The sequence below is a fragment of the Streptomyces sp. NPDC058678 genome (genome assembly GCF_042714835.1).
Taxonomy (GTDB): Bacteria; Actinomycetota; Actinomycetes; order Streptomycetales; family Streptomycetaceae; genus Streptomyces.
Window position 1 is genome coordinate 1 of sequence record NZ_JBHXSG010000052.1, and the last position, 55,829, is coordinate 55,829.

Annotated in this window: 54 protein-coding genes, 2 tRNA genes and 3 pseudogenes (1 of these 59 running past the window's edge); 21 read left to right on the forward strand and 38 right to left on the reverse strand. The window is 71.2% G+C overall.

Annotated features, from left to right (window positions below; translation table 11 throughout):
• Positions 1-145: 145 nt before the first annotated feature.
• A complete protein-coding gene (locus ACFWWR_RS35265; RefSeq protein WP_383862865.1) occupies positions 146-1,276 on the reverse strand; it encodes a dihydrofolate reductase family protein in 1,131 nt (376 codons plus the stop codon).
• Positions 1,277-1,349: 73 nt separating this feature from the next.
• Here ACFWWR_RS35265 and ACFWWR_RS35270 point away from each other — a divergent pair, with 73 nt between their 5' ends.
• Both ACFWWR_RS35270 and ribA read left to right on the forward strand, forming a co-directional pair.
• Positions 1,350-1,865 (forward strand): MarR family winged helix-turn-helix transcriptional regulator, encoded by a 516-nt coding sequence (locus ACFWWR_RS35270; protein ID WP_383862862.1) that lies wholly within the window; start codon positions 1,350-1,352, stop codon positions 1,863-1,865.
• 119 nt (positions 1,866-1,984) lie between these two features.
• Positions 1,985-2,692: a GTP cyclohydrolase II gene (gene ribA, locus ACFWWR_RS35275; protein ID WP_384307604.1), complete on the forward strand. Its 708-nt coding sequence runs from the start codon at positions 1,985-1,987 to the stop codon at positions 2,690-2,692.
• A 90-nt stretch (positions 2,693-2,782) separates the two neighbouring features.
• Here ribA and ACFWWR_RS35280 read toward each other — a convergent pair whose 3' ends face one another.
• On the reverse strand, positions 2,783-3,934 hold the full coding sequence (locus ACFWWR_RS35280) for a histidine kinase (RefSeq protein WP_384307606.1): 1,152 nt from the start codon (positions 3,932-3,934) through the stop codon (positions 2,783-2,785).
• A 128-nt stretch (positions 3,935-4,062) separates the two neighbouring features.
• Between ACFWWR_RS35280 and ACFWWR_RS35285 the strand changes: the two genes are divergently transcribed.
• The 6 genes and pseudogenes from ACFWWR_RS35285 to ACFWWR_RS35310 all read left to right on the forward strand — a co-directional run.
• Positions 4,063-4,512, forward strand: a complete 450-nt coding sequence (locus ACFWWR_RS35285) for a hypothetical protein (protein ID WP_383862855.1) — start codon at positions 4,063-4,065, stop codon at positions 4,510-4,512.
• A 120-nt stretch (positions 4,513-4,632) separates the two neighbouring features.
• Positions 4,633-5,127, forward strand: coding sequence for a MarR family winged helix-turn-helix transcriptional regulator (locus ACFWWR_RS35290; RefSeq protein WP_383862852.1), 495 nt, complete (start codon positions 4,633-4,635; stop codon positions 5,125-5,127).
• 165 nt (positions 5,128-5,292) lie between these two features.
• Positions 5,293-5,916, forward strand: coding sequence for a DsbA family protein (locus tag ACFWWR_RS35295; RefSeq protein WP_384307609.1), 624 nt, complete (start codon positions 5,293-5,295; stop codon positions 5,914-5,916).
• 65 nt (positions 5,917-5,981) lie between these two features.
• Positions 5,982-6,788, forward strand: a complete 807-nt coding sequence (locus tag ACFWWR_RS35300; RefSeq protein WP_384307611.1) for an MBL fold metallo-hydrolase — start codon at positions 5,982-5,984, stop codon at positions 6,786-6,788.
• A 5-nt stretch (positions 6,789-6,793) separates the two neighbouring features.
• Positions 6,794-7,240, forward strand: coding sequence for a nuclear transport factor 2 family protein (locus ACFWWR_RS35305; RefSeq protein ID WP_384307614.1), 447 nt, complete (start codon positions 6,794-6,796; stop codon positions 7,238-7,240).
• A 197-nt stretch (positions 7,241-7,437) separates the two neighbouring features.
• Positions 7,438-7,566: pseudogene (locus ACFWWR_RS35310) on the forward strand (IS5/IS1182 family transposase); the annotation flags it as partial.
• A gap of 15 nt (positions 7,567-7,581) precedes the next feature.
• On the opposite strand, the gene ACFWWR_RS35315 reads toward ACFWWR_RS35310, so the two are convergent.
• Complete coding sequence (locus ACFWWR_RS35315) at positions 7,582-8,187, reverse strand: dihydrofolate reductase family protein (RefSeq protein ID WP_383862842.1); 606 nt, start codon at positions 8,185-8,187, stop codon at positions 7,582-7,584.
• 195 nt (positions 8,188-8,382) lie between these two features.
• Between ACFWWR_RS35315 and ACFWWR_RS35320 the strand changes: the two are divergent.
• The 9 genes and pseudogenes from ACFWWR_RS35320 to ACFWWR_RS35360 form a co-directional block, all read left to right on the forward strand.
• A pseudogene (locus ACFWWR_RS35320) lies at positions 8,383-8,553 on the forward strand (transposase); the annotation flags it as partial.
• Positions 8,554-9,799: 1,246 nt separating this feature from the next.
• On the forward strand, positions 9,800-10,633 hold the full coding sequence (locus ACFWWR_RS35325; RefSeq protein WP_383862839.1) for a YhjD/YihY/BrkB family envelope integrity protein: 834 nt from the start codon (positions 9,800-9,802) through the stop codon (positions 10,631-10,633).
• Positions 10,634-11,469: 836 nt separating this feature from the next.
• Positions 11,470-11,748 (forward strand): hypothetical protein, encoded by a 279-nt coding sequence (locus ACFWWR_RS35330; RefSeq protein ID WP_383862836.1) that lies wholly within the window; start codon positions 11,470-11,472, stop codon positions 11,746-11,748.
• 84 nt (positions 11,749-11,832) lie between these two features.
• Positions 11,833-12,225, forward strand: a complete 393-nt coding sequence (locus ACFWWR_RS35335) for an ANTAR domain-containing protein (RefSeq protein ID WP_384307617.1) — start codon at positions 11,833-11,835, stop codon at positions 12,223-12,225.
• A 9-nt stretch (positions 12,226-12,234) separates the two neighbouring features.
• Entirely contained in the window at positions 12,235-12,591 is a 357-nt protein-coding gene (locus ACFWWR_RS35340) for a PRC-barrel domain-containing protein (protein ID WP_384307620.1), read from the forward strand.
• Positions 12,592-12,631: 40 nt separating this feature from the next.
• Positions 12,632-12,991 carry an ANTAR domain-containing protein gene (locus ACFWWR_RS35345; protein WP_383862828.1) on the forward strand — a complete coding sequence of 120 codons (360 nt, stop codon included), beginning with the start codon at positions 12,632-12,634 and terminating at the stop codon, positions 12,989-12,991.
• A gap of 86 nt (positions 12,992-13,077) precedes the next feature.
• A complete protein-coding gene (locus tag ACFWWR_RS35350; RefSeq protein ID WP_384307623.1) occupies positions 13,078-13,425 on the forward strand; it encodes a sigma factor in 348 nt (115 codons plus the stop codon).
• Positions 13,426-13,664: 239 nt separating this feature from the next.
• A complete protein-coding gene (locus ACFWWR_RS35355; RefSeq protein WP_384307676.1) occupies positions 13,665-13,889 on the forward strand; it encodes a sigma factor-like helix-turn-helix DNA-binding protein in 225 nt (74 codons plus the stop codon).
• Between the two features lie 191 nt (positions 13,890-14,080).
• On the forward strand, positions 14,081-14,248 hold the full coding sequence (locus ACFWWR_RS35360) for a hypothetical protein (RefSeq protein WP_384307625.1): 168 nt from the start codon (positions 14,081-14,083) through the stop codon (positions 14,246-14,248).
• 21 nt (positions 14,249-14,269) lie between these two features.
• Here ACFWWR_RS35360 and ACFWWR_RS35365 read toward each other — a convergent pair whose 3' ends face one another.
• The 9 genes from ACFWWR_RS35365 to ACFWWR_RS35405 all read right to left on the reverse strand — a co-directional run bounded on the left by ACFWWR_RS35365 (position 14,270) and on the right by ACFWWR_RS35405 (position 23,316).
• A complete protein-coding gene (locus tag ACFWWR_RS35365) occupies positions 14,270-14,986 on the reverse strand; it encodes an ANTAR domain-containing protein (protein WP_384307628.1) in 717 nt (238 codons plus the stop codon).
• Between the two features lie 79 nt (positions 14,987-15,065).
• Positions 15,066-15,827: an ANTAR domain-containing protein gene (locus ACFWWR_RS35370; RefSeq protein WP_384307631.1), complete on the reverse strand. Its 762-nt coding sequence runs from the start codon at positions 15,825-15,827 to the stop codon at positions 15,066-15,068.
• A complete protein-coding gene (locus ACFWWR_RS35375) occupies positions 15,817-16,245 on the reverse strand; it encodes a hypothetical protein (protein WP_383862823.1) in 429 nt (142 codons plus the stop codon). Before ACFWWR_RS35375 ends, ACFWWR_RS35370 begins: the two co-directional genes overlap by 11 nt.
• Before the next feature lie 235 nt (positions 16,246-16,480).
• The gene (locus ACFWWR_RS35380; RefSeq protein ID WP_384307634.1) at positions 16,481-16,906 is read right to left on the reverse strand and encodes an STAS domain-containing protein; all 426 of its coding nucleotides are present in this window, start codon (positions 16,904-16,906) and stop codon (positions 16,481-16,483) included.
• A gap of 990 nt (positions 16,907-17,896) precedes the next feature.
• Positions 17,897-17,969, reverse strand: a tRNA-Lys gene (locus ACFWWR_RS35385).
• A 109-nt stretch (positions 17,970-18,078) separates the two neighbouring features.
• Entirely contained in the window at positions 18,079-19,632 is a 1,554-nt protein-coding gene (locus ACFWWR_RS35390; protein ID WP_383862817.1) for an amino acid permease, read from the reverse strand.
• 314 nt (positions 19,633-19,946) lie between these two features.
• Positions 19,947-22,133, reverse strand: coding sequence for a DEAD/DEAH box helicase (locus ACFWWR_RS35395; protein ID WP_384307636.1), 2,187 nt, complete (start codon positions 22,131-22,133; stop codon positions 19,947-19,949).
• A gap of 219 nt (positions 22,134-22,352) precedes the next feature.
• Positions 22,353-22,877, reverse strand: a complete 525-nt coding sequence (locus ACFWWR_RS35400) for a hypothetical protein (RefSeq protein WP_383862812.1) — start codon at positions 22,875-22,877, stop codon at positions 22,353-22,355.
• Between the two features lie 88 nt (positions 22,878-22,965).
• Positions 22,966-23,316: a metallopeptidase family protein gene (locus tag ACFWWR_RS35405; RefSeq protein WP_383862810.1), complete on the reverse strand. Its 351-nt coding sequence runs from the start codon at positions 23,314-23,316 to the stop codon at positions 22,966-22,968.
• A gap of 84 nt (positions 23,317-23,400) precedes the next feature.
• On the opposite strand from ACFWWR_RS35405, the gene ACFWWR_RS35410 reads away from it, so the two are divergent.
• Both ACFWWR_RS35410 and ACFWWR_RS35415 read left to right on the forward strand, forming a co-directional pair.
• Positions 23,401-24,987, forward strand: coding sequence for a metallophosphoesterase (locus tag ACFWWR_RS35410; RefSeq protein ID WP_383862807.1), 1,587 nt, complete (start codon positions 23,401-23,403; stop codon positions 24,985-24,987).
• An 80-nt stretch (positions 24,988-25,067) separates the two neighbouring features.
• Positions 25,068-25,140, forward strand: a tRNA-Glu gene (locus tag ACFWWR_RS35415).
• Positions 25,141-25,142: 2 nt separating this feature from the next.
• On the opposite strand, the gene ACFWWR_RS35420 is transcribed toward ACFWWR_RS35415, so the two are convergent.
• The 17 genes and pseudogenes from ACFWWR_RS35420 to ACFWWR_RS35500 all read right to left on the reverse strand — a co-directional run bounded on the left by ACFWWR_RS35420 (position 25,143) and on the right by ACFWWR_RS35500 (position 41,081).
• On the reverse strand, positions 25,143-26,651 hold the full coding sequence (locus ACFWWR_RS35420; protein ID WP_383862805.1) for a peptide MFS transporter: 1,509 nt from the start codon (positions 26,649-26,651) through the stop codon (positions 25,143-25,145).
• A 6-nt stretch (positions 26,652-26,657) separates the two neighbouring features.
• Positions 26,658-27,476 carry an SAM-dependent methyltransferase gene (locus ACFWWR_RS35425; RefSeq protein ID WP_383862802.1) on the reverse strand — a complete coding sequence of 273 codons (819 nt, stop codon included), beginning with the start codon at positions 27,474-27,476 and terminating at the stop codon, positions 26,658-26,660.
• A 54-nt stretch (positions 27,477-27,530) separates the two neighbouring features.
• Positions 27,531-28,778: a cytochrome P450 gene (locus tag ACFWWR_RS35430; protein WP_384307639.1), complete on the reverse strand. Its 1,248-nt coding sequence runs from the start codon at positions 28,776-28,778 to the stop codon at positions 27,531-27,533.
• 2 nt (positions 28,779-28,780) lie between these two features.
• On the reverse strand, positions 28,781-29,146 hold the full coding sequence (locus ACFWWR_RS35435) for an antibiotic biosynthesis monooxygenase family protein (RefSeq protein WP_383862798.1): 366 nt from the start codon (positions 29,144-29,146) through the stop codon (positions 28,781-28,783).
• The gene (locus ACFWWR_RS35440) at positions 29,143-29,478 is read right to left on the reverse strand and encodes an antibiotic biosynthesis monooxygenase (RefSeq protein ID WP_217235994.1); all 336 of its coding nucleotides are present in this window, start codon (positions 29,476-29,478) and stop codon (positions 29,143-29,145) included. The genes ACFWWR_RS35435 and ACFWWR_RS35440 overlap by 4 nt, the downstream gene beginning before the upstream one ends.
• Position 29,479: 1 nt before the next feature.
• The gene (locus ACFWWR_RS35445) at positions 29,480-30,229 is read right to left on the reverse strand and encodes an SDR family NAD(P)-dependent oxidoreductase (protein WP_383862795.1); all 750 of its coding nucleotides are present in this window, start codon (positions 30,227-30,229) and stop codon (positions 29,480-29,482) included.
• A gap of 29 nt (positions 30,230-30,258) precedes the next feature.
• The gene (locus ACFWWR_RS35450) at positions 30,259-31,026 is read right to left on the reverse strand and encodes an SDR family NAD(P)-dependent oxidoreductase (protein ID WP_384307679.1); all 768 of its coding nucleotides are present in this window, start codon (positions 31,024-31,026) and stop codon (positions 30,259-30,261) included.
• Positions 31,009-31,455 (reverse strand): annotated as a pseudogene (locus tag ACFWWR_RS35455) (SRPBCC family protein); the annotation flags it as partial. The gene ACFWWR_RS35450 and the pseudogene ACFWWR_RS35455, both read right to left, overlap by 18 nt.
• Positions 31,455-31,718: an acyl carrier protein gene (locus ACFWWR_RS35460; RefSeq protein ID WP_217235992.1), complete on the reverse strand. Its 264-nt coding sequence runs from the start codon at positions 31,716-31,718 to the stop codon at positions 31,455-31,457. The gene ACFWWR_RS35460 and the pseudogene ACFWWR_RS35455, both read right to left, overlap by 1 nt.
• A 415-nt stretch (positions 31,719-32,133) precedes the next feature.
• A complete protein-coding gene (locus ACFWWR_RS35465) occupies positions 32,134-33,402 on the reverse strand; it encodes a ketosynthase chain-length factor (protein WP_383862792.1) in 1,269 nt (422 codons plus the stop codon).
• Positions 33,399-34,709 (reverse strand): beta-ketoacyl-[acyl-carrier-protein] synthase family protein, encoded by a 1,311-nt coding sequence (locus ACFWWR_RS35470; RefSeq protein ID WP_383862789.1) that lies wholly within the window; start codon positions 34,707-34,709, stop codon positions 33,399-33,401. The genes ACFWWR_RS35465 and ACFWWR_RS35470 overlap by 4 nt, the downstream gene beginning before the upstream one ends.
• A complete protein-coding gene (locus tag ACFWWR_RS35475) occupies positions 34,706-35,137 on the reverse strand; it encodes a cupin domain-containing protein (protein WP_383862787.1) in 432 nt (143 codons plus the stop codon). The genes ACFWWR_RS35470 and ACFWWR_RS35475 overlap by 4 nt, the downstream gene beginning before the upstream one ends.
• A complete protein-coding gene (locus ACFWWR_RS35480; protein ID WP_383862784.1) occupies positions 35,134-35,505 on the reverse strand; it encodes a TcmI family type II polyketide cyclase in 372 nt (123 codons plus the stop codon). Before ACFWWR_RS35480 ends, ACFWWR_RS35475 begins: the two co-directional genes overlap by 4 nt.
• Positions 35,506-35,930: 425 nt before the next feature.
• On the reverse strand, positions 35,931-37,850 hold the full coding sequence (locus ACFWWR_RS35485) for a BTAD domain-containing putative transcriptional regulator (protein WP_384307642.1): 1,920 nt from the start codon (positions 37,848-37,850) through the stop codon (positions 35,931-35,933).
• 362 nt (positions 37,851-38,212) lie between these two features.
• Positions 38,213-40,084, reverse strand: a complete 1,872-nt coding sequence (gene asnB, locus ACFWWR_RS35490) for an asparagine synthase (glutamine-hydrolyzing) (protein WP_383862777.1) — start codon at positions 40,082-40,084, stop codon at positions 38,213-38,215.
• A complete protein-coding gene (locus ACFWWR_RS35495) occupies positions 40,081-40,635 on the reverse strand; it encodes a hypothetical protein (RefSeq protein WP_384307645.1) in 555 nt (184 codons plus the stop codon). Before ACFWWR_RS35495 ends, asnB begins: the two co-directional genes overlap by 4 nt.
• Positions 40,632-41,081, reverse strand: coding sequence for a DUF1772 domain-containing protein (locus ACFWWR_RS35500; protein ID WP_383862771.1), 450 nt, complete (start codon positions 41,079-41,081; stop codon positions 40,632-40,634). The genes ACFWWR_RS35495 and ACFWWR_RS35500 overlap by 4 nt, the downstream gene beginning before the upstream one ends.
• Before the next feature lie 211 nt (positions 41,082-41,292).
• Here ACFWWR_RS35500 and ACFWWR_RS35505 point away from each other — a divergent pair, with 211 nt between their 5' ends.
• On the forward strand, positions 41,293-42,924 hold the full coding sequence (locus ACFWWR_RS35505; RefSeq protein WP_384307648.1) for an FAD-dependent monooxygenase: 1,632 nt from the start codon (positions 41,293-41,295) through the stop codon (positions 42,922-42,924).
• A gap of 217 nt (positions 42,925-43,141) precedes the next feature.
• Here ACFWWR_RS35505 and ACFWWR_RS35510 read toward each other — a convergent pair whose 3' ends face one another.
• From ACFWWR_RS35510 to ACFWWR_RS35540, 7 genes are all read right to left on the reverse strand, one after another.
• Positions 43,142-44,749, reverse strand: coding sequence for an FAD-dependent monooxygenase (locus tag ACFWWR_RS35510; RefSeq protein ID WP_384307651.1), 1,608 nt, complete (start codon positions 44,747-44,749; stop codon positions 43,142-43,144).
• A 14-nt stretch (positions 44,750-44,763) separates the two neighbouring features.
• Positions 44,764-45,807, reverse strand: coding sequence for a methyltransferase (locus tag ACFWWR_RS35515; RefSeq protein WP_383862763.1), 1,044 nt, complete (start codon positions 45,805-45,807; stop codon positions 44,764-44,766).
• A 194-nt stretch (positions 45,808-46,001) separates the two neighbouring features.
• Positions 46,002-47,564, reverse strand: coding sequence for an MDR family MFS transporter (locus tag ACFWWR_RS35520; protein ID WP_384307654.1), 1,563 nt, complete (start codon positions 47,562-47,564; stop codon positions 46,002-46,004).
• A 229-nt stretch (positions 47,565-47,793) separates the two neighbouring features.
• Positions 47,794-48,771, reverse strand: coding sequence for a zinc-binding alcohol dehydrogenase family protein (locus ACFWWR_RS35525; protein WP_383862758.1), 978 nt, complete (start codon positions 48,769-48,771; stop codon positions 47,794-47,796).
• A gap of 164 nt (positions 48,772-48,935) precedes the next feature.
• Positions 48,936-49,913 carry a zinc-binding alcohol dehydrogenase family protein gene (locus ACFWWR_RS35530; RefSeq protein ID WP_383862755.1) on the reverse strand — a complete coding sequence of 326 codons (978 nt, stop codon included), beginning with the start codon at positions 49,911-49,913 and terminating at the stop codon, positions 48,936-48,938.
• Between the two features lie 82 nt (positions 49,914-49,995).
• Entirely contained in the window at positions 49,996-50,940 is a 945-nt protein-coding gene (locus ACFWWR_RS35535; RefSeq protein WP_384307657.1) for a methyltransferase, read from the reverse strand.
• A 161-nt stretch (positions 50,941-51,101) separates the two neighbouring features.
• On the reverse strand, positions 51,102-52,646 hold the full coding sequence (locus tag ACFWWR_RS35540; protein ID WP_383862750.1) for an FAD-dependent monooxygenase: 1,545 nt from the start codon (positions 52,644-52,646) through the stop codon (positions 51,102-51,104).
• 117 nt (positions 52,647-52,763) lie between these two features.
• Here ACFWWR_RS35540 and ACFWWR_RS35545 point away from each other — a divergent pair, with 117 nt between their 5' ends.
• Positions 52,764-53,252: a MarR family winged helix-turn-helix transcriptional regulator gene (locus tag ACFWWR_RS35545; RefSeq protein WP_383862747.1), complete on the forward strand. Its 489-nt coding sequence runs from the start codon at positions 52,764-52,766 to the stop codon at positions 53,250-53,252.
• A gap of 57 nt (positions 53,253-53,309) precedes the next feature.
• Here the strand turns inward: ACFWWR_RS35545 and ACFWWR_RS35550 are convergent, their stop codons facing one another.
• On the reverse strand, positions 53,310-54,968 hold the full coding sequence (locus tag ACFWWR_RS35550) for an FAD-dependent oxidoreductase (RefSeq protein ID WP_383862744.1): 1,659 nt from the start codon (positions 54,966-54,968) through the stop codon (positions 53,310-53,312).
• A 37-nt stretch (positions 54,969-55,005) separates the two neighbouring features.
• Positions 55,006-55,829: the 3' portion of an ester cyclase gene (locus tag ACFWWR_RS35555; RefSeq protein ID WP_383862742.1), read on the reverse strand. It continues 16 nt past the right edge of the window; the window shows 824 of its 840 coding nt (coding positions 17-840); its start codon lies beyond the right edge, outside the window; it ends in the stop codon at positions 55,006-55,008.

Genomic DNA, 55,829 nt, shown 5'->3' on the forward strand with positions numbered 1-55,829 from the left:
GGGTGTCCGCCCGCAGCGGTTGGCGCGTCAACACGAGCACCTCGAAAGGCAACCGATTCCGCGCCGTTCCGAGGACGGACACCCCCCGACACGGCCCCGACCCCCAACCCACCCGCACAGGCGCCCCAGCCAAGGCGGCCGAGCCTCAGCCCAACAGATGCAGATTCGGCGCCTTGGCCCGCTCCTCGTACTCCGGAAGCACGACGACCTCCGCGCCCTCGGCAACCAGCACCCCACTCCCGTCGGCCCCCGCGACAAACGTGTCCGGCTCACGCCAAGCCGTCACGACCCGCCGCACCCCCGCCTCGAGGATCAGCCGCGCACACGGCGCCGGCCGCGACGCCCGCCGCGCACACGGCTCCAGGCTGCTGTACACGGTCGCGGACGCCAGCCGGGGATCACCCGGCGTGATCTTCGCCAGCGCCGCCTCCTCCGCGTGGACGACGGGGTCGCCCCCCTCCCGGGAGTGGCCGCGCGCCAGCTCGGTCCCGTCGGCCGCCACCACCACCGCCCCCACGCTGAACGCCGTACGCGAGGGCGGACACGCGGCCGCCAGCTCGCAGGCGAGAGCCAGCCAGCGGTGGTCGGCGGCGGAGGAGCGCCGGCCAAGGCCCGGTGCCGTCGGCTCGTACCGCGTCAAAACCACGTCGCCCACCGCCCGGGTCTCCACCAGCCGGAGGCGTCCGCCCTGGTAGGGGCCTGGTCCGAACAGACGAGGCGCGTCCTGGTCGCCCACGAACAGGGGGGCCAGCACCAGCTGGAGCTCGTCGGCGAGCCCCTGCCGCAGCAGCTGGGTATGGATCTGCCCGCCGCCCTCGACCATGAGTCGCCGCACACCACGGACGTCGTACAGGTGCTCGAGCAGCAGCGGCCAGTCGAGTTCGACGCCGAGCGGCACCACATCCGCCGCCAGTCCCACCGCACGGGCCCGCGCCGCGCCCTTCTCCGTCGTGTAGACGATCTTCTCGCCGCCGGTGTGCCAGAAGTTCGCGGCCGGATCCAGCTCCCCCGACCCGCTGACCGTGACCTTCAGCGGATACTCCGGCTTCCCCGCGGCCACCCGCGCCGCCCGCCGCTCCGCCGAGTTGACCAGCAGCCGAGGATTGTCGGCACGGATCGTCCCCGCCCCGACCAGGATCGCGTCGACGGACGCCCGCACCTCGTCGACCCGGTCGAAGTCGGCCGGGCCGGAGAGCAGCAGGCGGTCGGGGCCAGTGTCGTCCAGGTAGCCGTCGAGGGAGACGGCGGCGGAGAGGAGGACGTACGGGTGGGGCATCGGCGCGGGTCCCTCTCGAAGGCGGCGGCACGGCACTCTTGGTTCAAGTTTGAAGCAAACCTACACTGGGCGCATGACGACTCGCTGGCTCACGCCCAAGGAGCAGCGCGCCTGGCGCGCGTACATCGCCGCGACGCAACTCCTGGAGGACGCGATCGACCGGCAGCTCCAGCAGGAGGCCGGCATGCCGCACCTCTACTACTCCATCCTGGCCGGTCTCTCCGAGGTGCCCGAACGCCGGTTGCGCATGACCGATCTCGCCGAGAGGCTGAAGATCACCCGGAGCCGGCTGACATACGCGGTGACACGCCTGGAGAAGGACGGGCTGCTGCGGCGCGAGGACTGCCGCTGGGACAAGCGCGGAAGCGTCGCGGTCCTGACGGACGAGGGCATGAAGGTACTGGAGCAGACCGCGCCGGGCCACGTCGAGACGGTCCGCGCCTCCCTCTTCGACCGGCTCACCGAGGAGCAGGTGGACCAGCTGGAGGAGATCTGCACGGGGATCGCGCAGGGACTCCAGGACGAGGACGCCCGGTCCGCACCGGACGACGTCCCGTGGCGCCGGCGCTCCTCGCCCTCCTGTTCGTGAGCCGCACCACAAACCAATTGCTTCAAATTTAAAGCATGGGGTAAGGTCCGTGATCGTAGATGTGCTTCAAATCTGAAGCACACGCTGCGCCTCTGATCCCCGGACCCGGGAGAACCCGCATGCCCGACTTCCCCGCCGCCACGCTCCGCTCCCGCGTCCGCGTACCGCTGCGCTTCCATGACGGCTACGGCGTCGACGCCGAACTGGCCACCTTCCACGGCCTGGTCGACGGCCAGGAACACGTGGCGATCATCCTCGGCGCCCCGGAAGCGGCCACGTCAACGGCGACAGCCTCCGGCACCTCCGCCACCCCCCTCACCACCTCCACCCCCCTCACCACCTCCACCCCCCTCGTCCGCCTGCACTCCGAGTGCCTGACCGGCGACGTCTTCGGCTCGGCCCGCTGCGACTGCGGCCCGCAGCTGCGCGAGGCGGTCGAGCGCATCGCCGACCGCGGCGGCGTGCTGCTCTACCTCCGCCAGGAGGGCCGCGGCATCGGCCTCTACAACAAGCTCGACGCGTACGCTCTCCAGGACCAGGGCCTCGACACGTACGCCGCCAACACCGCGCTGGGCCTGCCCGAGGACGCCCGCGACTACACGGCGGCCGCCCAGATGCTCCAGGCCCTCGGGATCAACGGCCTCGACCTGCTCTCCAACAACCCCGACAAGGCAGGGCAGTTGCGCGACCTCGGCATCGACGTCCGCGACCGCGTGCCCACCGGCGTCTTCCAGACCGCGCACAACGTCCGTTATCTGCGCGCGAAGGTCCTCCAGACCCAGCACACGCTGCCGCTGGGAGAGCTGACGGGACTTCACGCGGTCTGACGGCGACAACGCGGCCGGCACCTCGGGCCCGGCGCCGACCACGGCCGCCGAGGACAACACCCTCCCGGAGGAGGGCGTAGTCCTCGGCGATCACCACACGCAGGGCAGCTCCACCTCGATCACGGTCGGCCCCCCGGCGGGGCTGGTGACGTCGAACGTGCCGTCGAGCGCCGCGACCCGCCGGCGCATGCCGAGCAGCCCCGAGCCGGCGGACTCGTCGGCGCCGCCCTGGCCCTCGTCGCGCACGCACACCGTCAGGCTGCGCCGGGTACGGGCGAGGCGGACCTCGGCCCGGGGCGAGCCGCTGTACTTGGCGACGTTGGTCAGCGACTCGGCGACGACGAAGTAGGCAGCGGCCTCCACGGCCGCGGGCGCGCGCACCCCCTCCTCCAGGCCGCCGTCGTCCACGGACACGGCCAGACCGCTGCTGGCGGCCAGCGCCCGCACCGCGCCGACCAGGCCGCGGTCGGTGAGGATCGGCGGGTGGATGCCGCGTACGACGTGCCGCAGCTCGGTGAGTGCCTGTTCGGCCTGGTCCTGGGCGTCGTCCAGCAGCTTTCGCGCGGCCTCGGGATCACGGCCGTAGGCCCGCTTGGCGAGCCCGATCCGCATCGACAGGGCGACCAGCCGCGCCTGCGCGCCGTCGTGCAGGTCCCGCTCGATGCGGCGCAGTTCGGCGCCGTGCGCGGCGATCGCGTCGGCCCGGGTCTCCTTCAGCTCCTCCACCCGCGCGGCGAGCTGCGCCTTCGGGGACGGCATGAGCAGCACGGTCGACAGGCCGGCCTCGGTGTCCGCGAGCCGGACGATCAACGGCAGCACGACCGCGGGCCGCCGCAGCAGCCCGCACCACACGCCGTCGACGACGAGTCCGACGGGCCACAGCGGCAGCGCGAGGAAGAGGAGAGCGCCGTAGAAGTAGTAGGCGATCATCCAGCGCAGGTCGGTGTGTGTGCCGGGGTCGCGTACGGCGATCCGCAGCCGCTCCCGCAGCGTCCCGGTCATGCTCTGGTACGCCTCGGGGATCCGCCGCCCGGTCCAGGCGGCGGTCAGCCCCCGCTTGGCGCCGGCGATCCGCCGGATCAGCAGCACGGTCTCGGGCAGCATCCAGGCGCCGACCACCGCGAGCGTGCCGATGGCGGTGATCAGCAGCACGGTGATGAATATCCACACACCGAACGCCATCGCCGCGGCCACGACGAGGTGCAGGGTGGCCCAGGCGGCCCGCTGGACCGTTTTCCGCATGCCGTCACGCTAGATGATCCGGGTGGGACCGGTCGGGCGGGCAGGCACCCGGGCCAGGGTGTAGCGGGCTACACCACCGGCCTTCGGAAGGCATGATGACCCCGAGAGACCACGGCCCTGGGGGGACCATGAACGCCCGCACCACCACCGCCGCGCTCCGCGCCGCCGGCGCCGCCACGCTGCTCGCGCTCACCGCGTGCACGTCCGGCGGCGACGACGACAAGGCGACGAGCCCGGCACCGAACACGGCGACCACGCCGAAGCCGCCGAGCACCGCGGCCACGCCGAGCACCGATCCGAGCTCGGCCGCGACGGCCGCCGGCATCCCGCCCGAGCCGATCGGGGCGGCCCGTGTCCGGTTGCTCAGGGCGCTCGCCGCGGCCAACCCTCAGATCGTGAAGTACGAGGACAAGGCCGTGGACGCCGCCCGCAACCAGTGCGGCGCGATCAACGGGGGCGCCCGGCGACTCGACCGGTCCGCCTCGCAGCGCTTCACGTACGAGGACGTCACGACCACCGAGACCCAGGGCAGGCAGATCAACGAGGCCCTCAAGGGCCTCGGCTTCTGTGAGGTCTGACCGTGCCACCGCTGAGGTCTGACCGTGCCCACCGCGGAGGCCTGACCGTGCCACCGCGTCCGCGGCCACGGCATGATCGGGGCATGGCCGGCCGGGGACGACGTGAGGGGCGCTGGGACCGTGAGTGAGCACGCGGGGATTTCGACAGCGAAGGAGGCCGCGCAGCACGAGCTGGTCCTGGCTTTCGGACGGTTGCAGGGGGCGGCCAACCGGCTTGAGTACATCCTGGGGCGCGCCCTGGAGGTGGAGTGCGGGATCAGCCATCTGATGTACGAGGTGCTGCTGATCCTGGGACGGGCGGCCGAGCCGGGCCTGTCGATGCGGGCCATCGCCCAGGAGCAGGTGCTGACCACGGGCGGGGCCACGCGGCTGGTGGACCGTATGGAGGCGGCCGGGCTGGTCGAACGCGTCGAGGACCCCGGCGACCGGCGCGGGCGGTTGGTGCGGCTGACCGGGCTGGGGGAGGAGACAGCGGTGGGGGCCTCCCGGGTGCACGTGGAGAACATCAAGCGGTACTTCCTGGAACCGCTGCCCGAGGCGGACCGGGATCGGTTCGCGGAGGATCTGCGCATCCTGAGCCACGCGGCGCGGGACATGCTGCCCCGTCTGCCCTGAGCTGCGGCCGGGCGCCACGCCTGGTCCAATGACACCGGGGGCAAGGATGTGGCGCCCCTCACACACCGTGCCCCCACCCCAGGGAAATATCTGACACAGCAGATACTGTTGTGTCAGGTAAATCGCTCGCGCTGGGCGGGCGCCACACCCCTGTCGAGGTCTCCGATGCAGCTCGTCTACGTTTTCGACGCCTATTGCGGCTGGTCGCACGGCTTCTCGGGCACCCTGCGCGAGACCGTCTCCCGTCACCCGGAGCCGCCGGTCGAGGTGGTCTCGGGTGGCCTGTTCACCGGGGAACGCCGGGTCCCGGTGAGCGCCTTCGGCTACGTCCAGGGCGCGAACGACCAGATCGCCGAGCTGACCGGTGCCGAGTTCGGTCCGGGCTACCAGCGCCTGCTGACCGAAGGGTCCTTCGTGATGGACTCCGAGGCCGCGGCACGCGGCGTGGCCGCCCTGCGCGAAGCCGCCCCCGACCAGGCGGTGGAACTGGCGACGGCCCTGCAGCGCGCCTTCTACGTCGACGGGCTGAGCCTGTCGGACCCGGCCACCTACCGACAGCTCGCCGAGGCGTCCGGTCTCGACGCCGACGCCGTGGTCGCCGCGTTCGAGGCGCCCGGGGCGCGGACCGCGGCCAAGGCGGACTTCCGCCGCGCCGCCGCGCTCGGCGTCTCCGGCTTCCCCACCCTCCTCGCCGTCGACAGCGAACGCGTCACCGTCCTGGCCCGCGGCCACGCCACCGCGGACGAGATCGACCAGCGCCTGGCGACCCTGCACACAGACGCCCCCTGACTCAACTCCCCACTTCCCCCGTCCCCCGCCCTCTCCCCTCCCCCTCGAAACAAAGGAGCGCCCCCATGAGCACCCTCGAATTCACCGTCCTCGACCTCGACTTCCCCGCCGGCACCAAGAACAAGACCGCCACCCTCGTCACCGGCGAGCGCGAGGCGCTGCTGATCGACGCCGGCTTCACCCGGGCCGACGGCCACCGCCTGGCCGCCGCCGTCCTGGACTCCGGCAAGCAGCTGACCACCGTCTTCCTCAGCCACGGCGACCCGGACTACTACTTCGGCGCCGAAGTCCTCGCCGACGCCTTCCCCGACGCCGCCTTCGTCGCCACCCCGCAGGTCATCGAGCACATCCAGCACTCCTACGAGGGCAAGCTCAAGGCGTGGGAGGCCCTCGGGCCGAACCTGCCCACGCGTCTGGTCGACATCGCCCCGCTGACCGGCGACCTCACCCTGGAGGGCCACCGCTTCGAGCTGAAGGGCGGCCCGGCCGCCCTGCCCGACCGCCACTACCTGTGGCAGGCCGAGCAGCGCGCGATCGTCGGCGGCGTACTGCTGTTCCAGAAGGAGCACGTCTGGGTGGCCGACACCGCCGCCCCCGAGGACCGTTCCGCCTGGATCCAGCTCCTGGACGAGATGTCCGCCCTCGACCCGCGGCTGGTCGTCCCCGGCCACCGCCTGCCCGGCACCCCCGCCGACGCCTCCGCCATCGCCGCCACCCGCGACTACCTCCTCGCCTTCGACGAGGAGCTCGCGACCGCCGCCGACGGCGCCGCACTGACCGCCGCCCTCGTCAAGCGCTACCCCGACAACGGCATGCTGATCGCCGCCCAGATCGGCGCCAAGGTCGCCAAGGGCGAAATGAAGTGGGGCTGACAGCCATGACACCCGCCCACACCACCGCCTTCCCCGGCACCGACTTCGCCACCTCCACCGCCCCGGCCGACGTGGTCCGCCGCCAGTACCTCGCCTCGGCCGCCGGCGATCTCGAAGCCCTCCGCGCCACCCTCGCCCCCGACGTGGAGTGGACCGAGATGGCGGGCTTCCCCCTCGCCGGCACCTACCGCACCCCCGACGGCGTGACCTCCCACGTCATGGAACAGCTCGCCAAGGACTGGGACGACTGGGCGGCCCACGACGACACCTACGTCGTCGACGGCGAGAACGTCGTCGTCCTGGCCCGCTACACCGCCACCAACAAAGCCACCGGCAAGGACATCAAGGTCCGCGTCGCCCACCACTTCGTCGTCCGCGGCGGCCTCATCGTCCGCTTCGAACAGTTCGTGGACACGGCACTGGTACGCGAGGCGATGACCGACGCCGGCTGATCGGCCCCTTGAAACACCGCGGCGCCCGAGCCGGCCGAAGCCGGCTCGGGCGTCCCGTGAACGCCTCGGTCACTGGCCGGGCTCCAGCTCCAGCTCCCGCACGCTGCGGGCGAATCCGCAGCCTCGTCGAGAGGGACCTCGGCCTCGGCGTAATCGGTGGCCTCTGCCGCGCGGTGTGGGAGATCGGTCACGTGAGCAACCGGGTCGAGCGGTGCATCGACCGCCTGAAGCAATGGCGCGGCATCGCCACCCGTTACGCGAAGACCGCGACCAACTACCTGGCAGGGCTCCACGTCGCGGGCATCGCTCTCTGGCCCGTTCGGTGATCCGAACCAAACCGCCTAGTAGCTGTCGTAGCTGGGCTCACCGTTCGGCCGGTAGACGCCGACGATGGTGCCGCCCTTCGTCGTCGAGACGCTGACCGGCTCCAGCGCGGTGGGGATCGCTCCGTCGGCGAACAGCCGCTTGCCGGTACCGATGATCACCGGATGGATGGTCAGCCGGTACTCGTCGACGAGGCCGTGCCGCATGAGGGTCTGGGCGAGGTCGCCGCTGCCGACGACGTTGATGTTGCCGCCGTCGGACGCCTGCAGCTTGCGTACGGCATCGACGATGTCGCCCTCCAGCAGCGTGGAGTTCTGCCACTCGACGGACGTCAGGGTCCGAGACGCCACGTACTTGTGCATGCTGTTCATCCGATCGGTGAACGGGTTGTCGGGATCGGCGGTCGGCCAGTACGACGCGAAGATCTCGTACGTCTTGCGGCCGAGCAGCATCGCGTCGGAGTGCTCGTACCAACCGGCGATGGCCGCGCCGACCTCGTCGTCGGCCACCGGTTTCTGCCAGCCGCCATGCTCGAAGCCGCTCTCAGCGTCCTCGTCCGGACCACCCGGCGCCTGCATGACGCCGTCCAGCGTCAGGAACGTGCAAACGATGATCTTGCGCATGGTGCGCTCCCTTCGTCGAGGGGTAGACGGCACAACCGCCGGAAACTCATCGGCGGAACCTCCGCGGCGCAGCACCAGGGGTTCCCGTGGCCAGAACGGTGGATGCTACGGCCCGAGGGCTACAGCCCGCAGGCTCGGAGTTACGACCCCGACGCGCTCGTCTGCCGCAGGGACGGCGCACCCGATCCGGAGCCCGGCAACGAAAACACCAACGGCCTGCTGCGGCAGTACTTCCCCAAGGGCACGGACCTGGCCCGCTACGGGCGTGCGGAGCTGGACTCCGTGGCTGCCGAGCTGAACGGCCGCCCACGCACAACGCTCGGCTGGGAAACCCCAGCCGAGCGTCTCGCTGATCTCCTGGCCACGGCCAGTTCACTTGTGTTGCAACGACCCCTGGAATGCGCCCCGGGAGGGCGGGCCCGCTTTCGTGCGTCCAAGGGTGCGCGCTGGTGCGTACCCCTCAGTCGCCGGGCTCGACATGGAGCCGCTCAGCAGTCCCCCTGGGGCAGAGGTGACGGTTCAGCACCTTGGAGTTGCACACGGTCGAAAGGGAGGGCGTCACGGTGTCAGGTTCGTCGTCGGCCGTGGGAGGGGGCTCAGCGAACGCGGTTCCCGTGGCCAGGACGGTGGACGCTACGGCCAGGGCGACAACTGTAAGTGCGTGTTTGATCACGGCACACATCATGAGGTTCACCAGGCCGACCGCGCAGCCCTGCAAACGGGTGACAACGAGGCCCCCTGCACGGTCCACGCGACCGAGCAGGGGCGTTTCGTCATGCTGGCGTCAAGTGGCGGAAGCCAGGAGCAGGTTGACTCCCTGTCCCCCTGCTTCAGCTGTCACTTCTTGCAGACGGGGAGGGGAACGGGCACGAGGCCGCAGACAGGCGCCGCAGCCCCAGCCACGGCGTCAGTAGGGGATCCGCCGCCCTTGAGGGCTGGTGCAGCGGACGCGGTTCCTATGGCCAGGACGGTGGATGCCACGACCAAGGCAGCAACTGAAATTGTGTGTTTGATCATGACACACATGATGACCTTCATCATGCCGACGGCGCAGCCCTGCGAACGAGTGACAACGACGCCCCCTGCACGGTCCATGTGGCTGTACAGGAGCGGATCGAGCCCGGCCCTGTTCGCATGCTCGCCGTGCCGTGAGACGTACCGCCTGGTGCCCCTCGCCGTCCGGACGTGAGCGGTATGCACCCAGACTTCGTCGACGCCCACGCGATGCTCTGCGTGCCCCGCCTCGCCGCCCTTACTGGCGCTCAGGCCGGCGGCGCCTCCTGTGTCTGGTGCAGCGATCCCGCGCCCGTCGCCCTCGGCCCCAGGCTCACACGTGCGGGCGCTGCAAGTCACGCGAGTGCTGCCGGACGCAAGGCCCTACCCGCCCTGTCCCAGTCTGCCGTTCGGCAGAGGAGCCAGCCCCCGCCCGCCCCTACGCCCCCGATGGGGCAACGAAGGCGGGAATCCGGAAGCACTCGGAGGCCAGCCACCCATCAGCCGTGTGAACAACGCTGCGGGTCAATACACCTAGCCCTTTGTTCTGCCAGGTTATCCGGGAGTCTCGCGTCGCGCCCTCCCGCGGCAAGGGGTGTGACCGTGGTAGTCGACAGGAATGCCGATGAAGCCTTCCGGTGCCGACGACCGTTCATCTTGGTTCGGTCGGCTGCGCCGCGTGATCAGCCGTTCGCCAGTCGGCCGCGGATGGCGGCGGAGCGTGGATATGGAGCTGTGGGCGCGTTCCCTGGGCTTCGCGGCGCTGGGGCTGCTCACGCTGGTGCCGCTGCTGATCATTGTCTCCTCTGCCGACCCCGCGCACGGGCGGGGGTTCGCGCAGTGGCTGGGAGACGGGCTCGGTGTGTCGGAGGTCTCCAGGCGGCAGGTCGAGCAGTTGTTCACCCGGCCCGGCCAGGCCCTGCGGACCACGACCGCGTTCGGTATCGCCGCCCTTGCCGTGTTCGGTCTGACCTTCGGAGCGGCGTTGCAGACCGGCTATGAGAAGGTCTGGGACCTGCCGCCGGCTCGCTGGTGGGCCAGGTGGCGGCAGGTTGTGTGGCTCGCCATCCTCACCGGATACCTCTTCTTCTCCGCCACCACCACGCTGCGGCGCGAACCCCTGGCCGGGGGGTCCGTGGCGTCGCTGAGCGCCATGCTGTTCCTCTGGTGGTCCCAGCGCCTGCTGCTCGGCGGGCGGATCCGCTGGCGTGCCCTGTTGCCCGGCGCCGTGGCCACGGTGATCGGGCTGCTCAGTCTGAGGGTCTTCTCCAGGCTCGTCTTCTCGCCTTTGATCGCCTCCAACGCCGTCACCTACGGACCCGTCGGAACCGTCCTGGTCATTCAGTCCTGGCTGGTCGGCGTGGGTGTCGTGGTCTTCGGTGGTGCGCTGGTCGGCCGACTGCTGTACGAGGAACTCCCCCGCGCGGCACACACACTGAGACGGCGTAGGTGAGATGACGACTGTGGCCACGAACCGGCGGGCAGGCGCCGGGAAGACGGGGGATCCGCCCCACGGAGAGAGGCCACTCGTGCCGCCGCAGCCCCACACCGTCGAGCCAGTGAGGGGCCGTGTGATCTGCGCGGCGACGGTATGAGGCGGCTGTTGCGGGGCCGTACGTCATCACGGCCCGTTTCCCTTCGCGTGGCGTCGGGTCCGTGCCCACGGTGTGTGGCCTTGGCCGACGGAGGCGCAGGGGAGGGCCGGGACGGGTCGGCCGGCTGTTCGGTGACCAGTGCTTCGAAGAGGCTTCGGGCTTCGAACATGGCCTCCCGCATTTCCTCGGTACCGCTCTGGTCGCGGGCTGATGTGTGCATGCTGCGGTAGCCCTCGACGTAGTGGGCGTGGTGAACGGACAGGGCGGCGATCTGGTCCTCGAACTGCTCGCCGTCGGGGAAGCCGCGGTCCCAACCGCCTGTTGTGGGATGCGTGCGGCGCGGCGGGCAGCAGTTCGGTGCCCGCTCGGGGCGCATCGGGCGCGCCGGGATCGCACGTTGACGATGGGCGCGTGCGGGAACGGCCTCACTCGTGACGCGGCTGGTTCCGGCACCGATGCTCAGAGTGCACCCTCTGGGGCACGCATTGGTGGTGCGACGCTGCCGGGGGCAGGGGCGGCATGTCGCACGCCAGCCCTTGCCGCAGTTCCCCGACAGAGTGTCAAGCAGCCATCCCGGACGGGCAGAACGCGCTGACGTCGGACGGTATCCGCAACCTCTGGGCAGGACTACGCTGTGGGTTGAGGCCCCAGTCCCCGGTATCGATGCTGTGTTCTGCTCCCGGGGAGGCCCGTCGTGTTCGTCCTGCTCCTCATCCTCATCGTGGTCCTGTTCGGCTTCGGTTTCCTCCACCCCATCTGGTGGGTGGCCGCAGCGGTGCTGGTCTACGGCGTCACCCGCCACGGCCGCGATCGTGGCGGAGGCCGGACCCGTAGCGGCAGTTCCGATATCGGGGACTACCGGGACTACAAAGAGCGCCGGGATCGTCGGGACCGCTGGGACCGCCGCTACAGCCGCCAGAACCGAGCGCGCTGGACGCGCGAGGACCGTCGGGACCGCGAACACCGCGGGTGACCCGCGAAGCGGCCCGGCGTCCAGAGGCTCATACGGGATGCTTCAGCCAGGCCGGACACTCGAGATCGTCAAGAGGTGCATGCCATGCAACGCACAACTGTGATCCAAGAAGAGTGGTGGGAACTGCGGGCCGAGGCCACGTGGGGGAACGCATCCGCGGGACGGGACGTCGTCGCACTGCGCGCCGAGAACGATCAGCTGTGGCGGGCGTTGGCCGGCCGGGCGGTCATCGACCAGGCCCGCGGCATGGTGATGGTCCTGACCCCCTGCAGCCGCGGGACGGCCAGGAAGCTGCTGGTGGATGTGTCACGGCAGTGCGACGCCAGACTTCCGGAGGTGGCCGCGGTCTTGGTCGCCGCCTGGGAGGGCAAGCCGCTCCCGGAGCGGATGCATCGGGTGCTACGTCGTACGCTGCGGCGATTTCACGCGGAGAACCAGGAGTGCGACTCACGACGACCAGGCGGTTCGTCCAGGTAGGGAGAAGCCATGATCCACGCAGCCGACGTCCGGGAATGGCGCAACCGCGACGTCGTCGACACCGAGTCGCGCAAGATCGGTGTCCTGGAGGCGGTCTACGTGGACACCACCACCGACGAACCGGCCATGGCCACGGTACGGACCGGACTGCCCACCCGGCACCGTCTGGTCTTCGTCCCCCTTCAGAACGCGATCGCCGGACCCGACTACCTCAAGGTCGGCTATGTCAGAACGCTGGTCAAGCAGGCCCCTTCGATCGGCACCGACGACGTCCTGCCCGCCGAGCAGGAAGAAGCGATCTTCAAGCACTACGGACTGCCCTATCAGCCCGGTGCGGCCGGCGAACGGCAACTGGCGCGCCGCTGATCACCTATGGACGGGATGACTGCCCTGTGAGGTACGGACCATGCACCAGGTGACCACGCCCCGTGAAGAACAGCGATTGTTGAGAACGGTGCCTTCGGCAAAGGACGCGGTTTTGCTGGCAGAAGTCGTCGAACTACGCGCCGAAAATGAGCAGTTGGTGCGAGCGCTGGCGAGCCGTTCGGTGATCGACCAGGCGTGCGGCATGGTGATGGCCCTGGCGCCGTGTTCCAGCGACCGGGCCTGGGACCTCCTGGTGGACGTGTCGCAGCACTGCAACATCAAGCTCCGTAACGTGGCTGCGGCTCTGGTCGCCACAACGAAGGACCGGACGCTCCCGGAACCGATACAGCGGGAGCTACGCCGAGCACTCAGGCTCATCCGTGCGGCGGACGGGAGATGACGGCACACGCGCCCAGCGGACGGCACCGGAAGCTGTGAACTCAACTCTCCGGTGCCTTCGTCCAGGACGGCCGTCGGACGCCTCTGTTGTGTAGCCCGCCTCGTGGATGTCAAACATCGAATCGTCGGATCTTCACACCCCACTGCGTCCGGCCGACGCAGCGGAAAACTGTTAGGGCCGTTGGGTCCGGTCGTTGTGGGCGAGGCCGTCCGGAGGCTCAGTCGCGCGCTCTCCTCGCCCGGCGTTTCCGGCATCGCGGCGAGTCCTTCGAAGACCTCAAGCAGGTCGCCCAACTCGGCCTGATCAAGGCGGTGACCCGTTTCGACCCGAGCTTCGGCACCGCCTTCCCGAGCGTTGCCATACCGACGATCCTCGGCGAGGTGAAGCGGCACTTCCGGGACCACCTCTGGGGCGTAATGTGCCGCGACGCGTAAAGGAACCGCGCGGCCGGGGGCGGCGGCCTCACCGAGGTGGAGGCACCGATCGGCGCGGGGGCGCTGCAGAGTTTCACCCCCCCCTGTCCCTGGACTCCGTACCCGGCAGCTCCCGTCGCACCTACCCACTGACCGACACCCTCGGTGACTCGGAGCCCGGCTGCGACCTGATCGTCAACCGTGAGGCGCTCGGCCCTCTGCTGCGGGCACTGCCCGAACGCGAACGGCAGATCCTCTACATGAGGTTCTTCTGCGAGATGACACAAAATCGCGTCGCCCTGCAGTTCGGTCTCTCGCAGATGCACGTCTCCCGTCTGAATCACCCGCACCTGTGCGCGCCTGCACGACCAGGTGATGGCCGAAGCCCACGATCGCAGGAGGGCAGTGTGACGACGTCCTGGGTGCACGGGCGGCGCCGGACTGCCGGGCCCGGGCCCGGCGCTCAGCGGAGAAGCAGACACTGACTGCCCGGGGCGGGCTCGCGACCCTACGAAGCTTCGCGCTCACCCCAGCGGGCCGCGGCTGGGGCGAGGGCCTCCGCTGCGTGCGCCTGGGGAGGCTGCGAGCGGGAAGATTGGGATCCAGGGACCCGCAAGAGCCGTTCCCTGTAGTCGGCAGTGCCTGCGGAACCCCGATCCGCGAGAGGCGCGCTGCGATGAGCAAGCAGGACGACCAGGCCATGCACTATCGCCGACGCCATCACCAAGTTCGTTTCATCGAGCAGGAGTTGGAACTCAAGACCAACACCGAGCTGACGCGGGCGATCCACGTCATGACAACGGAACCGCACCGCCGTCTGATCGAGGACGGCGCAGAGCAGTAGCGGGCCCCGCCAGAACGTGGGTCAGGGCCTCAGACCGGCGAGGGCTTCGGAGTCGTCGATGAAGGCGCGGGCCACGTCGGCCAGGCGCCGGTTGTGGGCGCGGGCGTAACCGCGCAGCGCGGTGAAGGCCTGCTCCATGTCGATGCCCTGGCGTTCGGCGAGCTTTCCCTTCGCTTGTTCGATGAGCACCCGGCTGTTCAACGCGGTCTGCAGCTGCTCGTTGAGCACTGTGCCGCGGTGGACGGTGCGTTGTTGCAGCAGGCTGATGGTGGCGACGTCGGCCAGCGCCTGGGCGACGAGTGTGGCGGGCGGGTCGAAGGGGCCGGGAGCGGCACGGAAGAGGTTCAGGGCGCCCACTGTCTCGTCCCGCAAGCGCATGGGCAGGGCCTGGACGGCCCCGAATCCGCTGCGATGGGCCGCCGTGACGAAGCGCGGCCAGCGGTCGACCTCCCGGGTCAGGTCGTGGATGATCACCGGTACGCCGGTGCGGAAGCACTCGAGACAGGGGCCTTCGTCGTTCTGGAGCTGGAAGAGCTCCAGCAGGCGCACCTGTTCGTCGGAGGCGGCCATGACGCGGAGTTTGCCGTCCCGGTCGGCGAGCAGCACCCCGGCGGCGCTCGCGTCGAGCATGCTCACGCAGCGGTCGGTCAGCAGGCGCAGGAAGTCGATGAGGTCGAAGTCGGCGACCAGATTGTCGGCCAGCTCGACGAAGGTCTTGGCCAGAAGCTGTTGATCCATCGTGGGCACCCTCGGTTGAGACTAGTCCCTGCCTGAAGGGGCGGGAAGTACGGCACATTTCTCGGCCGGCACCAATGAGTCAGGTTTCCTCATCGGGCCGGTCCGGCTCCGCGTCCGGTGAGAAACGGAGCCGACGGGCCACCACGTCCGCAGCCACGTCGACGAGTCGGCGTCCCTGCGCATAGGCGTAGGCACGAAGCCGGAAGAAGGCTTCTTCGATGCCGACGCCAAGCTGGACAGTCAGGATGCCGCTGGCTTGGTCGATCTCCGCCCGGTACGTGCCCAGGTCCTCGACGGGGTCGCTGCGGGGCCCGCCCGCCTCGTCGATTCGCGCGTCGAGCAGCACCAGAGTCGCGAGATCGGCGAACGCCAACGCGTCTGCCAGTTCCTCTGCTGCCAGTTCCTCTGCGTTCAACCGGACCGGAACGCGGGCATACAGGTCCAGAACTCCCGGGCTGATCGCCCCAATCTGCAGAGGGAGCGCGAACACCGCGCGGGCCCCGGCTTCCAGGGCCGCCTCGGCGAACACCATCCAGCGGTCCTGCAGGTCGCGGGTGAACAGATCGAGTGTCAGGACGGCCGAGCCGTGCAGGAAGGCGTCCACACAGGGCCCCTCGCCCAGCGTGAGCTGGAGCTCTTCCAGTTGCTCGCTGATGTCGTCGGTGCTGCACAGCGGATGGCTCGGTGCGGTCCGGGACATCGCCGACAGCCCGGCCCCGCCGACCGGAAGCGCGGCCACGGCCGCGGTGCACACGTCCACCACACCGATCCGGGCACCTCGCCTGACCGCCTGCTCGGCCACCAGCATCTGAATGCGGGCCGACCGGCTGTCAGAGCCCACCCGGGCCACCGCCTCCAGGGATCGTGACAAGGCCCTCCAGCCTCGCCGTGGTTCGTTCCCCGACGGGAAACACCAGCGCGCGGAACATGGTGGGACCGGCCGGCCTGCGGAACACTTCGATGTCCAGCCACCCCCAGGAGCGGAGCGCAGCGGGGGTTGCGCGATCTGCCCGGTACACCAACGTGGCGCCGAGAGAGGCCTGATGGTCGGTCAGCAGCCGCTCCACACGACGGGCGGAGCCCCAGTCCTGCTGGTATGCCCGAATCAGGATGTCATCGAACGCGAAGGCCCTGCCGGACACGGTGAGTTGATCGATGCTGCGTGGCAATGCTCCGTCGAAGCCGAACCACCAAGGGCCGTCGCCGCGTACCGGGAATCCGAAGGCGCATCCCATCTGTCTGTCCATCTCGGCGATCATCGTGGCGAATCCCGGCCGGCGCATGTCCGTGGTGAGACGTCCAAGAAGTTCTGGCGGCCGGGACGGCGGTACGCATCACCCGGCGCCGTTGCGCGGGACTCCACATACAGATCCGCCAGATCCTCACGCAGGCCCTCCACCAGCCAACGGTTCAGCCGGCGTAACCGCACCGGAGCCATGGCGGAGGGCTCGCCGTCCTCCAGCTTCCGTGACTGTTCCCGCCCGGGTTCGGCCGTCATCGCACATCGCCCGAGAGAACAGGCGCAAGCGGGACAGAGCCGTGCGGCGGGGCTGGAGCGGGCGTGGCCGGGGTGGCCCCGCGAGGAGGTGGCAGGTGGCCGAACGGAAGGCCGAGGAGCAGGAACCCGCAGCCGGCGAGGTCGAGAATCCGAGCCAGCGTCGTCGGCGGATGGTGCAGTCGCAGGGTCCCGCCGACCATGGTGCTCTGTTGCGCAGCGCGGAGGAATGCGTTGAGTCCGCTGCAGTCGCAGAAGGTGACGAGGGCGAGGTCGACGTCGATGGCGCGGATACCGTCCCGCAGGCACCGCTCCAGGGACGCGCGCACCAAGGGCACGGATTCGAGGTCGATCTCACCGGCCAGGGTGATCAGCGCCCGTGTCCTTCGGTCATCGCGGTGGACCGTGAGCTGTGGCAGGGGCATGACGCCTCGCTTCGGAAGACCATCCGGCAGGGGCGCGTGGTGCCGGAGTTCCGGCTCCCTGGGCGCGCTCCCGGCAGGGCATATTTTCGGCGGAGGCAGAGCGACGGCCGGTACGACAGCCTGCGCAGCAGGACAGCGGATCCACCCGGCTCCCTCCAGGAAGGCGCCGGGTGACAGACGATGAGTCCGCACCCCGCAACCATCTGCGTTCAGCAACAGCATGCCGCCGGGGTCTGGGACGTCTACGCGGCATCCTAGTCCTCGCGTCGTTTGATGGACGGTTAGAAGCCGCCCGATCCCAGGATGTGGACGGTGCAAGAACACGGTGCGTGGGCATATCCGAGGCACTGCGCGGTACTCGGACGTGAAGCACGGCGGCCGACTGCCGCTGGAGCACGGCGATCCGCGCACCGCCCGTTGGAGGTGGCTCGCATGACGGAGCCGACCAGTTCCACTCTGCAGAAGCCCGATCCGGATGAGCCCCGCACTCGCCTGGGCGCCATGCCGTCGGCTGCGTCGGAGCCCCGCGGCAAGACCACCATCGCGGACGGGGTCGTGGAGACAATGGCCGGGATCGCCGCACAGGAGGTCCCCGGCATCAACGCACTGGGCGGTGGATTCACCCGCCACCGTGGGAGCCATACGCGACCGGGTACCACGTGGACGCCTGGGCGCCGGGCGCGGCGTCAAGGTTGAGGTAGGTGAGAAGCAAACCGCCGTTGACCTCCAGGTAGTCGTGGAATACGGGGCTTCACCCGGTACATGGTGATGCTCTGCGGCGGCCTGGACCCCAGGGTCGGCGATGCCGATCCGGATTGGCTCAAGCAGTTCGATCTGACGGCTTGAGCGAAGCGGGCGCTCTCCAGACGGGGCATCCCCAACCCGTCCGCTCACGCACGCGACCGAAGACGACGAAGCGCCCCGACCAGTTCAGAACCGGTCGGGGCGCTCCCCAGCAGGTCAGAGGCCATATCCCCCGCCCACCACCCGTAGGCCCTGTGGGACTCGAACCCACAACCAATGGATTAAAAGTCCACTGCTCTGCCAATTGAGCTAAGGGCCCCGGCGATGTTGCCACCCCGAGCATAGCCGGAGGAGGCCGTGTCGCCGATCGGGTATCGGGGACACGGCCGTGCCGGATGGAAAGGACGGGCCGGAGCGGGTCCGGAGTGTTAGGGATCTACCGGTTCGGGGGCGTTCGCGCGAGCCGCCTCGCGGGTGCGGGTCCGCTCGTGGTCGGGGTTGAGGAACCAGTGCCGGGCCGAGGCCAGCCACCAGGTCGAGGCGAAGCCGAGGACGGCCAGGACGGCGATGGGGGCGTAGTTGAAGGTCTCCCACGTGACGGGGGAGACCTGGGGCAGCATGAACAGGACCGTGATCACGCCGACCCACACCACCGACACCACGCCCACGATCCGCGACCAGCGGCCCAGATGCCACGGCCCGCGCTCGAAGGACTCCCCCTTCCGCAGCCGAAGCAGGGTCGGGATGACGTACGCGATGTACAGGCCGATGACGGCGATCGACGTCACCGCCGCGTACGCGGTCACATTGATCAGGTACGGGAGGCCCAGGACCAGCGCGCTCCCCGCCGCCAGCCACACCGCCGCCACGGGCGTGCGGGTGCGCGGGCTGACCGTGTGCCAGACGCGCGAGTACGGCAGCGCGCCGTCACGCGAAAAGGCGTAGATCATGCGGCTGTTGGCCGTCACCGACGCCATTCCGCAGAACAGCTGCGCCCCGATCACGACCAGCAGGAGCAGCTTGCCCGCCGTGGCGCCCAGCGCGTCCAGGAGGATCTGGGCCGGCGGCGCTCCCGTCGCCGACCCGAGGGCACCGTCGTACGACTGGATCGCGAAGGTGAAGCCGAGCAGGAGCACGAAGCCCGCTATCCACGACGTCCAGATCGAGCGGACGATCCCCTTGGGGCCCGCCGTCGACGCGTCGCGGGTCTCCTCCGTCATGTGGGCCGAGGCGTCGTAGCCGGTGAAGGTGTACTGGGCCATGAGGAGGCCGAGGAGGACGACGTAGACCCCGCTGCCCCACCCGGTGTTGTTGACGAACTCGCCGAAGACGAAGGACGCGGACTGGTGATGGTCGGGGACGAAGGTCAGCGCGCCGACGATCACCGCCACGCCCAGCACGTGCCACCAGACGCTCACGCTGTTCAGCAGACCGACGATCCCGACGCCGAAGGTGTTCAGCAGGCCGTGCAGGACCAGGATGCCCGCGAAGAGCAGGACCGTGCGGCCCGGTGTCACCTCGAAGTCGAACTGGAGGTTCAGGTAGGCGCCCAGGAAGGACGCCGCTCCGAAGTCGATGCCCGCGGTCACCGCCACCTGGCCCAGCACGTTGAACCAGCCCGTGAACCAGGCCCACGCGGCCGCGGTCCGGGAGGGGGCCAGGCGGTGCGCCCAGAAGTAGAGGCCGGCCGACGTCGGGTACGCCGAGCAGATCTCGGCCATCGACAGGCCGACGAAGAGGGTCATCAGGCCTACGGCCACCCAGCCCCACATGATCACGGCCGGGCCGCCCGTGTTCATGCCGAACAGATACAGCGTCAGGCAGCCCGAGAGGACCGAGATGATGGTGAAGGAGACCGCGTAGTTCGAGAACGCCGACATGCGACGGGCGAGAACCTGTGTGTAGCCGAGCTGGGCCAGCCGTTCCTCGTCCGAGAGATCCGAGACGTGGGATTGCCCGCTCGCTATGGCGTCATCTGTCATGCCCCCAGCAATTCCCCTGCCGAGGGCGTGACACACGTCACAACTTGGCTAGAAAAGGCCCTTGTAGCCCTGTCGGCCATACGAACCGCTCTTCGTGCGGGCACCGAACGTGCCGTTGCCCACGCGTAGGCGCCTGCCGCCGTCTTCCCCTCCAGGCCGCGTCGACGGACGTGCGGGCCTCGCCTCCGCTCGGCGTGCGGACCGTTGGCGTCACGGGGAACGCCTCTACTGCGGCTGCTGCCACGGCCCCGGGGAATGCCGGAAGGGCCCGTACGACCAAGTCGTACGGGCCCTTCTCAGGTGTTCACTCGGCGTCAGCCGTTGCGCTTCCAGCGCGGCTTGTCGTCACGACGACCGAAGGTGCCGGTGCCGGTACCGGTGCCGGTGGTGCCGGGGCCGCTGCCGCGGTGGTCGTCACGACGGCCGGAGGGGCGGTCGTGACCGGAGGAGCGGAAGCCGGGGCGGTCGCCCTGGCGGTCACGGTTGAACGGACGGTCGCTGCCGCGGTGCCCGCCGCGCTCGTCACGACGCTCGAAGGGACGGGCCGGACGGTCGTCGCGACGGAAGCCGCCACCGCGGTTGTCGTCACGACGCTCGAAGGAGCCACCGCCGCGGTTGTCATCGCGGCGCTCGAAGGAACGGCCACCGCCGCGGTTGTCGTCACGGCGCTCGAAGGAACGACCGCCACCACGGTTGTCGTCACGACGCTCGAAGGAACGACCGCCACCACGGTTGTCGTCACGACGCTCGAAGCCACGGCCACCGCCACGGTTGTCATCGCGACGCTCGAAGCCACGGCCACCGCCACGGTTGTCGTCACGACGCTCGAAGCCACGGCCACCACCACGGTTGTCATCGCGACGCTCGAAGCCACGGCCACCGCCACGGTTGTCGTCACGACGCTCGAAGCCACGGCCACCACCGCGGTTGTCGTCACGGCGGAACCCGCCACGATCGTTGTCACGACGCTCGTACGAGCGACCGCCACGGTCGTCCCGGTCCGCCCTGTCGACGTCCTGCGCCGCGGGCTGCTCGGGAACGGAGACCTCGGCCGCCGCGGCCTGCGCCTGGGCCACCGCCGCCTCGGGGTCCTCGCCCTGCTCGCGGGCGACCCGCGCCACCAGGCGGTCGGCCTCCTCGCGCAGCTCGGTCGCGCGGCGCTGCGCCCGCTCCAGCTCCTTGGTGAGCTGGGCGACCTCACGCTCGGCCTGCTGCGCGGACTTGCCCGCGGACTCGGCCTGGACCTCGGTCATCGAACGGGCGCCGGTGATCTCGGCGACCTCGGGCTCGAAGGCCGTACCGGAGTTGATGATGTGACGGCCGGCGTCGACGCCCGCGTCCTCCATCAGCCGGAAGATCTGGCGGCGCTGGTGCGGCAGGGACAGCGAGACCACGGTGCCGGTGCGGCCGGCACGGGCCGTACGTCCCGCACGGTGCAGGTAGTCCTTGTGGTCGCCGGCCGGGTCCACGTTCAGGACCAGGTCGATGCCGTCGACGTGGATGCCGCGGGCGGCGACGTCGGTGGCGACCAGGCAGTTGACGTAGCCGTCCTTGAAGTCGGCCAGCGTCCGGGTCCGGGAACCCTGGGTCATGCCGCCGTGCAGCGCGTCGGCCTTCACACCGGACTCGCGCAGCTGCTCGGCGATACGGTCGGCGCCCAGCTGGGTGCGGACGAAGATGATGGTGCGGCCCTTGCGGGAGGCGATCGCGGCCGTGACCGGCGCCTTGTCCTTGGGCTTCACGATCAGGATGTGGTGCGACATGGTCGTCACCGCGCCCTGCGCCGCGTCCACCTCGTGGGTGGCCGCGTTGGTGAGGTAGCGGTCGACGAGGGTCTTGATCTCGTTCTCCATGGTCGCGGAGAAGAGCATGCGCTGACCGCCGGCCGGGACCTGGTCCAGCAGCTCGGTGACCTCGGGCAGGAAGCCCAGGTCCGACATCTGGTCGGCCTCGTCGATGACGGTGATCTGGACGTTCTCGAGCGAACAGGCGCCGCGGTTGATGATGTCGCGCAGGCGGCCCGGGGTGGCGACGAGGACGTCGACGCCGCGCTCCAGGGCGTAGATCTGGTTGCCCATCGAGGTGCCGCCGCAGACGACCTTCATCTTGAGGCCGAGGACGTCGCCGTAGGGCTGGAGCGCGTCCGCGACCTGCATCGCGAGCTCGCGGGTCGGCGTGAGGATGACGGCGCGCGGCTTGTGCTTCTCGGTGCGGCCGCCGGCCAGCGTGGCCAGGGCCGGCAGACCGAAGGAGAGGGTCTTGCCGGAGCCGGTGCGGCCACGGCCGAGGATGTCCCTGCCGGCCAGGGCGTCCGGGATGGTCGCGGCCTGGATCGGGAAGGGGGTGGTCACGCCGTTCTGGGCGAGCTTGCGCACGACGCCCTCGGGGAGACCGAGGCTCGCGAAGGTGACCTCGGGTGCGTCCTCGGTGGCCGCGATCTCGGGCACGACGGTGCCCTCGTTCTCGGGCACGACGACGTGATCAGTACTGGAAATGGACATGCGTATGCGAAACCTTCCGGAGTCTCGTCGGCACGCGCCCGTCAACTCCGTGTTTCGCTATACGACCGCCTCTATGCGGTCCGCCACGGCAAGGGAGAGAGTACGCGCCACACGGCGCGCTCTGCGTCGGCGCCGGGCAATGGGGTCAAACGATCTATTACCATACGCACCGACCCCCCTTGAAGGCAAACCGAGTCCATCACCGCAGGTCAGACCGGCCTAGGCCGGAGTCCCCGCCTCCGGTGCCGGCTCCCGCTCGCCCAGTTGCGGTCCCGGAGGCTCGTGCGCCGAGGACGACGGCTCGGCGACCGTCGGCTCGGGCGTCGGCGACGGGGGCGGCGGAGACGGCGACGGCTGCGGCTCGACCGTGCGGGTGGGCGTCGGCTCGGCCATGGTCGGCTCCGGCACCCCCGGCTTGTCCGGCTTGCCCTTCCCCGGCTCGGCGCCCGCCGAGGCCTTCGCGCTCGCCTCCGCCGACGGGGACGCGGACGGCGACGCCGGCCTTCCCTTGCCCTTCCTCCCCTTGCCGCGCCCGTGCTTGCCGTCCTCGGCCGCCGCGCCGATCCCGGCGGCGCCGCCCGACACCGCCGCCCCGCCGTCGGGCTCCTCACCACCCCGCTGCCCGGCGGAGTGCGAGGGCTTGGCGCTCCCCCCGCCGTCGTCGCCGACGCTCATGCAGCCGGCGGCGGCGGCGACGGCCATGACCGTGGCGGCCAGACGGACAGGTACGTACAAGGGGCGCACGGGCAGCCACCTCCGGGGGAGGGTGAAAAAGTCAACCTGCCCAACTCCCGCCGCCCACAAGAGGACACGCGACCCGCGTCAGCGGGCCTCACCCGTACCCGAGCGCGTGCAGCCGGGCGTCGTCGATCCCGAAGTGGTGAGCGATCTCATGCACCACGGTCACCTCGGTCTCCTCGACGACCTCCTCCCGCGACCCGCACATCCTCAGCGTCGGCCCCCGGTAGATGGTGATCCGGTCCGGCAGGACGCCCGCGTACCACTCGCCCCGGTCCGTCAGCGGAGTCCCCTCGTACAGTCCGAGCAGCTCGGGATCGTCCGTCGGCGGCTCGTCCTCGACGAACACCGCGACGTTGTCCATCAGCCGCGTCAACTCCGGCGGAATCCGGTCCAGCGCCTCGGCGACCAGTTCCTCGAACTCCTCGCGCGTCATCTCCAGCACAGGCCCATTGTCCGGCACGCGGCAGCCGTATGAGAGTCGTGGGCACCTCGCATATCCACGTGATCAGGTGGGCATACGGGACCAATGGCCCGCGTCCCCGTCGCCGTCCGGAACATCCTGAACCCCCTACGCAGGACCCCGCGTGCCCTCGCCCGCCACTACCGCACCCGCCGGCCCCACCCGTCCTTCGAACTCGTCCCCCAGCCGCACCCCTGGGTCCGCGCCCTCGGCCTCGTCGCCGTGGTGGTCCTCGGCGCCTGGCTCGGGCTGCTGATCGTCGGCAACGTACGGACCCCGGTCGGCCCGATGAACACGACGATGACCCTGCGCCCGTCGCTCACCGGCGGCACGAAGATCAACGTCTCGCCGCTCGGCGCCCTGGAACTGGACAGCCATCACGCCCCCGTCCGCCTGGACGTCAACGTGGACCAGCTCGACCCGGTGCGCTCCCAGGCCCTGGTCGACCACCCCGAACGCCTCTCCGGCCTCCAGGACGAGGTCACCAAGGACGTCGAACTCGGCACCCGCGACCTGGCCCTGCGTTCCTGCGTGGCTGTCGTGGCGGGCGCCACGACCCTCGGCCTCGCGGTCTACCGCCGCCCCCGACGGGCCCTCGCGGCAGGCGGCCTCGCCCTCACCCTCCTGGCCGCCTCCGGAGGAACCGCCTACGCCACCTGGAACCCGGAATCCGTCCTGGAACCGAAGTTCTCCGGGCTGCTCTCCTCCGCCCCCTCACTGGTCGGCAACGCGCGCAGCATCGTCACCGAATTCGACGTCTACCAGAAGGAGTTGGCGCGCCTGGTGACGAACGTGACGAAGCTGTACGACGCCACCTCCACGCTCCCCACCTACGCGCCCGACCCGTCCACCATCCGGGTCCTGCACGTCTCGGACATCCATCTGAACCCCGCGAGCTGGCCGATCATCTCCTCGCTGGTGGAGCAGTACAAGGTCGACGTGATCGTCGACTCCGGCGACACGATGGACCACGGCTCGGCCGCCGAGAACGGCTTCCTGGACCCGATCGAGGACCTCGGCGCCCCCTACGTCTGGGTCCGCGGCAACCACGACTCCCAGACCACCCAGCGCTACCTGGAAGGCCTGAAGAACGTGCACGTCCTGGACGACGGCCGGGCCGTGACGATCGACGGCCTGCGCTTCGCGGGCATCGGCGACCCCCAGTTCACCCCCGACCGCTCGGAGAAGCCCGGCGCCGAGGAGTCCCAGGAGCAGGCGGGCGCCCGCCTGGCCGCCGCCCTGCGCGCCCAGACCGCCGCCGGCACGCCCGTCGACGTCGCCGTCGCCCATGAGCCGTCGGCGGCCCGCGGGGTGGACGGCACGGTCCCGCTGGTGCTGGCCGGTCACGTCCACCACAACGAGATGGAGGTCCTGAAGAACGGCACCCGCCTGCGGATCGAAGGCTCGACGGGCGGCAGCGGCCTGCGCGCGATCGAGGGCAAGTACCCCGACCCCATCGAGGCGTCGATCCTCTACATGGACCGTGACACCCGCCGCCTCCAGGCCTGGGACGAGATCAAACTGGGCGGCCTGGGTCTGACGACGGCCGAGGTCAGCCGCCATCTGGTGGAGGAGAACCAGCCGGGGGCGACCCGCTCCCCCTCGCCGTCCCCCTCACCCGCCTCCTCCGCCCCGACGCCCACCGCCCCGTAATCCGTTTTGGCGATCCCTCCCGCCATCCCATATGCTTCTCACGTCCCCGACGCGCCGCGAGGCGCACAGGCGGCCCGATAGCCCTCATCGTCTAGCGGCCTAGGACGCCGCCCTTTCAAGGCGGTAGCACGGGTTCGAATCCCGTTGGGGGTACTTCACCGCATTGCGCCGAGCAGTCGGCGCAACCGCAGGGTACCGAGCGCGACCGCCGTACCGACTGCGAGAACGAAGCACCCGAGCAGCAGGAAATACGCCGCGAGGGGCAGCACCGCTGTCAGTCGGAACAACTGGCCTCCCACCACCACACCCACGGCGCCGAACAGGCCGTTGACCGCGAGCAGTCGGCTGGTGCTGCCGGGCGGGGCGACCGCGGCGGCCAGCGCCAGGCCGGCCGGTGCGAGCGCGATCTCTCCGCAGGAGTAGAGCAGGTAGACCAGCAGCAGCCAGTACGGGCCGACCGGGCCCTGCTCGGCGAGCCGGGCCGCGACCGCCATCAGCACAAAGCTCAGCCCGGCCGCGATCAGCGCCCCCGCGAACTTGACCGGCACGTCGACACGCGGCCCCGCGCGCCGCCACAGCCGGGCCACGAACGGGGCGGCCAGCAGGACGAAGAGCGGGTGCACGGACTGGAACCAGCTGGCGGGGACCTCGAAGCCGAGCAGGTCCCGGTCGGTGTGGCGCTCGGCGAAGAGGCTGAGCACCGAGCCGCTCTGCGCGAAGATCATCCAGAACGCGGCCGAGGCCGCCATCAGAGCGGTGAACCCGGCCAGCCGACGCCGCTGCCCCTCACCCTGCCCCGGCCCCGGCGCACCGGTCCGGCGCAGTGAGCGCAGGTACCCGAACGGCAGGATGACCGTGGTCAGGCCGAGGACGGCGAGCACCGCGGGCAGCGGCAGCAGGCCGAGGGACGCCGGTGCCACCAGCAGCGCGCCCACCGCTGCCGTGGCCACCGCGGCGCGTCTGAGCATCGCGGCGGCCTCGGCGTGCGGCACCGGGCGGGACGGACGCGCGCCCACGTCCGCGTACCGGCGCCGGCCCAGGGCGAACTGGACGAGCCCCGCCGTCATGCCGACGGCGGCCGCGGCGAAGCCCAGGTGCCAGGCGACGCGCTCCGCCAGCAGCCCGGTGACGACGGGGGCGATGAGCGCGCTGACCTGGATGCACATGTAGAAGAGCGAGAAGGCCGACTCGCGGCGGCCCTCCCCGTCTCCGCTGACCCCCGCGACCATCGCCGCCATGGCCGGCTTGACCAGGCCGGTGCCCGCGACGACCAGCAGCAGCCCGGCGTAGAGCGTGCCCGGCGCCGGCACCGCGAGGACCACGTGGCCGCAGGTGATGAGGACCCCGCCGAGCAGGACCGCCCGGCGCGCGCCCAGCACCCGGTCGGCGAGCCAGCCGCCGGGCAGCCCGGCCATGAAGCTGAGCGACATGTACGCCGCGAAGACCGCAGTGGCCGTCTGCGGGGCCATGCCCATGCCGCCGCGGGCCTCGGAGGCGGTCAGGTAGAGCACCAGGATCGCCGCCATGCCGAAGAAGCTGAACCGCTCCCACAGGTCGACCGCGAGCAGGGTGCCGAACCCGGGCCCACGGCCGCCCGTTGCCGCTGCCGGTGCGGCCGGGGAGGCGGCCGGTGAGGACTCCGGCGTGGTGAGGGAGGCGTCCACCCCGGGTCACCGGGCCGGTTTGAGTGCCACTCCGGACAGCATCGCGAGGTCCGGGTCGGGGGTGTCGGTCCGCTCGGGGCGCCACAGGGGGGCGCGGACCACTCCGGGGTCCAGCAGCTCGAAGTCCTCGAACAGGGCGGCGAGTTCACGGTTGTCGCGCCAGATGACCTGGCTCACCGCGCCCCGGTACTGCTCTGCGGCCTCCGGCGCGGCCCGCGGGACCTCCTCCGCTCCGGCGTGCGAGATCACCAGGGCGCTGCCGGGCGCGAGTCCTTCGGTGTACTGCCGCACCAGCGCGAGCGGGTCGTCGCCGTCCGGCACGAAGTGCAGGACGGCCGCGAGGATCAGCGCGACCGGCTGCGCGAAGTCGATCAGCCGGCGGGTGTCGTCCGCGTCCAGGATCTCCCGGGACTTGTACAGGTCGCCCTGGAAGACGGCCGCCCTCGGTTCGTCGGCCAGCAGCGCCCGGCCGTGCGCGACGGCGACCGGGTCGATGTCGACATAGACGACCTTGCTGTCCGGGTGGGCGGCGAGGGCCACGTCGTGCACGTTTCCCTCCGCCGGGATGCCGGAGCCGATGTCCAGGAACTGCCGTATGCCGAGGTCCGACAGCTCCCGTACCGCGCGCCGCAGAAAGGCGCGGTTGGCCTTCAGGGTGGCAGGCAGGGCGGGGTTGCCGGCCGCGACCTTGCGGGCGAGTTCCCGGTCCGCCGGGAAGTTGTGGGTGCCGCCGATCCAGTAGTCGTACACCCGGGCGATGCTCGGGGTGTCGATGTCGACCTCCGGCGGTGCCCAGGCGGGGCGCTCGGTGCCGTGACGTTCCACGTGTGTCTCCTCCAGTCGATGCGGGGCGGGGCGGGGCTGGGCTGGGCTGGGCTGTCAGGCAGTGAACACCGGGAGTTCCTCGAGGCCGCGCATCATCAGGCTGCTGCGCCAGCGCAGTTCGCCCGCGTCCACGGCGAGCCGCAGTCCGGGGAAGCGCGCGAAGAGACGGCTGATGACGATGTGTCCCTCGAGCCGGGCCAGCGGGGCGCCCAGGCAGTGGTGGATGCCGTGGCCGAAGGCGACCGAGGCGCTGTGGGCCCGGGTGATGTCCAGCCGGTCCGGGTCCGCGTAGCGGGCCGGGTCCCGGCCCGCGGCGCCGATCGAGATGGTCACGAACTCGCCCTCGGGGATGACCACGGAACCGACCTCGACGGGCTCGGTGGTGAACCGCCAGGTGGCGTTGGTGACCGGACCGTCGTACCGGAGGAACTCCTCGACGGCCGCGGGCCACAGCGACGCGTCCGCCGCGAGCTGCTCGCGCACCTCGGGGTGGGTGAGCAGGGCGAGGGCACCGTTGCCGATGAGGTTGACCGTGGTCTCGTGGCCGGCCACCAGCAGCAGGAACGCCATGGAGATCAGCTCGTCGGACGACAGCTCGTCGCCGGCGTCCCGGGCGTGGACCAGGTCGGTGAGCATGTCGTCGGCCGGTTCGGACCGCTTGGACTCGATCAGCGCCGTCAGGTAGGCGATCATCGACGCGCTGGCCTCGCGGACCTCGTCGGTGCCCGCGCCGGACACGAGCAGGTTGGACCAGCGGCGGAAGGCGGCCCGGTCGTCCGGGGGCACGCCGAGCAGCCAGCAGATGACCGTGAACGGCACCGGGAAGGCCAGGGCCTCCATCAGGTCCACCTTGCCGTGCCGGGCCACGGCGTCCAGGAGTTCGTCGGTGAGGTCGGTGATGCGCGGCCGCAGGGACTCGACCCGGCGCGCGGTGAAGGCCCGGCCGACGAGCCGGCGCAACCGGGTGTGGTCCGGCGGGTCGCTGTCGAGCATGTGCACGCTGAGGACGTGCGGGAACTGGCTGCGCTCCCCCGACTCCGCGAGGAACTCCCTCTGTTTGTCGGGGTCGGCGAAGTTGCGCGGAATGAGGTCCTTGCCGACCCGCATGTCCTTGCTCAGCCGGGGGTCGGCGAGCAGCGCCCTGGCGTGCTCGTACCCGGTGACCAGCCAGGTGCGCAGTCCGTTCGGCGTCATCACGGGCACCGCGGGCGCGGTGTGCCGCAGTGCGGCCAGTGCCTCGTGCGGGTTCTGGTGGAAGGCGGGCGTGAACAGGTCGGTCGGCGGGGCGTCCGTGCTGGCCATTCTCAGGCTCCTTCCATGACGTCGGCCATACCGGTGACGGCCCGGTCACTCCCGTAGTGGGCGAGCTCCCGGTAGATCTCGAAGGGGCGGTCCCGGCCGGTGTCGCGGAACGGCCTGAGCGGGGCGGTCTGTTCCTTGTGGGCGGGACCGCTCTCCCAGGCGGTGAACGCGTCCCAGCCCGACCAGCGGCTCACCACGACATAGGCGCGCGGATCACCGAGGGCGTGCAGCAGCTTGTTGCCGAGCAGCCCGGCGGTGCCCGCCATCCGGCGGCTGGCCTCGTGGTAGGCCTCCAGCACCCGGTCCGGGTCGTCGCTCAGGTGGTAGAGCACCACCTCGACCGCGCCGGAGACCGCTTCGGAGGTCACGGGGTGCCGCCGGCCGCGCCGGGGAGGGCGGCGACGACGTGCATGGTCGTCATGGAGCCGCCGCTGCGGTACGGGTGCAGCTTCTGCCGGTGTTCCAGATGCCGGTCGCTGGTCTCGAACTCGCGGAACAGCGGCTCGTTCACCCAGTCGCTGACGATGTAGTAGATGCCGTTCTCCTCGGCACTGCGCGACAGCCACTGGCCGAGGTTGGCGGGGTGCGTGGTGACGGAGTCGCCCACCTCCAGCCACACCTTCTCGAACTCGTGTCCCATCTCCGGCTTGATCTGCATCCGCAGCATGACCCGGAACACCTGGTCGGACAGCTCGGCCATGTCAGATGCCCCCGTCGACGTTGATGGTCTCGCCGGTGATGTAGGCGGAGGCGTCGCTGAGCAGGAACAGCACCGGTCCGGCCAGTTCCTCGACGGTGCCGAGGCGGGCGAGCGCGGTCTTGCGGGAGTAGGTGGCCCGCAGTCCGTCGGCGCGCTCCGCGGGCATGGTCGCGAATGCCTCTGTCTCGATCACGCCGGGGGCCACGACGTTGACCCGGATGCCCTGCGGGCCGAGCTCCTTGGCGAGCGAGCGGGTCAGTCCGATCATGGCTGCCTTGGCCGCGGTGTAGTGGGCGCGCAGCGGGATGCCCGCCGCGGCGCCGCGCGAGCCGATGTTGACCACCGAGGAGCCGGCGCCGAGCAGCGGCAGCGCCTGCTGGATGATCCGGTAGGCGGCCGTCAGGTTGGTGTCGAGGATCCGCGACCACTCCTCGGCCTGCAGCTCCGCGAACGGGATGTGGCTGATCAGGCCCGCGTTGTTGACGATGCCGTCGAGCCGTCCGAAGCGGTCCTTGACCTCGCCGACGAGCCGGTCGACCTCGGCGGTGTCGCCGACGTCCGCGCGCAGGACATGGTGGTCGCCGGCGGTCTCCTTCAGCGCGGCGGTCAGCGTGTCGACGGCCTCGCTCTCCTGCCGGTAGCAGGTGACGACGTCGGCGCCGGACCTGGCCGCGGCGAGGACGAGGCCCCGCCCTATGCCCCGGGTGCCGCCGGTGATGAGCAGTTTCCTGCCGTGCAGTGCGAGTTCCACTGGGAATCCCTCCATGGCTGGGCCGCGGCTCACACGCAGCCGTCGACGTGGATGTTCTGGCCGGTGACGTAGGTGGCGTGGTCGCTGACGAGGAACAGCACGGCACCGGCGATGTCGTCGACGGTGCCGAGCCGGCCGAGTGCGGTGAAGGAGGCGAAGGTGGCGCGCTGCCGTTCGGCTTCCCCGGCGGGCAGTTCGTCGAGCGCCTCGGTGGCGATACGGCCCGGTGAGACCGTGTTGACGCGGATGCCGCGCGGGCCGAGTTCCCGGGCCAGCGAGCGGGTCATGCCGACCAGCGCGGACTTCACGGCGGTGTAGTGGACGCCGCCCGCCATGCCGATGAAAGCGACCGTGGAGCCGATGTTGACGATCGAGGAGCCGGCGGCGAGCAGGGGCAGGGTGCGCCGGGTGACCAGGTGGGTGGCGGTCAGGTTGCCCTGGAGGGTGGCGGCCCACTCGGCGGAGCCGAGGTCGGCGTACGGCTGGGGGCGGAACGTACCGGCGTTGTTGACGACGGCGTCCAGCCCGCCGAGGCTCGCCTCGCACTCGGCGGCCAGCCGGTCCACGTCGGCCTCGTCGGCCGCGTCGGCCCGCAGCACCTGGTGCTTGCCCGGGGTGCCGGCGAGTTCCTCCTCGAGGGTGGCGACGGCCTCGCCGGGGGCGCGGTAGCAGGTCACGACGTCCGCGCCGGCGCGGGCCGCGGCGAGCACGATGCCCCGGCCGATGCCACGGCTGCCGCCGGTCACCAGGATGCGTTTGCCCTCCAGTTGCCGGCCGGCCCGGGCAGCGGTCTCCACCTTGGCCTTGATCAGACGCATCTGGACGGCGGTGTTGCGGTTGAGCCGGGCGGTCATCCCGGCGTCGTCGATCGGGGCCTCGGGCTTCATCGCGAAGTCCTGGATCCAGCGCATCCGTACGCCGCCGGGCACCTCCTCGTACTCCCAGCGGATGTTCATGTGCGCGAAGGGTCCGGTCTCGACCCGGCGGGCGACGACGGTGCGGGTGACCGGGTCGGAAGTGCGCTCGGAGACCCAGCTCCAGACCGTGCCGGTCTCGTCGGGGTGCAGGGCGAGCCGGAAGGTGACGGTGTCGCCGTCCTGGCCGAGGATCTCGGCGGAGGCGTACTCGCTGAACAGCCGGGGCCAGGAGGCCACATCGTTGGTCATCGTCCACACCAGGTCCATCGGTGCCTCGACGACGATCGCGTTGTCGGTGTGTCCTGCCATCAGACGCGGGCCTCCGTGAGCCGGGCGTGCACGTAGGCGAGGGCCTCTCGCGGGGTCTGGGTGTGCGCCAGGTCGCCGTCGGGGATCTGGATGCCGTACTCGCGCTCGATGCGGTTGACGAGCTCCAGCAGCGCGAGGGAGTCGTAGCCGAGGTCGGAGAACGTGGTGCCGGCGAAGTGCTCGCCGTCCAGGTCGGTCTGCTCGTCGACTCCGGCGCTCGCGCGCAGGATCCGCCGGAGGTCGTCGAGGGTGAACTCCGCCATTGGGAGCCGCCTTTCGGGGGTTGAGGGTTGGGGGTTGGGGGTTAGGGGTTGGGGGTTGGTCGGCTGCGGGTCGGTGGGGGCTGGTCGCGCTCACGCAGCGGAGCCGCATGTCGATACAGCCCCACGCCCCTGAGCGGGCTGCGCCCGCGAGTGTCGGTCGGCTGCGGGTGGGTCGGTCGTGGGCCATGGGCCCGGTCGTCGGTCGGCTGCGGGTCGGTGGGGGCTGGTCGCGCTCACGCGGCGGAGCCGCATGTCGATACAGCCCCGCGCCCCTGAGCGGGCTGCGCCCGCGAGTGTCGGTCGGCTGCGGGTGAGTGAGGCCGGTCGCGGTCACGCGGCGGAGACGCGTATCGATACAGCCCCGCGCCCCTGATGCGGGCTGCGCCGCAGGGGGCGGTCGGGTGGCGTCTGCCGGTCACCTCTTGGGGGCGTCTCGGTCACCGGCGCCGACCACCAGCGCGGAGGTGAATCCGCCGTGCCCGCGGGCCAACACCAGGGCCGTGCGCGGATCGGTCTGCCGCGGGCGGTCGAGGACGAGGTCGATCTCGCAGCCGGGGGCCGGGCGGCCCAGCCCCGCGGTGTGCGGGACGACACCGGCGTTCAGGGCGAGCAGCGCGGTCGCCACGTCCAGCGCGGCACCGCCCGCGTACAGGCGCCCCGTGAGCGTCTTGGGCGCGGTCACCGGCACCCCGCCGGGGCCGAAGACCTCGGTGATCGCACGGGCCTCGGCGAGGTCCTCGGCGGGTATGCCGGAGGCGTCGGCGAAGACCATGCCGATGTCGTCCGGGATCAGCCCGGCGTCGGCGAGCGCGCGCCGGACGACGGACACCAGCACGGAGTGCCGTCCGGCGACGCGGTCCGCCGTGGGGTCGAACCCGGCCGCGTAGCCGAGGAGTTCGCCGTACGACGGGACTGAGCGGGCCCGTGCGGCCTCGGCGTTCTCGACGACGAGGATGGCGCCGCCCTCGCCCGGGACGAAGCCGGAGGCGGCCGCGTCGAAGGGCAGATAGGCGCGGGCGGGGTCGTCCTCGGTGGACAGCCCGCCGGTGGACAGCTGGGCCACCAGCCCGTACGGGCACAGTGAGGCGTCGGTGCCGCCGCTGAGGACGAGCCGGGAGCCGGTGTCCAGCAGCCGGCGGGACTGGCCGAGGGCGTCCAGGCCGCCGGCCTGCTCGCCGCAGATGACCCCGCAGGGGCCGCGCATGCCGTGCCGGATGGAGACCTGGCCGGTGGTGGCCGCGTAGAACCAGGCGATCGACTGGTAGGCGCCGACCCAGGAGGAGCCCTTCTGGTAGAGGTTCTCCATCTCGTGCTGGCCGAACTCGGTGCCGCCCGAGGAGGCGGCCGTGACCACCGCCATCTCGTACTCCGGCAGGGCCGCCGGATCGGCGGCCGCGTCCGCGAGGGCGTCCTCGGCGGCGGCCAGGGCGAAGTGCGTGAAGCGGTCGGTCTGCGGGACGAGCCGTCCCGGGACCTGTTCACCGGCCTGGAAGCCGGGGACCTCACCGGCGACCCGGACGGGGTAGCCGGTCGGGTCGAACCGGGTGATCCGGCCGAGGCCGCTCTTTCCCGCGAGCACCGACTCCCAGTGCCGGGCGGCGCCCAGCCCGGTCGGCGCGACCACGCCGAGGCCGGTGACCACGGACCGGCCGCGGCGGCCGGCGCGTATGCCGGAGGCGCTCATGCCGCCTCCCCTCGTCGTGCCGGAGGCCGAGTGCCGCGCGCGGCCGTGGGCCGTCCCAGCACCATCGCCGTCTGGAAGCCGCCGAAGCCGCTGCCCACACTGAGCACCCGGTCCATCCGGTGCTCCCGGGCCGTCACCGGTACGTAGTCGAGGTCGCACTCGGGGTCGGGCGTGGACAGGTTGGCGGTCGGCGGGACGACCTGGTGGCGCAGGGCGAGGGCGCAGGCGGCGATCTCCAGGGAGCCGATGGCGCCGAGCGAGTGCCCGATCATCGACTTGATGGAACTGACGGGCACCTCGTGGGCCCGCCGGCCGAGGCTGCGTTTGAACGCGGCGGTCTCGTGCCGGTCGTTCTGCTTGGTGCCCGAGCCGTGCGCGTTGATGTAGTCGATGTCCTCGGGGTCGAGCCGGGCCCGGTCCATGGCGACCCTGATGGCCTCGGCCATCTCCCGGCCGTCCGGCTTGAGTCCGGTCATGTGGAAGGCGTTGCTCCGGCCGGCGAAGCCGAGGATTTCGGCGTACACGGTGGCGCCGCGGCGCCTGGCGGACTCCAGCTCCTCGATCACCATGACGGCGGAGCCCTCGCCCAGGACGAAGCCGTCGCGCCGCCCGTCGAAGGGCCGGGAGGCGTGTTCGGGGTCGTCGTTGTTGGCGGTCGTGGCCTTGATGGCGTCGAAGCACGCCGAGGTGATCGGTGACAGCGGGGCGTCGGTCGCGCCGGCGAGCACGATGTCGGCGGTGCCCTCCTCGATGAGCTGGACGCCGTGTCCGATGGCGTCCAGACCCGAGGTGCAGCCGGTGGAGATCAGCGCCACCGGCCCCTCGGCCCCGGCCTGCCGGGCCACCTCGACGGCGAGGGTGCTGGGCACCATGTAGCCGTAGAGGTGGGGGACACCGTAGCTGTGGTCGACCAGCCAGTTCCGGCCGCCGTCGGAGAGGACCGCGTACTCCTCCTCCAGGCCCGTGGTGCAGCCGACGGCGCTGCCGATGCTGACGGCGACCCGCTCCGGGTCGGCGCCGGGCAGTTCGATGCCGCTGTCCGCGACGGCCTCGCGGGCGGCGACGACCGCGAACTGGCCGGCCCGGTCCATCCGGCGGGCCTCCTGCGGGGTGAGGCCGGCGGCGAGCGGGTCGAAGTCGCACTCGGCGGCGACCTGGGAGCGGAACCCGGCCGGGTCGAACAGGCTGATGCGGCGGGTGGCGGTGCGGCCGGCGGTGAGCAGGTCCCAGTAGGCGTCCCGCCCGGGCCCGCCGGGAGCGACGGCGCCCACTCCGGTGATCACCGCGCGCCGGTCGGGTGGTGTCATCGGGCCGCTCCGACGTCGGGGTTGCCCGCCCTCTCGTCGAGCGGCTGCTCGGTGTCGACGTGGCCCAGCTCGGGGCTCGGGGCGAGCGGGGAGAGGTGGAAGACCGCCTCGGCCGGCACGGACCCGGTGTTCACCAGGCGGTGGCGTACCCCGATGGGCACCAGCAGCGAGTCGCCGGGGCCCAGTTCGACCGGGGTGCCGCCGTCCAGGGTCATCTCCAGCCGGCCCTGGACGACGTGCAGGAACTCCTCGGAGTACGGGTGGAGGTGCTCGGTGACGTGGTGGCCGGGGGCCAGTCGCAGCACCCCGCCGAAGCCCGAGGTGCAGCCCACGGTCTTGGGGCTGAGGGTGACGCGGATGTCGCCGCCGCGCTTGGTGTTGGCGGCGACCTCGGCCGCGGAGACCCTGGTGGTCGCGGGGGCGCTCATCGGGCACCGCCGAGGTTCGCGGACCGCGGGGTGCTGACCTGGGGGCCCTGCTGGGGCGTCCAGGAGTAGAACGGGACGGCCATCGCGTCCTTGGGCTCGCGCCAGTCGGGGTCGAAGGGCGAGATGAACTGCCCGAGCCGGGTGTTGATCTCTTCGTAGAGCGGGTGACTGCGCGCCTTGTACAGGTTGGGCGCGATGTCCTGGTCGGCCTCCACCAGGTGGAAGTACAGGTCGTGGAACGCGAACAGCGTCCGCCTCGACACCCCCACCAGGTGCGGCAGCTCGGTGCTGTCCGAATCGGCGAAGACCTGCGCGACGCCCTCGGCGTCGGCGAGGTCCATCCTCGCCACGATCAGCGTTCGGTGCACGATGTCCTCCCGGCTTGTCGGTCGTGTGTTCACCCTGGTCGGCGGGGATCGAGGCGCTCTCGAAGGCGCCTGGAAATCCGCTGACGGCCCCGGCGCGGCGGTCCTTCGGACGCCGGGGCGGGCTCGTGGGAGGGGCGTCCCGTGACGCCTCGCACGCCCCCGCCCAGGCACGGACACAGTGGGAGAGCCACGGCCGCCGCCCTGACGCAGGACCACGCCCTGGAAGCACGATCACCGCGCTCACCGCCGTGGCGCTCACCTTCGGCAGGGCCCCACCGGACTGCCGCTCCGCCGCTCTGCCGCCGACGGGAGGGGTGGCGGGATCCGGCGCGCGGTACGTCGTGTGCGCCACTCCCGGTGCGGCGGGCGGACACAGCACGACGGCCCGCCGCACCGGGGGTGCGACGGGCCGTCGTAAGAAACTCCTACCGGTAGACCCCGGCCTTCATCAGGGTGACGCGGGAACCGGCGCGGCCGACGACGCCGGCCGTGGCCGTCCGGCCGTTCGGTACGTCGCCCACGGACGCGCCACGCAGCAGGAGGATCAGGGCCTGGCGGGTGAGCCGGGGCACGGAGTACAGGGGCTCGGTGCCGGGTTCCAGGTGTTCCCGTACGAGATGGACGTCGACGAGGTACTCCAGGAGCGTCTCGGCGTCGCCGATGCCCGGGGGCAGTCGTGCGGTCACCTCGTCGAGGCTCCAGCGGGGGCGTTCGCGCTGGAGCAGCAGGCGCAGCAGCTCCTGGGAGGGGCCGGGAAGATGCCGGTGACTTGCGGCAACCGTGGTCATCAACGACTGGGTTCCGGCGGGGAGTTCGAGCAGCATCCGGTGGTTGCCGCGCAGCCGCACCGCCAGCCGGGCCGCCGACCAGCCGGGCCGGGCGGTGAGCCGGCCGGCCACCGCCCTGATCGCCAGGGGCAGTCCCTCGCACAGGCCCATCAACTCGTGCACGGCGGCGGGATCCTTCTGCCTGGACCGCTCGCCGGCGACCCGGTCGTACAGCTGGAGCGACTCCTGGGCCGACAGGGCGGGCAGCACGATCTTGCGCCCGGTGGAGAGGCTGTGCGCCCGGTAGCGGTTGGTGGTGATCACCGCGCAGCCGGAGCCGCCCGGCAGGACGGCACGGATCTGGGAGGCGGTGAGCACGTCGTCGACCACGACCAGCACCCTGCGGTCGGCGCTCCAGGTGCGGAAGAGCCGGCTGAGCTCGTCGAGCCCGGTGGGCTGTTTCTCGCGCGGGATGCCGCAGGCGCCGAGGCAGGCCGACAGGACGTCGGCGAGCTGCTGGGAGCCCTCGCCCACGGCTGACAGGTCGATGAAGAGCTGTCCGTCGGGGAAGCGCGGGCGCAGCCGGTGCGCGGCTCGCACGGCGAAGGCGCTCTTGCCGACGCCGGGCGGACCGTGCACCTCCACCACCCGCATGCCGGTGCTGGACCGTTCCGCGCCGAGGAAGGTCTCGAGCTGGTCCAGTTCGCGGTCCCGACCGATGAAGTCACCTGTGTCGGCGGGAAGTTGGGCCGGTCCGGGCACGGGCCGGCGTCCGGTGGGCGTGGTCTCGGCCTTGGCCGCGGCCGGTCCCCTGAGGTGGCCGCGGTCCGCGAGCACCTCCTGGTGGAGGCGTTGGAGCTGGGCAGAGGGTTCCAGGCCGAGTTCCTCGACGAGATGGCTGCGCAGGGTGCGGAAGGTGTTGAGGGCGTCCGGCCGGCGGCCGCAGCGCTGCAGGGCCCGCATGAGCTGTCCGGCGAACGCCTCGTGGGTGGGATGGGCACGGAAGGCCTCCGCCAGCTCGTCCAGCACGGCATGGTGACGGCCGAGGTCGAGCTCCAAGGAGAAACGTTGCTCCTGAACGCTCTTACGGCGTTCCTCGAGCTGTGTCGACCAGGCCGACAACCGTCGTCCGGTGATGACGTCGACCAGGGCTCCGCCGTGCCACAGAGAAAGGGCTTCCTTCAGTGTGCGGGCGGCTTCCTCGCCGGCTCCGGTGCGGTGCTGCGCCATTCCCTGCTCGGTGAGCTGCTCGAACCTGTAGGCATCCACCGCCTGCTTGTCGTCCAGTCGCAGTTCGTACCCACCCACCCTGGTCAGGAGTGCGGGGCAGCCGTGCGGCGGACGGGATCCAAAGGGCGCGCCTTGCTGTCCGGTGGCCAGCAGAAGTCTGCGGCGCAGTTGATAAATGTAGGTTTGCAAGGTGGTCAGCGCGCTGAGCGGCGGGCGATCCTCCCACAGCTCCTCGCACAGCTGGTCCACGCTGACCAGCGAGTTGGCATTGAGCACCAGCAGGGCAAGCACCTGACGCAGCTTGGGTGCGGACGGTGTGACGTCCTCCCCGTTCCTGCGTACTCGCATGGAGCCCAGCAGACCGATCTCTATCACTGCATTCCCCCTGAGTGTGCCGCCCGTTGTGGGGTGGCGGCCATCGACGGGCCTGGCTTTCAGCAATCCTGTCGGTATTCACCTTCCTGCGTCACTCGATTTCCGGCGAAACATCCCTCGCGCACCGGCCGGGAAAAATTACCTTTCCTTTACCCGGGAAAACGGTTTCTCCGAAATCGAGTGGAATTCAACAAAACCCTGAGAGGCACCCGGTGCGGAAAGTGATACTACTCAGCACCGAATACCCGATTGAATAGCCCGCCCTGGCTCATCATATTTCTTCACGCACATGGATGACAAGATGCACATTTCTGGGCGGGGCTGTGGCACACCCCTCACAGCCGTAGCTCGACCCGGTAGTCCGCCAGCCAGGTGTTCAGCTGGAGCACCATCTCCATGCTCGCCCGCTCCACCCACGCGAAGGCGCCGCTGGGAGCCGCCGCCGCGCCCAGCGCCGTCCGGGTCGCCTCGGCGTCCAGCAGCGGCGCGACCGGGGCCGCCCGGTCCTCGGCCACGTCCCCGAAGCGGTACCGCACGAACTCCCCGTACGCGGCCTCCTGCACGGTCGGGTAGGCGCTCTTGGGCCGGTTGAGCACCCGCTCCGGCAGCAGATCGGCGACAGCGGCCCGCAGCAGGCTCTTCTCCTGGCCGTTCACCCGCTTCAGCTCGGCCGGCACGTTGTACACGTACTCCACCAGCGCCCGGTCACAGAACGGCGGCCGCAGCTGCACCCCGTGCGCCATGCTCATCCGGTCGGCCCGGTCCAGGTGGGTCGGTGCCCAGCGGGTCAGCGCCAGGTAGGTGACCTCGCGCGCCCTGCGCTCGGCGGCCCCTTCCCCCGCCAGGTGCGGGACCTCGGTGAGCGCGTCGCGGTAGTGCTGGTCGGCGTACTCCATGAAGTCCAGCTCCTTGCGGAGCGTACGGTCCACCAGCGAGCAGCCGAGACCGCCCGCGGCGGCGTCGTGCCCGCGCTCGAAGGAGACCCACGGGAACGTCGTGGAGTTGCTGTGGCCCGGGTCGTACGCCCAGAAGTAGCCGTTGAACACCTCGTCGGCGGTCTCCCCGGAGAGCACCGCCGTGACGCCGGCGCTGCGCAGGGCCTCGAAGAACAGCAGCAGCGAGACGTCCATGTCGCCGAGCGGGGAGGGCGCGTCCTGGCTGCGCAGCGCGGCGGCGTGGGTCTGCGGGTCGGCGAGCGCCGCCGTGTCCAGCAGGATCTCGGTGTGCTCGGTGCCGATGTGCTCGGCCGCGAGGGCTGCGTAGGGGGCGTCGGGGGTGGCGCGCATGGTCGGATGCGGCTCGAAGTTCTCCGCGTAACCGGAGAAGTTCACCGAGAACGACCGCAGCCTGCCGCCCGCCGCCCGTGCCTCGCCGGCCGCGAGGGCGGTCAGCGCGCTGGAGTCGATCCCCCCGGAGAGCATCGCGCCGACCGGCACGTCGGCGCGCAGATGCGAGGCCACCGCCTCGGACAGCAGCCCGCGCACGGTGGCGACGGTGGTCTCCAGGCTGTCGGTGTGCGGCCGGGCGGGCAGGGACCAGTACCGGCGGTGCCCGGTGCCCGGCGCGCGCACCGTCATCGTGTGGCCCGGCAGCACCTCGCGCGTCCCGCGGAACACCGCGGTGCCCGGCTTGCGGCTGTGCGCGAACAGCTCCCGCAGCCCGTCCGCGTCGACCACCGGCGCCACCGCCGGATGGGCCAGCAGCGCCTTGGGCTCGGAGCCGAAGATCACGCCGGACGGGGTCAGGAAGTAGCACAGCGGCTTCACCCCCAACCGGTCGCGGACCAATAGCAGTTCCTGCCGCCGTACGTCCCACACGGCCAGGGCGAACAGGCCCTCCAGCCGCTCCGGGAACGCGGCGCCCCACTCCAGATAAGCGTGCAGCGCCACCTCCGCGTCGCCGTGTCCGGTGAACCGGTGCCCCTTGGCGGCCAGTTCACGGCGCAGCTCCTGGTGGTTGGTGACGGCCCCGTCCAGGGTCAGCACGGCCACCGGACGCCCGGACTCGGACTCCACGAGCGCCGGCTGCGCGCCGTGCTCCGGGTCGAGCAGCGCGAGGCGCCGGTGGGCCAGCGCGGCATGCCCCTCGATCCACTCGCCCGAACCGTCGGGGCCGCGGTGCGCCAGCGCCGCCGCCATCGCACGTACGGTGGGGGCCTCGGGTGTCAGGTCCCGCTCGAAGTCCACCCAGCCGGCGATTCCGCTCATCGTGGTGTCCTCTCGTTGGCTGCGTCTGATGTGGCTGCGTCTGATGTGGCTGGGACCGATGTGCGGGCGCCGTCCGCTTCCTGGAGGTGGACGACCTCCACCAGGGAGAGCCCGTGGCGGGCGACGGCCTCCCGGAACTCGCCGAGTCCCGGCGTCCCTTCGCCGCGCACCGCGATGCCCAGTCGGCGCGGGGCCGCCTCCCCGTATCTGCGGTAGAGCTCCAGATAGCCGCGCGCGGTGCGCTCCGCGTCGTCGACCAGCGCGAACCGCACCGGCCGCCGCTGTCCGCGCCAGGTCAGTCCGCCCTCCGTGCCGCCCGCGAAGTTGTGCCGCCAGCGGCTGCCGGTCGCGACCACCAGCGCGTCGCCGAGGGTGTGCACCCCGGCGGGCACGGTGTACGGCCGTCCGCTCCGCCGACCTGTGAAGTGCAGCAGCGCGAGCCGCTCGGCCACCGGGCCGGGCTCCGGGCGGGCCAGCAGCTCCCGCATCCGGGCGTCGGCCATCGCGCGGTCCTCCCCCTCCGGCAGATCGCGTACGACGAGGGGGCTCACGACAGCACCACCCCGGCGGCCGTCAGCGCACAGCCGGCGATCGCGAAGCAGGTGCGCACCAGATGCCAGCCGCGCCAGGCCGGACGGGGGTCCCGCCAGCCGGGGCCCAGGTCCTCGGGCCGGGTCCGCTTGACCGTCCGGTTGATCGGCACGTTCCGGGTCTGCGAGACCACCGCCACCCCCGCCATGCAGACGGCGGCGGCCGCGAACAGCACCCGGGGGCCGCCCGAGGCCTGGACCGCGAGGCCCACGTCGACGGCCGTGGAGCCGGTGACGATGAACGGCATGATCCGGTCGTAGCGCTTGCCGAGCAGGATGTGCGTGGACACGTACCGTTCCGGCGTCATCGCGATCAGCGCGGGCATCACGCTCACCGCGACCGCGAAGAGCACCCCCGCCACCAGGCCGGTGCCCGTCAGCACCAGCACACTCAAAGCCTCCACCACCGCTTCCGCCCTCCTTCGAACCTTGCGCCGCACTTGGGGCCTGGAACAGCTCGAACCTGTCAGCCGCCCCTCGGACGGCACTCGAATCCCCCTGGGAGCGCGCGGCTCCGCACGGCCGCCGCTCGCCCGCGCCACGAGCCCGGTTCGAGCACCCGGGTGTTGCATCGGCCCGCCGAAGTCCGAACGCATTCCCACACCTTGAGGAGCCGGTATGGCGGACGAGACGACCGAAGTACTCATCGTGGGCGGCAGCATGGTGGGCCTCGCCCAGGCCCTGTTCCTCGCCCGACAGGGCATCCGGTCGCTGCTGGTGGAACGGCACGCGGAGATCTCTGCGCACCCCCGGGCGCAGGCTGCGAGTCCACGCACCATGGAGCTGTTGCGCGCGCTCGGCCTGGAGGACGCGGTACGCGCCCGGGAGAACCCGCACGCCCAGTACGGCGACATCCTCCAGGCGGAGTCCCTCACCGGGGCCGAACTCGGGCGCTTCGACGGCCCGTTCCGCCACGACCCGAACGACGTGGGCACCACCGGCTGGACGCTGATCGGGCAGGACCGGCTCGAGCCGGTGCTGCGGGAGCGGGCCGAAGGGCTCGGCGCGGACATCCGGTTCGCCACCGAGATGACGGAGTTCAGCCAGGACGCGGAGGGGGTCACTGCCGTGGTGCGCGACCTGGGCGACGGCTCCGAGCGGACCGTACGGGCCCGGTACATGGTCGCGGCCGACGGCTCCCGGGCACCGATCCGCACCTCGCTGGGCATCGGTCACCACGGTCAGGGCGTGTTCGGCGGGCAGATGAACATCATCTTCCACGCCGATCTCGACCCGTACGTGGCCGGGCGCACCTTCTTCCTGTGCTTCGTCAGCAATCCCCAGGTCAAGGGCGTGCTCGGCAAGCTGGGCGGCGCGGACTCCGACCGCTGGGTCCTCGCGCCGAGCCTGCCGCCGGGGGCCGACCACCGGGCGTACGGGACCGAGGACTGCGTGGAGCTGGTGCGGGCCGCCGTGGGCGTGCCCGATCTGCCGGTCGAGGTGGAGTCCGCGACCAGCTGGGAGATCGCCGCGTGGGTGGCGGACCGGTTCCGGTCCGGGCGGGTGCTGCTGGCCGGCGACTGCGCGCACGTCATGCCGCCCACCGGGGGGTTCGGCGGGAACATGGGCATCCAGGACGCGCACAACCTGGCGTGGAAGCTGGCGCTGGTGCTGCGCGGGGCGGCCGGCCCCGAACTCCTGGACAGCTACGAGCAGGAGCGGGCACCGGTCGCCGAGTTCACCGTCGACCAGGGCGTCATCCGCTACCTCCAGCGCAGCGGCCTCGACGAGGCGGCCGCGGCGAGGCACCGGCCCGAGACCACGGTGCTGTTCGGGCACGTGTACCGCTCGGACGCGGTCCTGCGCGAGGTCGGCGACGAGGACGACGCGGTGGTCGAGGACCCGACGGCCCCCACCGGCCGCCCCGGCACCCGCGCCCCGCACCTTCCCCTGGTCCGCCAGGGCAAGGAAGTCCCCCTGCACGACCTCCTGGACCGTGACTTCTGGCTCCTGGCCGGCCCCGACGGCCACGCCTGGCAGGCGGCCGCAGCATCCCGGGGCCTTTCCTTCCACCACGTGGGCAAGGAGGAACCCCCGGCCGTCGTCGACCACTTCCTCACCCGCTACGGCATCGGCCCCACCGGCGCCGTCCTCCTCCGCCCCGACGGCTTCATCGCCTGGCGCACCCCCGGCGAGGTGGCCGACCCCGCCGAGTCACTGACGGCGGTACTCGACCGCGTCCTGCGCCGGGCTCCCGGCACGGACGACACCCCGCCGGCTTCCGGCGCGACACGGCACACGATGACGTAGCGCGCCGGTCCGGCAAGTCCCCGTCACGACGCGGAGGGAGCAACGCCGGTCCGAGGGCCCTGCGCGGTCAGGTCACCGCCCTCGCCCTCGCCCCGCGCACACGACTCCGCCGACACCCCACCCGCACCCCACCCCCGGCCCGCCACACACGCCAACGGCCGCGGTGCCCCCGACGGTCGAGGGCACCGCGGCCGTTGGCGTCGTGCTCGCGGGAGTGCTACGTGCGGGCCAGGATCGTGTGCAGGGCGGTGATGGCGGCGCTGTCGACGGGGCCGGTGCGGCCTGCTGTGGTGCGCCAGGCGACGAAGCCGTCGGGGCGTACCAGGACGGCGCCGCCGGCCAGGAGGCCGTAGCGGCGGCGGAAGGAGCCGTCGGCGTCCCACAGCCTGGTTCCGCGGCCGATGCGGACCACGTTCAGGGCGATGCCCAGCCGCGCGGCCTCCTGTTCCACCGCCCCGGTCCAGCGGCCCGCCACCTCGTCGACGAGCAGGGTGAACCCGTCGCCGTACAGGTCGATGACGGACACCGGGCCGTCGGGACTGTCGAGTTCGAGATGCGGGGCCCGTGCTCCGGGCCGGGCGGCGGGGTGCTCGGGGTCCTCGACGATCGCGTCGGGGGCGCCCTCCTCCGCGGCGAACGCGCCCGAGCGGTAGCAGTAGCCGAAGGTCATGGTCGTCTCGTCCAGCAGCTCGGCGGCGACCTCCTGGTACTGCTTGCCCTCCCGTACCGCGAACCGCAGCATCGCCTGGCGGACGGTCTCCTCGGCCACCGGGCGCCGCTCGGCGTCGTAGCTCTCCAGCAGCCCGTGACCGGCCGTGCCGGACAGCACCAGGGCGAGCTTCCAGGCCAGGTTGTACGCGTCCTGGATGCCGGTACTGGCACCGAAAGCCCCGGTGGGAGGCATCACATGGGCGGCGTCCCCGGCGACGAACACCCGACGGGTCGCGAAGGTGTCCGCCACGCGCGCGGAGATGTCCCACGCCGGCATGTCCACCGACTCGATCTTCAGCGGAAGCTCGGGCACCCCGACCGCGGCCCGCACCAGCGCGGTGCAGCGCTCCTCGGTGAAGTCCTCGGCGCGCTCGCCCTGATCGGGGGAGAAGGAGACGTTGATGACCCAGCGGCGGTCGTTGTCGATCGGGATGATCGTGCCGCGCACCTCGGGGTTGTTGACGTACGCCGCGATGATCCGGCGGCCGCGCAGCGCCTCGGTCAGGTCGGCCTCGAAGAAGAAGCTGACGAGGTTGGTGATGGTGCCCCGGCCGTGTGCCCCGATGCCGAGCATCTCGCGCAGCGGGCTGCGGCTGCCGTCCGCCGCGATCACGTACTGGGCGCGGATCTGCGAACTTTCGCCGGTGGACAGGTCGGTGGTGCTGACCAGCACCCCGTCCTCCGTCTCCTCCAGGGCGTCGACGCGGGTCGCGAAGCGGACGTCGGCACCGGCCTCCACCGCCCGCTCCCGCAGGATCGGCTCCAGTTGGTTCTGGTCGATCAGCGTCCACTGGGTGGGGCTGATCCGGCCGATGTCCTCGGGGGACGCGTTGGGCATCCGCACGCGTTCCTTGCCCGCGAGGCTCTCCACGTGCACCAGATCGGTGTTGCCGGAGATGGGGGAACGCCCGGCCCGCACCCGGTCCTCCATGCCCACCGCGCGGTACAGCTCCATCGTCCGGGGGTTGATGGCACGGGCCTTGGGATGGGTGGAGGTGTCGGGGTGACGTTCCACCAGGGTGGCGCGGACGCCGTGGTGGGCGAGGAAGACGACCGCGGACAGCCCGGTCAGCCCGCCGCCGACGACGAGGACGGGGGTCTGGTCCTGCTTCATGCTGCCTCCTTGCTTCATGCTGTCTCCTTGTGGGCGGTGACCAGGGTGTGGGTGCCGAGCAGGGGTTCCGCGGTCCCGTCGGTGAAGCCCGCTTCACGCAGCCAGGCCCGGCAGTCCGCCACCCGGTACTCGGAGCCGTCGGGGCTGACCAGACGCATGTGCAGGCTGCTGAGCAGCCGTTCCGGGTCGCTGCGGTCGTCGTCGATCATCCGGTCGTAGACGAGGACGGTGCCGCCGGGCCGCACCGCCTCGAAGACCCGGCCGAGCAGCTCGCGCCGCCGCCCGGTGTCGAAGCCGTGCAGGATGTGGCCGAGGACGACGACATCGGCCGACGGGATCGGGCCGTCGAAGAAGTCGCCGCCGGCGAAGGCGACCCGGTCGGCCAGGCCCAGGCCGCCGATGTGCTCGGTGAACAGCGGCCGCGTCCGCTCCAGGTCGAAGCAGGTCGCCTCCAGGTGCGGGTGCGCCTCCACCAGCACGGCCGCGAGGTTGCCGCGCGCACCGCCGAGGTCGACGAACGAGGAGTGGCGGCCCCAGTCGACGCGCCGGGCCAGTTCCGCGCCCATCCGGTCGCTGTAGGCGTCGAGTCCGGCGAGGAACCGTTTCATCTTCGCGGGGTCCTTGTGCCGGTCCCCGACGAATCCGCCTTTGTCCGGGTCGAGATGCTGGGGCTCGCCGGAGCGCAGCGCCTCGGTGAGGCGGCCCCAGGTGCCGTAGAGCGTCTCGTTGGTGAGTTCGACGAAGCCACCGAGGTACGAGGCGGAGTCCGGCACCAGATACGTCTGCGCCAGCAGGGAGTTGCGGTAGCGGCCCTCGGTACGCTCCAGCATCCCGAGACCGACCAGCGCGTCCAGGAAGTCCGGGAGCATCCGGTGGTGCGTCCCCGTGCGCCGGGCCAGCTCGGCCGAGTCGGCCGGCCGGCCGTCGGCGAGCGCACCGAACACGCCGAGAGTCACGGCGCTGTGCAGCACCTTGGCGGCGCAGTCGGCAATGGTCAGCCGGATCAGCGGTCCGGGATCGACCGCCGGGGCCGTCTGCGGGTCTTCGGTCGTTGTCACACGAGCCTCCTGGTCTGCCTCTGCCTGTTCTTCGGCCTGCGTCGTACGGCCGTGCAGTGCCGACAATGTCCGCGAGGCGTCGATTCGGGCTCGAGGGGCGCTGAAGCGGGACGGGGTGCGCGGGCGGACGTCCGAGAGCCGCCCTCCCGGTACGGGGAGGACGGCTCTCGGACGAGGGACGGGAAGGAGTGTGGTCAGCTCTCCTCGGCGGCCTCCTGGCCCTGTTGGTCCTCGGTGCGCAGCGGAAGGTTCTTCATCGCCAGCGCGGCCAGCAGGCCGAGGACGAGGACCGGTACGGCGGTGAGGAACACCGGGGTGAGCGCGGCGGCGTACGACTGCTCGACGGCGTTGCGCACGGGCTCGGTGAGCCGGTCCAGTGTCTCGGTCGAGGACAGCGCGTCGGGGTCGATGCCGCGCAGCGCGTCCGCGGACGTCCGGTCGGCGATCTCCTCGGTGAGCCGGTTGTAGAAGATCGAGGCGAACAGGGAGATGCCCACGGTGGTGCCGAGCTGCCGGGCGAAGGCCACGGTGGCGTGCACGGCGCCGATGTCGTCCCGGGGCGCGGTGTTCTGCGCCGCCATGGTGAGGACCTGCATGTTCAGGCCCGCCGCGATGCCGAAGACCAGCATGTAGGCGATGACCACGGCCCGGGACGTGCCGGTGTCCATGGTGGCGAGCAGCAGCGCCCCGACGATGCCGATGGCCATGCTGAGCACGGGGTACCACTTGTAGCGGCCGGTCTTGGTGATCGCCCCGCCGCTGACGACGGAGGCGGCGACCAGGCCGAACATCATGGGCAGCAGCACCACACCGGACATGGTCGGGCTGGCGCCGGTCACCACCTGGATGTAGATCGCCAGGAAGTTGACCGAGCCGAGGAAGACGATGCCCGCCGCGACGCTCACCAGCACGCTGACGCTGAAGGTGGAGTCGCGGAAGAGGTGCAGCGGGATGACGGGTTCGACGGTCCGGCGCTCGGCGGCGACGAACAGCACGGCGAGCAGCACCGCTCCGACGCCGAGCGCGAGGATCCGCCAGTCCAGCCACTCGTACTTCACGCCGCCCCAGCTGGCCGCCAGGGTGAGCGCGACGATCGCGGCGCTGAGCAGGACGAAGCCGGTGTAGTCGATGTGCGCGGGCCGGTCGGTCCGGGGCAGGTGCAGACAGGTGGAGACCAGCGCCAGGATCACGATGCCCACGGGCAGGTTGATCAGGAAGACCCAGTGCCAGCTCAGCAGGTCGGTGAGCGCACCGCCGACGGCCGGACCGGAGAGCGCGGCGAGGGCGAAGACGATGCCGAAGAGGTTGAAGTACTTGGCCGCTTCGCGCGGGTTGAACAGCTCCCCGATGATGGCGAGTACGGAGACGAAGAGGCCGCCGGCGCCGATGCCCTGCAGGGTGCGGAACAGGATGAGCTGTTCCATGGACTGGGCCGCGCCGCTCAGCGCGGAGCCGACCAGGAAGACCGCGACGGCGATCAGGAAGATCTTCTTCCGGCCGAACAGGTCGCCGAGTTTGCCGTAGACGGGCGTGGTGACACTGGCGGCGATGATGTACGAGGTCGTCACCCACGCGAACACGTCGAGACCGCCGAGGTCCCCGACGATGCGGGGCAGCGCGGTGGCCACGACCTGCGAGTCCAGCATGGCCAGGAAGACGGCCAGCAGGCAGGCGGTGATGACGGGGCGGATCCGGGTCTGGGCTGCGGGTGCGGCGGCGGTGAGCGGGCCGCCTGCCCCTGTGGTCCGGGAGGGCACGGGAAGTCGCCTTTCGGGCTGGAGTGGGTGCCATCCCCGTCCCGCCGGCCAGGGTGTGGCCGGCGTCGTCTGCGGTGTGGGGTCCGTCAGGGGATTGCTTCAGTGGACTGGTGTGGAGTGCGCCGTACGGCACGAGTGCCTCGTGCCGTACGGCGGGTGGCCGGTCACGAGCGGGGGATGATCGCGACCGGCCACGTCGGTCAGGAGGCGGCCGCTCGTGGATCCCGGGTCAGGGGACGAGCACGACCTTGCCGAGCTGGGCCCGTGCCTCCATCAGTTCGTGCGCCTTGACGGCGTCCTCGAGCCGGAGCCGCTCGTGCACGACCGGACGCACCTTGCCGGTGGCGATCATGTCGAGCAGGTCGCGCTGACCGGCCGCGATGGCCTCGGGCCGGTTGTAGAGCATGGCGTACAGAGCGAATCCGGCCACGGTCTTCATCCGGCTGAGCATCAGCGGGTGGATGGGCTGGATGTCGCCGCTGGCCGAGCCGTAGAAGACCAGCCGCCCGAACTGGGCGGTGAGGGCGACGCTCTTGGTGAGGATGTCCCCGCCGACGGTCTCCAGGACGACGTCCACACCCCGGCCGTCGGTCGCGGCCTTGACCTGCTCGTCCCAGTCGTCGTCGGTGTAGTTGACGGTGACGTCGGCACCGAGTTCGCGGACGAAGTCCAGCTTGGCCTGCGTACTGGCAGTGGCGATCACCTTGCCGGCGCCCATCGCCTTGGCGATCTGCACGGCGAGGTGGCCGACGCCCCCGGAGGCGGCGTCGATCAGGATCGACTCTCCGGGCTTGAGCTGGCCGGACTCCTTGATGGCGTGGTACGCGGTCTGGGCCGGGCTGGGCAGCAGGGTCGCCTCGGCGGCGTCCATGGTGTCCGGGATGGCGATGGCCCAGGCGGCGTCGGCGGTCACGTAGTCGGCGTAGGCGCTGTGGTCGACGTCGACGACGACGCGGTCGCCGACGCGGAGGGTGGTGACGCCTTCGCCGAGTGCCTCGACGATGCCGGCGACGTCACCGCCGGGGGCGCCGGGCAGGGTGGCGTGGCCGCCGATCGGGATGCCCTGGCGGCGTTGGACCTCGGCGAACGTGACGCCGACGGCCTCGGAGCGGATCAGCACTTCGCCCGGTCCGGGCTGCGGCTTCTCCGCCTCTTCGACACGCAGCACCGAGGGGGCCCCGTGCTCGTAGTGGCGGACGATTCGCATGGTGTTCTCCCAACTAGGAGGTGTGTTCGAGCCGCGATGGGTCGCTGCGGCTCCGCCCAGGGATCCGGGTTACGGGTTGATCGTGTTGCGAGGACAATTACATGCTGCAATGCATGTGTTTGTCAATCTGCACATCAATGCACTGGTCGCAGGTTCTGGCCAGATCAGGGAACGAGCACCACACGGCCGAGCTGGGAGCGCGCCTCCATCAGCTCGTGCGCGGCCGCGGCGTCCTTCAGCGGCAGCTCGGCGTGCACGACGGGACGGACCCTGCCGGACGCCACCATGTCCAGCAGCTCCCGAGCGCCCTCAGCCATGACGTCCGGCAGGTTGCCCATCACGCCCCACATGCTGAAGCCCATGACGATGCGGTTGTTGAAGATGTCGCCGACCTCGATGGCCGGCAGCTCGCCGCCCGCCGCGCCGTACACGACCGTCCGCCCGAACTGGGCGGTGAGGTTCACGCACTTGGTGAGCACGTCGCCGCCCACGGTCTCCAGAGCGACGTTCACGCCCCGGCCGTCGGTCGCGGCCCGGACCTTCTCCTCCCAGCCCTCCACGCTGTAGTCGACGGTGACGTCCGCGCCGAGCGAGGCGGCGAAGGCCAGCTTCTCCTCGCCGCGGGCGGCCGCGATGATCTGTCCCGCCCCGAGCGCCTTGGCCATCTGGACCAGCAGATGGCCGATGCCGCCCGCCGCGGCGGTGATCAGCACGGACTCACCGGGCTGGAGCTTCGCGGCCGTGACGATCACGTGGTAGGCGGTCTGGCCGGGGATGGGCAGCGAGGTGGCCTGACCGGCGTCGATCCCCTCGGGGACGGCGAACAGCCAGTCGGCGTGGGTGACCACGTACTCGGCGTACCCGTCGGCGGCCACACCGGTGACCACCCGGTCACCGACGCTCACCCCGTCGACGCCTTCGCCCAGCTGCTCCACGACGCCGGCGACATCGCCGCCCGGCGAGCCGGGAAGAGTGGCGGGGCCGCCGACCGGGATGCCCTGCCGGCGCTGGCACTCGGCGAAGTTGACACCGACGGCCTCGGTGCGGATCAGCACCTGGCCGGGGCCGGGGACGGGCTTGTCGGCCTCTTCGACGTGCAGCACCGAAGGGGCGCCGAACTCCTGGTGACGGACGATGCGCATGGAAGTACTCCTCTTTGTCTTACGTATCGGGGGGGTGGTGTTGCGTAGGTGGAGCCGGCTGCCTCGCCGAGGGACGCCGCGGTCACGCCGCTTCGAACTCGACGAGCGAGCGCACCGGACCCAGGGCGGTCACCCGGCGCAGGGAGAGCCCGGCCTTGGCCGCCAGCTCGCGCAGCTGATCGGTGGTGCGCATCCGCCCGCCCAGATAGACGAGCATCCGCAGGTCCAGATCGGTCTGGTCGGTCTGCACGTCGAGCAGGCCTTCGAGGACCATCACCCGGCCGCCCGCGCCGACGGCCTCGGCGCAGCGCCGAAGAATCTCGGCCGCCCGCTCGTCGGGCCAGTTCAGCAGGACGTTGGCCAGCAGATACACATCGCCGCCGGCGGGCAGCGGATCGAAGAAGCTGCCGACCACCGCGCGGCACCGCTCCTGGAGCCCGGCGGCCGCGAAGTCCCGCTCGGCCGCCGCCGCGGGCCCCTCCAGGTCGAGGAGCGTTCCCCTCGCACCCGGGATACCGCCGACCACGGCCGCGAGCAGGTCGCCGCTGCCGCCGCCCACGTCGACGACATGCCGTACGTCCTGCCAGCCGCCCTGCGCCAGCAGCTCGGGGATCACCCACCGCATGCTCGCCGCCATCCGCCGGGCGAAGGACTCCGCGAGGGCGACGTCCGACTCGACGTCCGTCCAGAACTCCTGTCCGTACAGCGCGGAGTAGACGGGGGTGCCCGAGCGCACGGCGTCGAGCAGCCGGAACACCGCGACCTCACCCCGGCCGGTCGGACCGTCCAGCCGGAGCCAGTCACGGCCCGAGGCCGGGACGTCGTCGCGCAGCAGGGCACCGAGCTCAGTCGGTTCGTAACCTCCCTCGGGGAGCGGGCGGTAGATCCCGGCGTTCACCAGGTGACCGAGGAGACGGCCCAGCGCGACGGGGTCCACGTCCGCCTGGTGGGCCAGCGTCTCGACGGTGACCGCTCCGGCCGCCATGTGGTCCGAGAGTCCGAGCGTGGCGGCCACTCTGATCGCCATGGGGGTGATCAGATCGCTCTTCCTCAGTAACTCCTGCGACCAGGGGGGATTGGTGGGGGTATTTCCGGCCGTGGTGCTGGGGGAACTGCTCACTGCGTCCTCTCATGAAGGATGGGGACCTGTGGGGGGAGGGGGGATGCGTGAGGACCGGCGGCCCGGCGTCAGACGGTGCCGAACCACGTGGAGACGGCGGTGTTCAGCGACTCGCGCAGGTCGGCCTCCGGCAGGTCCCGGTCGGCGGCCCAGGCGACATAGCCGTCGGGGCGGACCAGCAGACCGGCCAGCTGCGGTTCCTGGGCGCACTCCGCCCGGACGTGCTGGAGCCGTCCGGCCCAGGAGACGCCCGCGGCCCACTTCTCGTACACCTGGCCGATCTCCGGCCCGCCGGTCAGGTCGAGCAGCAGACCGGTGCCGCGCTTCAGGAACCAGGGCAGGGCCTTCGTCCCCTCCTCGGTGTCCAGCTCCAGGTCACGGGCGAAGTCGCCGAGCAGCCGGTGCTCGGGGCCGTCGATCGGGTACCGGACGGTGACGCCGCTGAGCATCTCGGCGAGATACCGGTTCACCTGCTCCTTGCGCATGAGGTCGGTGAAGAGCTCACGCAGCGGGGTGACGTACGGGTCCGGGTTCATCAGCGCGATCTGCGCGCGGGTGTTGGCCAGTACCTTGCGGGCCGGCGCCTGACGCTCACGGTCGTAGCTGTCGAGCAGCCCCTCGGGCGCCCAGCCGTGCACGGTCGCGGCGAGCTTCCAGCCGAGGTTGAAGACGTCCTGGAGGCCGAGGTTGACGCCCTGGCCGCCCACCGGGAAGTGGGTGTGGGCGGCGTCGCCCGCGATCAGCAGCCGGCCCTCGCGGTAGCGGTCGGCCTGGCACGCGGAGTCGGTGAAGACGGAGAGCCAGCGCGGCGAGTGCGCTCCGAGGTCGCTGCCCCAGACCTCGCGCAGGCTCGCGGTCAGCTCGTCCAGGGTGAGTTCCGCGCCCGGCTCCCGCTCCGCCTGGAAGTCGAAGGTGGACACCCGGTGGTACGTGTCGTCCAGCGGCACGCAGAACAGCAGGCCGCGCTCGGTGCGCTCCATGCCCATGGGTGCGTTCTCACGGTCGGTGAGGATCACGTCGCCGAGCCGGGCGGTGACCCGGCCGCCGGTTCCCGGGAAGGCGATGCCGGCTTCCTGGCGGACCAGGCTGCGCCCGCCGTCGCAGCCCACGGCGTACCGGGCGCGCAGGGTGTAGGCGCCGTCGGGGCCGGTCACCTCGGCCTCGACGCCGTCGGCGGTCTGGCGTATCGCGGTGACCTCGTGGCCCCGGCGGATCTCGGCGCCGAACTCGGTGGCGCGCTCCTCGAGGAGCCGTTCGGTCCTGGTCTGCTCGGAGAGCAGGGCGTAGCCGTGCGCGCTGTCGAGGGTGGAGAAGTCGACCCATTCGTCGAGGCCGGCGAAGTGGCCGTTGTTCCAGGAGCGGGCGCCCTCGCGGAACCGTTTGAGCAGGCCGCGCCGGTCGAGCGACTCGAGGGAGCGGGCGTGCAGGCCGAAGGCCTTGGAGTGCGGGGTGCGCTCGGGCAGTCGCTCGACCACCACGGCCCGGACGCGGGAGATGCGGAGTTCGGCGGCGAGCAGCATGCCGACGGGGCCGCCGCCGACGATGAGCACATCGAAGTCGAAGTCGGGGTCGTAGTCGATCTCGAAGTCGCGATCGGACGTCTCGGTGGGCATGAGTGGATTCCCTCTCTCAGGTATGTGTTCGTCAGCAGGTATATGCTTTACGTCATGCAGTCGATTGAGAGCATACAGATGCTCGTCTGACGTAATCAACTCGCTTAGAATGCGGACATGGACACTTCGACCCAGCCCCCGCCGCGGGCAGCGGAACTGCTCGACGCTGTCGGCCCCGCCTTCTCTCGACTGCGGCGCGCGCAGGCGCTGAACGTCGAGAAGCAGGTGTCCCGCAAGGACTTCACCAGGACCCTGGTCCTCAACATCGTTCAGGACGGGCCCGACGAGGAGGGCCAGGAGATCACCGTCGGCGTGGTGGGCGAACGCCTGGCCGTGGACCCCTCCGTGGCCAGCCGGATGGTCTCCGACTGCATCTCCGCCGGCTATCTGATCCGCGCGGCCTCACAGCGCGACGGCCGCCGTACGATCCTCCAGCTCACCCCGGAGGGCAACGAGACGCTCGTCCGTTTCCGCCGCCACCAGCGCGCGGCCTTCGAGCGCATCACCCAGGACTGGCCGGAGCAGGAACGCCTCGAGTTCGCCCGCCTGCTCATCAAGTACGTCGATTCCGTCGGCGAGCTGCAGAACGACCCGGGCTCCGCCTGAACCCCCCTGGACGCTGGAACGGGCCCCGGCACACTGCCGGGACCCTTTTCCGCCTCCTCACCCCCGTGCGAGGACCCTCCGCAGTACCGCCGTCAGCGTCGCGGTCTCCTCGCCGCCGGGGTCCGCGCCCGTCGAGCGCCAGGCGACGACACCGTCCGGGCGGACCAGGACGGCACCCTCGGGGCGCACCCCGCCGTAGCGCTCGGACCAGCTGCCGTCCGGGTCGGACAGGGTGCCGGCACCGCCGCCCGAGCCCGGCACCACGCGCCGCGCGGAGAGCTTCACCCCCAGGTCCGCGGAGGCGGCGACGGCGGCCGACATCCACTCCCGGCCGCGCTCCCCGACCAGCAGCACGAAGTCACGCCCGAACAGGTCGAGCGTGGAGACGGGTTCACCGCCGCGCGACAGCTCCGCGTACGGCGCGCGGGTCCCCGGCGCGCCGCGCAGCGCCCGCGGATCGGAGGCGACCGGAAGGTCCGCGCTCCCCGGTTCCCCGACGACCGCGGCGGACCGGTAGGCCTGCCCCGTCGTCACGGTCACCGCGTCCGCCGCGGCGGCCTGCTGCTCCGGGGTGGCGGTTCCGGACCGCACGGCGAGCTGCAGGGAACCCTGCTCGGCCGTGTAGACCGCCACGGGCCGCCGCTCGGCGTCGTACGTCTCGACGAGGCCGGCCCCCGCGACGCCGTCGACCACCAGAGCGAGCTTCCAGGCGAGGTTGTGGGCGTCGGCGATACCGGTGTTGGCTCCGTAACCGCCGGTCGGCGGCACGACATGGGCCGCGTCCCCGGCGAGCAGCACCCGCCCGTGCACGAACCCCTCGGCGACCTGCTCCGCCATGTCCCAGGGGAAGCGGGAACGGATCGTCACCTCGACCCCGGGCGCTCCGATCGCGGCACCCACCAGCTCGGCGCAGCGGGCGTCGGTGAAGTCCTCCAGGCTCTCCCCGTCCTCGGGCCGGTACCCGACGATCAGCGTGCCCCCGGTCAGCGTGTCGTCATGGACGAGGATCCCCGTGACCTGGGGATTCTTCACATGGACCACGCTGTAACGGCGCTCCCCCAGCACGGGCCGCAGATCCGCGCCGAACGCGATGCTCACATGGCGGGACAGCACCCCGCGCCCCTGCCGGGGCACCTTCAGTGCCTCCCGGACGGTGCTGCGCGGCCCGTCGCAGGCGACCAGGTAGGAGCTGCGGAAGGTGCTGGTGCCGGCCCCGTCACCGAGGACGGCGGTGACCCCGTCCGGGTCCTCCGAGAAGGACAGCAGTTCGGTACCGAACCGGAGGTCGGCGCCGAGTTCGACGGCACGGTCCCGCAGCAGCGGCTCCAGCCGGTCCTGCGGCAGCAGGAGCAGCCGGGACGGGGTGAGGTCGCCGAGCTCGTCGCCGCCCTCCAACTCCTCCTTGCTGAACAGCACCTCACCCGCCAGGGAGGTCACCCCGGCCCGGGTACGGTGCGTCGCGAAGCCCGCGGCCTCCCGTACGGCTGCCTCCTCGATCCCGGCCTGACGCAGCAGTTCCCCGGTGCGCGGGTAGTAGCCGACCGCCCGCGGATGGATGGAGGTGCCCGGATGGCGTTCCACCAGGGTGCAGCGGACCCCGTGTCGGGCGAGGAAGAGGGCGGTGGACAGCCCGACCAGACTTCCGCCGACGATCAGCACGGGCGCGTTCGGTACGGATACGTTCGGTACGGGTGCGTGGCTGGAACTCGGAGTCATCGCGCGATCCCTCTCTCGGTACGGACGTCGGTCCTGCTCACGGAGTCGGAAGTCCGGCCTTGCCGAGCGCGAGGTAGTCGACGACCTCCCAGTGCTCGGCCACCTTCCCGTTCTCGATCCGGAACTGGTCGCAGGTGCGCATCTCGAGGGGCAGACCGGAGGGGCCGCCACCGCTCCAGGCGCCGGTGAGCGTGCCGGTCCAGGTCACGAAGACCATCACCCGGTCGTCGGCGGCGACGAGGTGGTCCACGGTGGTGACCAGGTCGGGGAAGGCCGCGAGGTTGTCCGCGAAGAACGCCTTGAACGCGTCGAGCCCGTCCGGCACCGCGTCCGTACGCATGTTGTGGTGCCGGTAGTCCTGGTGGTAGTAGCGCTCGGCGAGGTCCAGCCGGTGTTCGCTGAAGACGTCGCGGTAGGCGCCGAGCACCAGCTCCGCGTTGGCCCGCTCGGTGTCGCTGTGCGGTCCGTGCAGCCCGGGCGCGGCCGGCTGACCGCTCTGCTGCGGACCGCAGTCCACGCCGTGCGCGGCGAGCACGTCCCGGTCGACCACGTTCCAGTGCTCGGCGACCCGGCCGTCCCGCAGGCGGTACAACTCGGCGGTGTGCAGCCTGAGCTCGGCTCCCGCCCGGGTGCGTCCGGTCCAGGTGGCGAACAGCATCACCCGGTCGTGGTCGGCGACCAGATGGTCGATGTCCGCGCGCAGCCCCCGGAACTCACTGTCCGGTGCCTTCCGGTCCATCGGGTCGTGCTCGGTGAAGTCGGCATGGAAGAAACGGCCGGCCTCCTCGAAACGGTGCTCGCGGTAGAGCGTCCCGTACAGATCGCGGACCAGCTCGGCGTTGCGTGTGCGCTGGCCGGCGG

Coding starts and splice junctions, on each gene's coding strand:
- ACFWWR_RS35265 (WP_383862865.1), bottom strand. CDS start 1,276: ATGCCCCACCCGTACGTCCTCCTCTCCGCCGCCGTCTCCCTCGACGGC.
- ACFWWR_RS35270 (WP_383862862.1), top strand. CDS start 1,350: ATGACGACTCGCTGGCTCACGCCCAAGGAGCAGCGCGCCTGGCGCGCG.
- ribA (WP_384307604.1), top strand. CDS start 1,985: ATGCCCGACTTCCCCGCCGCCACGCTCCGCTCCCGCGTCCGCGTACCG.
- ACFWWR_RS35280 (WP_384307606.1), bottom strand. CDS start 3,934: ATGCGGAAAACGGTCCAGCGGGCCGCCTGGGCCACCCTGCACCTCGTC.
- ACFWWR_RS35285 (WP_383862855.1), top strand. CDS start 4,063: ATGAACGCCCGCACCACCACCGCCGCGCTCCGCGCCGCCGGCGCCGCC.
- ACFWWR_RS35295 (WP_384307609.1), top strand. CDS start 5,293: ATGCAGCTCGTCTACGTTTTCGACGCCTATTGCGGCTGGTCGCACGGC.
- ACFWWR_RS35300 (WP_384307611.1), top strand. CDS start 5,982: ATGAGCACCCTCGAATTCACCGTCCTCGACCTCGACTTCCCCGCCGGC.
- ACFWWR_RS35305 (WP_384307614.1), top strand. CDS start 6,794: ATGACACCCGCCCACACCACCGCCTTCCCCGGCACCGACTTCGCCACC.
- ACFWWR_RS35315 (WP_383862842.1), bottom strand. CDS start 8,187: ATGCGCAAGATCATCGTTTGCACGTTCCTGACGCTGGACGGCGTCATG.
- ACFWWR_RS35325 (WP_383862839.1), top strand. CDS start 9,800: ATGCCGATGAAGCCTTCCGGTGCCGACGACCGTTCATCTTGGTTCGGT.
- ACFWWR_RS35335 (WP_384307617.1), top strand. CDS start 11,833: ATGCAACGCACAACTGTGATCCAAGAAGAGTGGTGGGAACTGCGGGCC.
- ACFWWR_RS35340 (WP_384307620.1), top strand. CDS start 12,235: ATGATCCACGCAGCCGACGTCCGGGAATGGCGCAACCGCGACGTCGTC.
- ACFWWR_RS35345 (WP_383862828.1), top strand. CDS start 12,632: ATGCACCAGGTGACCACGCCCCGTGAAGAACAGCGATTGTTGAGAACG.
- ACFWWR_RS35355 (WP_384307676.1), top strand. CDS start 13,665: ATGAGGTTCTTCTGCGAGATGACACAAAATCGCGTCGCCCTGCAGTTC.
- ACFWWR_RS35360 (WP_384307625.1), top strand. CDS start 14,081: ATGAGCAAGCAGGACGACCAGGCCATGCACTATCGCCGACGCCATCAC.
- ACFWWR_RS35365 (WP_384307628.1), bottom strand. CDS start 14,986: ATGGATCAACAGCTTCTGGCCAAGACCTTCGTCGAGCTGGCCGACAAT.
- ACFWWR_RS35375 (WP_383862823.1), bottom strand. CDS start 16,245: ATGATCGCCGAGATGGACAGACAGATGGGATGCGCCTTCGGATTCCCG.
- ACFWWR_RS35380 (WP_384307634.1), bottom strand. CDS start 16,906: ATGCCCCTGCCACAGCTCACGGTCCACCGCGATGACCGAAGGACACGG.
- ACFWWR_RS35390 (WP_383862817.1), bottom strand. CDS start 19,632: ATGACAGATGACGCCATAGCGAGCGGGCAATCCCACGTCTCGGATCTC.
- ACFWWR_RS35395 (WP_384307636.1), bottom strand. CDS start 22,133: ATGTCCATTTCCAGTACTGATCACGTCGTCGTGCCCGAGAACGAGGGC.
- ACFWWR_RS35410 (WP_383862807.1), top strand. CDS start 23,401: ATGGCCCGCGTCCCCGTCGCCGTCCGGAACATCCTGAACCCCCTACGC.
- ACFWWR_RS35430 (WP_384307639.1), bottom strand. CDS start 28,778: ATGGCCAGCACGGACGCCCCGCCGACCGACCTGTTCACGCCCGCCTTC.
- ACFWWR_RS35440 (WP_217235994.1), bottom strand. CDS start 29,478: ATGGCCGAGCTGTCCGACCAGGTGTTCCGGGTCATGCTGCGGATGCAG.
- ACFWWR_RS35460 (WP_217235992.1), bottom strand. CDS start 31,718: ATGGCGGAGTTCACCCTCGACGACCTCCGGCGGATCCTGCGCGCGAGC.
- ACFWWR_RS35465 (WP_383862792.1), bottom strand. CDS start 33,402: ATGAGCGCCTCCGGCATACGCGCCGGCCGCCGCGGCCGGTCCGTGGTC.
- ACFWWR_RS35470 (WP_383862789.1), bottom strand. CDS start 34,709: ATGACACCACCCGACCGGCGCGCGGTGATCACCGGAGTGGGCGCCGTC.
- ACFWWR_RS35475 (WP_383862787.1), bottom strand. CDS start 35,137: ATGAGCGCCCCCGCGACCACCAGGGTCTCCGCGGCCGAGGTCGCCGCC.
- ACFWWR_RS35485 (WP_384307642.1), bottom strand. CDS start 37,850: ATGCGAGTACGCAGGAACGGGGAGGACGTCACACCGTCCGCACCCAAG.
- asnB (WP_383862777.1), bottom strand. CDS start 40,084: ATGAGCGGAATCGCCGGCTGGGTGGACTTCGAGCGGGACCTGACACCC.
- ACFWWR_RS35505 (WP_384307648.1), top strand. CDS start 41,293: ATGGCGGACGAGACGACCGAAGTACTCATCGTGGGCGGCAGCATGGTG.
- ACFWWR_RS35510 (WP_384307651.1), bottom strand. CDS start 44,749: ATGAAGCAGGACCAGACCCCCGTCCTCGTCGTCGGCGGCGGGCTGACC.
- ACFWWR_RS35525 (WP_383862758.1), bottom strand. CDS start 48,771: ATGCGAATCGTCCGCCACTACGAGCACGGGGCCCCCTCGGTGCTGCGT.
- ACFWWR_RS35530 (WP_383862755.1), bottom strand. CDS start 49,913: ATGCGCATCGTCCGTCACCAGGAGTTCGGCGCCCCTTCGGTGCTGCAC.
- ACFWWR_RS35535 (WP_384307657.1), bottom strand. CDS start 50,940: ATGGCGATCAGAGTGGCCGCCACGCTCGGACTCTCGGACCACATGGCG.
- ACFWWR_RS35540 (WP_383862750.1), bottom strand. CDS start 52,646: ATGCCCACCGAGACGTCCGATCGCGACTTCGAGATCGACTACGACCCC.
- ACFWWR_RS35545 (WP_383862747.1), top strand. CDS start 52,764: ATGGACACTTCGACCCAGCCCCCGCCGCGGGCAGCGGAACTGCTCGAC.
- ACFWWR_RS35550 (WP_383862744.1), bottom strand. CDS start 54,968: ATGACTCCGAGTTCCAGCCACGCACCCGTACCGAACGTATCCGTACCG.